We start from the raw sequence: 57,671 nt of genomic DNA, 5'->3' as shown, positions 1-57,671 counted from the left end.
AAACTTGTTAGTGTATGTGTCGCTACCATCATTCTCTTTAGCAACAAACTTTGGAGAGAATGTGTTTGTAGTAGATGCTGTGCTTGCTGCTGAATAAAGTGTAATTACCTGTGCCTCATATGTTGATCCACTAGCATCAGTATATGCAGTAAGTGTGTATGTACCATCACCGTTATTCACGATGTTAGATGACTCGTAATAATATGTAGTATCACCAATTTTAATGGCAGTATATGAATCCTGTAACCATACCCACTTGTTGTATCTATATACCTTATTCTGTGTAACAAGATTTACCGTATTTCCGTTTTCATCTACAAGAGTTGACACACTAGTAACACCTGATGAATCTACAGAAATAGCACCAACAGTTGAATCACTAGTATTTCTTGTTAATCCAACGAATGTATTGTTCCAATCATTGTCTAATGATGAGTACTGTCCTAAATCATAATAAGTAGTTCCATCTGCAGACTTATATGTACCCCAGCATGAATCTCTTACAATTGTAGTTTCAGAATTAATAGCAGAAGTTCCTGTGATTGAGAATGTTCCATCATCGTTAAGAACAACCTCAGCATCTGTTTCTACACCATTGATGTAGTAAACACACTCTGTAGTCTCAGTGCCATCCTCAGCTGTAAGAGTCTGATAATCCCATGTAAGCACATTGCCATTGCCGTCAGAATACTGAACTGTCTTCTGAACAACCATGATTCCGCCAACCACGTATGGATTGTCGTGCTGATCTGAATTCTCAGTTCCGATAAATGATGCACCGTCGCCTGCTGCAAGTGCATTGCCATTATCATCTACTGTTACGTAGTCGAAATAAGCATACTTTGTCTCTCCAGCTGCATCGATGTATGTAACCTTTACACTATTTGTTGTGTAGCTGCTAGAATCCCACTCGCTATATACGATTTCGCCTACATAACCTTCCTGATAGAACGCATACTGAATAAGAAGGTTTGCAAGCTTATCGCCATATCCATAATAGTTATTTGAAGACGATGAATGGTTGAGCCACTGGCCATTTTCCTTAGCAACCTCCTGAGCTGCCTTGAGCTCTTCCTGTGCCTGCTCGATTTCCTTTATAAGATTCTCAAGATAATCATCCTCTAATCCTGCCTCTGAGAAAGATGTAGATGCTGATTCATATGCAGCCTCTGCCTCAGACATAGCTGTAGAAAGGCTAGCTGACTCTGAAGCTAACTCCTGAGAATTAGATGTTGATGTACTTTCAATTTCATCGTTTTCTGATTTTAATGAATCTGCTGATGATGCCGATGTGGATTCGATCTCAGAAGTCTCTGTTGCAAGAGATTCTTTAGATGATTCAGATGTTGATTCTATCTGAGAATCCTCTGTTGATAATGAAGTGCTAGCTGATTCCGATACAACTGCAACTTCAGAAGCAACGTTAGATGCATTTTCATCTACTGGTGCAGTCTCATCAAGATTAGCTGCAACCTGCTGGTCTGTATTTGTAACGGCAGATGCTTCAAGATCAACTTCTTCGATCTGAGTTGTAGATTCAGCAACGGCCTCTACTTCTACTGTTTCCTGTTGTACTGACTGAACTGTAGTCTCAACAACCTGCTCTGCCTGAACCTGTGTTGTCTCAAGGACGATAACGCCTTCGGCATTAGCAGCAGCTTGTTCTTCGCCAAGCTCAGCAGCATAAGCTAAATTAGCATCACCAAGCACTGAAGCTCCGCCAACTGTAGCACCTGTGATTGCCACTCCCTTTAACAAATTCTCGACCTTCTTCTTTGACATCCTTGTACTCCTTCTATTTAATATACCATTACAAATTATTGTCCAATTATCATTTAATGTTATTCTATCACGCAATTTATATTTTTAAATAGAATTTAGTAACTATTCTTGCCAAAAAAGTTACATTTCTGCCAAATAATAATTTCTCGTCAATTTTATAACGATATATCTTCTCTTAAAACTCCGTGTACTGTAAATCTCATGCCCGATGTTGAGCATGTTGACAGGGTCACCACCCTATCTGCCGAGGTAACTTCCTCTGTATCCACTACTTCGTATGAATGACGAAGCAGCTCTGAAATGTAATCATCAAACTCTTCACAATCTGAATATGGCACCGCATAAACCCAAGATGCAGCCTCCGTATCAAAGTATGAAAAAATCTCATATCGCATTTTCGAATCAGGGGTGATTATCTGGAAATATCGATGCTCATCCAAATACCCTTCCTCTGATTTATAATATTTTAAAGTGCCAAACATTGAAAGATTTCTCATGTTATGGCCGTAGATAATGCTGTGACTATCTGTAAAATCCGGATAATTGTATCCCTCCAGGAAAATAGAACCAGCCTTTGCACTTTCACCTTCCATTGTGGTGCGAAGATATGTCTCATCATCACCTGAATACAAAATAGGATAACTGATATCTGTACCCTCTACGTAAATCCATGCAACCACATCTGGATTAATCTGCTGCAGTGAATCAAAATCAACATCTATCATGCTGTCCCATGAATCGTCGCTAACCTGCTCATTTATATTTATATAGGAAGAATTAAGTTCACTATATAAACTGTTTGAGTTCTGATAATCCATAAATATATATAAGAAACCGCCCATGGAACCAACGATGATTACTAAGCCAAGAGCCAGGAAAACCTTTGGGTTAACCTTTGTATTTTGCCTTTTGTTTTCAGCCTTTTCCTTATCCTGACTTTTATCACCTGCATTTGAAAGCAACAATCCAATGATTAACAGCATCACCGCTATAACTTTTCCTGTTATTTCAGAAAGCCATGAAGCAAGGTAGCCTAAAAATGGAACATGGGCCACAACCCTTCCGATAACATTTACATATGCTACTGGGACAAAATCTTCAGTGTCATTTGCATCACCCTTTGTAGTGATTAGCTTCGACTGTGAATCAATAGATGTGATTCGGTGAGTCACCACGCTGGCTCCAGATTCGAATGCAATTACATCGCCCTCTGCTAGCTCATTAAACTCAGCATTCTTCACATAGACAATGGAGCCTACTGATATAGAAGGCTCCATCGATCCTGATATTACGTTATATGTTTGTATACCTAGCAACTTTGGTACCGCTACTGGTAAGCATGCTAGAATTATCAATCCAATTAACAGATTTCCTATTACTTTAAAGACTCTAGAATTCATTGTGCTAGTTTAGATTTTCCCTCTCATTTTTTTCTTTAATTGTTGCGGCTATGGTAGTCACAACAACTAACGAGCCAAAGACTATCATAACTACCACATCACGTTTGTATCGCTCAAAGGTAGCCATGCTTTCTAAACCAAGCGGAACTTCCTCTTCTTCAATTTCCACTTGCTGCTTTGAATCGTCTACTACTTGCTCCTGCGCTTGTTCCGTTTTGTCTTTTTCTTCGCTAGCATATACTGGCAGGGCTATGAATAAACTTAAGCATAATATTAAAATGCTCTTTTTAATCTTTCCCCTCATATTCTCTTTTGCTCCCCTGAAGAAACTGATAATACCTCTAAAAACTTTACGCATGTTTCCTCATAAACAGTGTAACATATTTTCACCCCGTACTGAAATAATTGGCAAATAAATAATAAAAATGGCAAGTATTAAAAAAAAGAGGAAGCAAATCGCTTCCTCTTAAAAACTTATTTATTCATTATCGTCGTGCTTTTCAACTTTTACAAGTTCCTGCTTTCTCTTCTTGTTTGCAATGTAAAGTGTAACAAGAATTGAAGCAACTGCGATGATTGCGATGATGATTCCAATAATCATATTGCGAATCAATGTATCGCGAGTGCCACCGGCTCTCGCTACATCTTCATCATCAATATCTATAATATCCTGTGGCTCATCATCAGAAATGGCTGCATCACCTGTACCATTATTGTCTGCTCCAGCATCAGCCGCATCTTCATTTCCGCCAGCCGCTGCTCCATCATTACCACCTGCAGCACCATTATTTACTACAGGAGGATTGTTAACAGTTGTGCCTCTACCAACAGTCTGATATGTGTAAGAAGCATCTCCCTGAACTGACGATGTCTCAATTGTCTCTATAGTATTTTCAACTGTTGAAGATGTATCTGCTGATGTATAGTAGAAAGTAAACTCAAATGGTTTTTCATTTCCATTAGCATCAACTGTAGGCCCCTTAAGACTCTTTGTATGATAGTTGTATGTGTTAGGCTTTAAACCTGGAATAACCTTATAAGGAACATAGAGTTCTTCGCCTTCAAGTCCATAATTTGTAACAGACTGAATTGTCTTTGTGCTGTCTTTTGGATCGTTGATAGCACTGCCGTCCTTCATAACATAATTTACTTTATAAGGAACAATCTTGCCAACACCATAAGCTACTACAAATGTCTCATCATAAGTAACATTAAATGTATAAGCACCATAAACATTATTCTGACCTGAAAATCTAAGCCCCTTTACACAATATTTCTGAAGCTGAACATCTTCTCCAGCATCATTTTGTACCGTTTGAGGAGTGATAGTTACAAGTCTTGAAGGATCGATGGTAACTTGATCATTAAGCTTTAACCCAGTGATAATTACCATTGTTTTGTCGTCGTTAAGTTTTACTGTAGCTCCACTTGGAACAGTTATTCCCAAATCCTTATTAAATGAAGCCCCTTCATCACCAGAACCGCCTAGTGCAACCTTAATTGTATAGGTGTATGATTCTGCAGCCTTAACTATTGATGTGTTAACTACAAACAATGACAATACAAACATTACTGAGAAAAGGATTACAAGTAGCTTTTTAATTTGCTTCATTATGCTACCTCCTTTTTCTCATCTTTAGTAAGTTTGAAATACCATGCAATAAACATTATACCTATTAATAATGTAATTCCACAGATTAATAATGGAAGAATTGAATCTCCTGTTTGTGGACCGCCACCTGCAAGAGGTGTGAGCTCGTCATCAATATTGATAATCTTTGAACCGCCCGGTATTGTGTAAACTACATGCTTTGTTTCTGTTTTTGTATTTTCAATCACTTCATGCTTTCCATCAGCTTCACCAGCTTCCTGAACGGCAAATTGAATAGACATTTGAGCAATAGTTTCCATATAGCTATTGTCCTGTGAATTACCATCAAGCGCAATTGAAATCGTAACTATTCCTGATTGGCCCTTTGTGAGTCTTCCAACACTTACATAAGAATCATTGCTAACCTGATTAAGACCTTTTGAAACATCATTGTCACCACCGATTGTTTCGCTGTCTATAACAGTCGATGTTGTTCCATTTATTTCATAATCTACTTTGTAAGAATATCCACCACCTTGTGCAGCTGAACTTCCATCCTCAAGTGACTTAAGCACATTTGCATCTAGGTAAAAATCATATGTCTTACCATCCGCTGAATTATTAGTATATGTAACAATATACTGTATAGTATCGCCTGGCATTGCATTGCCAATTGATGAATTAGTAGCATCTTTCCCAAGTGTCTTGAAGCTTTTGCCACCATCATACTGTACAGTCCACTCAAGTGATTCTGTACCAGCTTCAACAGTCATGCAATGTCCTGTGATTCCTGCCACAACTAATGCAAGAGCAAGAACCATATTTATCTTTTTCACTTTCATTCCTACTCTCCTTATTTTGTAGCTACTCCCTCAATATTTGTGATTTTGCCATCATCCACTGCATCACATTCAACATTAACGCCCCATGCACCATAAATTGCCTGAGCACCGTTATGTGACTGAACTGCATCTAACTCAACTTCCACGTAGAATTGCTCATTGTCATAAAGATAAACATTGTGTATTGTAATAAATTCACCATCTTTTTTAGAAGGCTCTGTTTCAACAACTCTAGTTACTGTATCACTAATAGTTACGCCATCAATAAACTCAACACTACTTCCAGCTGCAACTGGCTTTGTATAATAGTAAACATCCATCTCTGGAGTGTGCTCTGCTTCGTTTTTGAACCATCCTTCCTTAACGCTAAGTTCTATAAGCTCAGGATCTAAAGCTGTATTCTTTTCGACAACTGCATTTTTTCCTTCACCAACTGTAGTAGCCCAGTACTTTCGAACCTTTACTCTAATATACTCATTAAATTTCTTAGAACTATTCTTTGCAACTATGCTTTCACTATACTTCTGACCAATATTAATACCATCCTCAGGAATACCTGGGAATTTTAGTGCGCCACCATTAGTAATTGTATTTACATTATTAGCATCTATTCCTTCTAGCAAATTAACTTCCAAGTTAGAAGTTCTAAAATCAACTTCTCTTGCGTTATCCTGGTAAATAACTGCTGCTCTTGTAGCTCCAACTGAACTACCTAAAAGAAGAAGCACACCAATCGCAAGTACTACTAGAGGCTTTTTAACCATTTTTTTCATTAGTTGTCACCTCCCTCAGTTGATTCTTCCGTAGTTGTACTCTCAGCTTCGCTTTCTGTAGAAGGCTCTTCTGTAGTAGTTTGCTGTGTAGAAGGTGTAACTGATTCCTGGGCAACAATTACATCTTTTTCCCAATCAGCATAAGATGTACCATCTGCATTGTAATGAACCTTTGATGCTTCCTGAACAATAATTATATTAAAGTCATCTGTATTATTCTCAGGAACATTAATCTTTAAGTTAAGATTACTTGTTGTCTTACCATCCTGTGCATTTTTATTCTTTACTATATCACTATAGTAATAGTAACCATCTTCATTTAATATCCAACCAGAATTCTCATCAGCTAGTTCAACTGAAAATCCTTCTGGGCAAATAGCTTTTACTCTAACATAAACATCAAAATCACCAGTATTTGAAATGGCAACTGTTTTAATCATTCCCTCCACATTATCCTCTGGTGGAGGAAGCTCAGAATCGTGAACCTTAACCGTTCTATACCCTGATGCCATTGTATAGTCTGTGAAATATGCCATCGCTGGCTTAATTGAAGCTGCACCAATTATCACAAGAGCAGATGCAACTAATAATACTTTTTTATATGTCATTAGTTGTCACCTCCTGTACTTTCTGCCTGTGGTACCTCTTCTGTTTTTGTACCATTGTACTTATTCCACTTAATATTACCATTCTCATCATATGTGAATTCGTTTGTTACGCTAATACCTCCAACTATAAGATGATTGTCAAAGTCATTTGTAAATGAAGCCTTAGCTTCTGGGTGTTCAGCGTTTACAGCATCTTTTGCAACAATTGTAGCTGTTACAGTGTTGTCTGTTTTTAATGTATAACTAGCACCTGAATAAACTTCTGTAACTGTTACCTCTGCTGTTGCTGGAATATCTTCAATCTTGATTGACTGGGTTCCTGCACCATTAAAGCTTATAGTATATACATTATTGTGTACTGTCTTACCATCAAGTTTTGCAACAACGCTATATACGAAATCTGCTGTTCCGAGTGATTCATCAAAAGTTGTAAGAGTCTTTTCAATTACCAAATCACCCTTACGCTCTTCAGCAAAAGTCTTTAAAGCGATTGTGACATCATAATTCCAATCATCAGAACTATCTGTTTTCACTACATTACCATTTTCATCAACTTTTGTTGACTGGCCAATGTAATTACTTGATGGAACGGCTACCAAATACTTATCTGAAGTAAATTTGTATCTATCATTCTTACATGGTTCCAAAACATATAAGTAAAGTCCACGTTCAATATCAATCGGCTCTGACTTTTTATCGATTGGGTTAAACTGTACAGTTGGATGATTGGCCTCTTTGTCAATTTTATCGTATGCAGAATTTGCAAGTTCCTTTACTTTCTCAACAGTAACATCATCCTTCTGCAAGTCACTGAAATCCAAACCAGTTATAGCTGATTCAATATTTCCACCTGCATCAATATCTGCAACCTTATAAAGATTTACTGTAATCATGCCATTATACTTTGTAATAAGGTTTGATATAGAGCTCTGATCTGAAGCTGTATAAGTCTCAGGCACAGTAATTGTAATAGTACACTTCTTATTCTCATCAATCTTACCAGCTGCCTGTGCTCTATACGCACCAAATCCTGCCACAGCTACCACTGCTGCCATCGCAACGGCTATTAAATTCTTTTTCTTAAAAATTAAACTTTTCACTGAGTTCTCCCTTCAGCTTATGCGGTTTTCTTTTTAAATATCCTTCTTATTATTAATATGATAATCACTGCCGCAATAAATCCGGCAATGCCCATAATCAAGTAGTAATTCTTTACTGTCTCAGCAACAGCTGCTGCACCGGTAGGAACTTCGTCCTCTCCCAGGTACTCAACTCTGGTACCTCGCACCAAAAGTCTGTGAGTGTTTACACCGTATGGTGTACAGGTGAAAAGTGTGACGTAATCTTTGCCCTCTTCCACCTTCATTGCATTTTGAAGTGAGGTAATATCCTCTGCTTCAATCATTGGATAAATCATATCCACCTGATAAGCAAGTGTTTCATCTAAAACGTGGATGTAAAACTTATCTCCAACCTCTAGCTGATCAAGGTTTGTAAAAAGCTCTGCGCTTGGCAAACCTCTATGACCAACTATTACTGAATGTGTGCCTTCACCTCCAATTGGAAGTGCTGTCCCATTCATGTGTCCTAAAGCTGTCTGGATGTACTCATCAAATGTGCCATGCATGATTGAAAGCTTTAGATTTATCTTTGGAATAGACAAATAGCCCATGACTCCATCGCCGTTAACATTGAGCACTGAATAGTACTCTGAGTTTAAAAACTCATCTGTAGGTGTTGTTGCATCGCCGTCTGCATTTGCCCCGAATACATCCGTGCCAATGGCATTTTCTGTAATCTGTTCGTTAAATGCTCTGGCTGCCTCCCACTCTTTTGTGTAATCTTCCTCGGTCATTTCTGACAGAGAATCTTCATAATCATTGATGAGTGTGCTTTGAACATAAACATTCCACTCATTTGAAACAGTAGGATATGCTAGCAAGCCAAAACCTACAAGGAATAATAGAATTAGTAAAATCTTAATAACTCTTTGTTTCAACTGCCTTGTCCTTCTTACTTCTCTTCTTGTCCATTATGTAAAGTACTAAGATGAACGCTCCTACGATAGCAAGTCCAACTATTACCCAAAGAAGGTAATTTGTATGTAAGCTGACTGCTCCGAAAAGTGGAGTGTCTGCATCTGCCAAAAGCTCTGGTGTGTATGGCACTCTGTGGCCTCTAACCATGAGACGCTGAGTGTTTACACCATATGGTGTACATGTGATTAATGTACATAGATCCTGACCATCCTCTACCTGAAGGAGTGATGTATCATCAGGCTCAACCACCTCTATCTGATCAACTTCATAAGCGTAATATTCGCCCATGATAATAATGAAGAAATCTTCTCCAATTTGAACTTTGTCCAAGTCTGTAAATAGTGTAGCACTTGGAAGACCACGATGTGCAGAAAGAACTGAATGTGTATTCTCTCCGCCTACTGGAAGTGATGAACCTTCCAAATGGCCAACACCAGTCTGCAAAACCTCTTCCGATGTTGTGTGGAAAATAGGAAGCTTTACATTGATTGAAGGAATCTGAATGTATCCCATGATTCCATCACCGTTGGTGTTAAGTAAGCTCATGTATGTTTCGTCTGTGCCGTTTGCCTCTGCCTCTGCAAAGGAATCTGGCAAAATAGAAGGCAACAACTCTTCGTTGTACTCATATGCTTTTTCAAGCTCAGCATCAACATCCAGTGAACCTTCTGAAATAGCTGTATCAACAGCCTCTGTATAGTTATTTACCAAAGTTGCCTGCACATGGTTGTTCCAAGTGTTTGCAACCAGTGGGTACACCAACAAGGACAAACCAACAATCATCAACGCTGCAGTCGCTATAGTTTTGTAATGTTTCAGTAAAAATGCTTTCATTGTGTCTAACTGTTGTCCTCTCCTTGATAGTGTACCCAGCGGCCTTTCAGCCGCCGGGCCACATCATAAATATCATTCCCCTACAAATTTTTCATAAATGATTTCTTGTGGCTTTCGCCATTCAAAACATATAACTCAACGACAAATTACTTTGTAGCTTTTCTCTTTGTTGCAAAGTAAAGAGCTGCTGCCATAGCCATGATAGCTACACCAAGTACTGTGAAGATTGTTGTACCCATACCACCAGTGAATGGAAGCTGAATGAGAGTTGTATCTGTCATCACACCAGCTACTGAAACGTTCTTCTCTGTATTTGCTACAATTACCACCTGTGTATCACTAGGATTTAATGAATAACCTGTTGGTGCAACTGTCTCATGGAAGTAGTATGTACCCTCATCAAGACCAATAATCTGAACTGTACCATTAGTAGCCTCAATCTCATCTACGGCATCGTTTGCTTCAGATAACTTATACACACCAGTTTCAACTCTCTCAAACTTAAGAGTTGATTCAACTGTTCCGTCTGCCTTCTTTGTTACAACATTAAACTTTGCTCCTGAAAGGATATTTGTCTGGTTTGCATCATACTTAGTAAGTGTTGCGTCACCTGTATAACCTGTAACTGTTGACTTTGAATCTGTTTTAGACTTATTAGAATAAGCTGTGTTTTCGAAAGCATATCCAGAAATAGTATTTCCATCATCATCCTTTGAATCAAGAACAACATTTTTTCCAACTACACCTGTTACTGTAATAACAACTGTCTTGCCAACATTGCTCTTATCTTCAAGAAGCTTACTCAAATCTAGTGAATATTTTGTCTTTTCAGTATTTGATGTAAATGTAGGAACTTCTCCATTTACCTTATACTCAGAATCTGCAACTGTTACTTTTGTAATTGTTAAGTTTTCAAGGTTTGTAGGCTCGTCAATTACTGTAAATGATTCGTTATCATTTGGTACGGCTGTAGTAATTTTAAATTCTACTGTATCACCAATCTTTACAAACTTGTTAGCATCTTCTGTAATCTCTTTCTTTACTGGAATGTTTGTGCACTTTGCAACAACTGTCGCATTCTTAAGTGTATACGCACCATTCACATACTCATAAGTAACCTCTGCCATTGGGTTGTACACGTAATCTGTACCAGAAGCAAGAACTAAATATAAAGCTCCTTCAAGACCATTGAAAGTATGACTTGTCTCATATACACCATTAGTTTCTGTTGTTGAATAAGTTTGAAGTGGTGTCTGTTCTTCTGCAGCTGCCTTAATTGAATCCCACTTAAAATCAGCCTTTGTTAATGGATTTCCTTCAGTATCTTTTTCTGCAATTGCATTCTCAGGAATCCATGTAGCATAATTCCATCCGCCATTCTTTGTTGTAGCTAACTCATAGAGTTTTAATGTAGTAGACTCATCATTAGCTAAATTTGTTACTGTAAATGTAACTCCTTTTGTTGCTTCTGTTGAAGCCTCTGTGGCAAAAGCTGTAATGCTCATAGCCATCATCATTACTGTTGCAAGTGCAAGAGCAACGATTTTTCTGATCTTTTTCATCTTTCTTTTCTCTCCTTTTTCTTTATTTGCTTTTATTGTTTTTGTTTTTATATAACAACAGCGCCCCCGCAATCATTAGTAGGATACCGCCGATTGTATAAACGTAAACTCCGCTTCCACCTGTTTCTGGAAGTGTGTAAGCAACTTCGTTTTCAAACAATACTGTTATCTCTGTATTATCTGAAGTTGTGCTGTACTTTATGGTATTACCACTAATATCTTTACCAGTAACTGTAATCCCTTTATATTTTTGTATTTTTACATTCCACTTTTCTGGATTAAGTGCAAATTGCTGAGGTGCTTTAATCTCTTCCAATAAATAATCTCCGTCAGTTATATCTTGAACCTCATTCACACCTTCCATATCGGTGTACCATTTTACTAATCCGTTTGAAGAACTTATTCCATAATAAGCGGAACTACTATCTTTTTTATTTGTTAACTTGAATACAGCATTTTCTAGACCTTTGCTGGTATTATTAGCATTAACTTTTTTCAAAACCCAAGAATATGTTTGTTTATGAGAATTGTAAATCACAATGTTTTCTTCGTCACCCTGTCCTATGTCAATGCTTACTGTTGTTTCCTGTATGCTATCTTCATTACCAACATATATTTCAGTATCGTATGTTTCTAACACTGAATTATTCCAGTCATATATGTCATTGCCATCAACTGTTTCAAGATATTTATAAGCACCCACTTCGGAAATCTTATAAGTCCCTGGTTCTAAATTACTCAGAGTTACTATTTGAAAAGCATATATATTAAATATTCCTTCACTATACCCACAAATAACTGAATCGCCATGCCAAGTACTAGTTATATCCTCTGAATCCACATCGATTATTTCAGTACTACCATCGTCTAATACTCTCTCCACTTTAATTGAATACAAGTCCTTTTTTGAATCACAGTAATCAACTGTTTTCATAAATGTCAACTTACATTGTGTTGTTTTATTCCTAATTGCCTTAACTTCAGTAGTAAGATCTTGTATTTGATTACCGTCAGCATCAATAGAAAGTTTTATTGCCTCATCATTGAGCGGAGTGAGAATCGTACTAACACTTCCATCTATATATGCAGTAATAACTAATTTCCATATCGCATTAGTCGGAGTAGCATAATTTTTCGGTGCCTCAGTTTCTTTCATATAATATGTTTTGCTAACAGATTGACCATCAACAATATGTCCAGCAGATAACCCTTCAAATTTTATTGTTCCGTCATCCTGCGAAACCGCTATAGCTTCTTGCTCTTCCTCACCTATATTAACTGTTGCTACTGTTGAGCATTCCTCATCTGTATATAACTTAAAGGTGGCACCAGCTAGGCCATCACCATTTTCGTCAACCTTGAAGTTCTTATATTCTACCGTTCTCGTTTCTTCTTTATTAAAATTGAAACTAATTTTACAATTTGATTCATTAGCTCCTCTTTCAAAATAGACAACAGTAAGTGTGTGTTCACTTTGACTTAATTCGGAAACATTATTTTCTTTTAATATTTTATAAATATTAGTATTTAAATTAGTATCTTGGTTTGCATAACAGGTTGCATCTGAAGACGAAGTAAGCTTCTTTCCACTCTCATATCCCTGAATTAAAACATCACCAGTATTAAAATTAATCTGACCCGCTACAGAGTTATGGATGCCCCCTAAATCAAGAACTAAATAACCATCTATATACACAAATACATCATCATCACCAAAGAACTTGAATATTGCATCTTTTCCGTTAATCTTTCCATCAGATGGGACTGTAAATGCAATTGGAAGTAACATTCCAAAATGGTTATCATTATTCGCAAATGGTCTAAACTGTGTACCATCAGTTGGCTTAACTATAACCTGACCTTCTGAATCAGTTTCATGGACATACTTATATTTGCTACTATCTAATGTCCAATATCCATCTTCATCCTTATTAAACTGAACTCCTGCATTATTGTAATATTCAGTTATATAAGAATAATTAGATGTATTGGACAGATAATCATTATAGTCAGGAAAAAATAATTTATTAGTTGAACCACTAGCTATTATCTTGAAGCTTGTATTAAAGTGGTTAGGATTAGCGTATTTTGTAGCTAATCCCTGATAAACTTTTCCATAGTGACAATGGTTACTATCGTTTCCATTTTTTCCGCCATTAAATAAGAAATTAGGACCAAATACTGAATTACCGTCTGTATCAGAACTTCCAGTTGACCCATTTTCATAATTAACAAATTTTGCGCCATATACAATAGTGGATTCCGATGTAAGATTAGTAGGTATTTCATTTAAATAAACTGTAAAACAATTATAGTGCTGTGTATTTCCACCTTGAGTAGCCATCCACGTTGATACTGTCAGTTGATTTACATAGGAAGTTCCCTCCCAATAACTATATTTTGAATTATTCGTTCCATACCACTCACTATTGCTTCCGTGGTAATTAACTCTTTGAAAAGCAACTCCTGAAATATAATAGTTCTCAGGTGCTTTAAACGTCATATTGATATACATTCCAGAACTACTTGGATAGGCGAAACATAGTGTATCATTTCCGTCACTAGGTGAAATTGTCTTACTAACAGAACCCGCCTGACATTTTACCTGAACTAGATAATCATACATACTCCCCGAATACCGTTTGTAATTAGCTGCTTTGCCTGAATACTTTAAATCCGAATAAGCTGATCCATAAGCCGTATCATTGTAAAGAATACTACTTTCATCAATTCCAACTAATACCGCTTTTGAAAAACTATCCAATTCAAAATCAACTTTTTCATCTGATGAATCAGAATCAACAACCTCCGCAACCTTTTCATCACTATTTTCATTCTCTTTAATATGAACAACTTGGTCCGCTTCTATCTTATCTGATTCTATAGATATTTTTATGTTATACCCCTCATTAGGTTCTATTTCCCTGCTTTGATTTACAAAATGCAAATCAAATGCTGTATATGTTTTAACATCAGCATTTGATAAAGCCTCACTAATTAGTTCCTCTTCATCTGATGTAAGATCCACCTGTTCTGCTCCAAAAGTCACATCTATATCAAAAGCTCCAGCCGGTACTAAAGCAGTAATCTTGTAATCTCCAACATTAATTTCATATTTTTGAGATTCTTCATACCCACAGTGAATACATTTACCATCTTCACCGTACTCGCAGTCCTCTGTTTCTTCTTGAGCCACACCATCTTTGTCAACCCACTTCTTTACATGAGTACCATCATTGTTAGATTCGTAATCGTATGTGATTTCCTCATCCTCATCTTCTGCATCCTTATCAGCGTCTGCATCTGCATCAGCTTTCTTATCAGCATCTGTCTCTGCTTCATCAACAGTTGTCTCATCAGATGACTCTGGTGTCTCACCTTTATTAACTTGCTCGTCTGAATTGGAATCATTCTCAGATGTAGAAGCATCTGAGCTTACCTGGTCAGAATCTTTAGATTCTGAACCAGTCTCAGAATTTGTTCCCTCAGAGGCTGTTGTAGAATCGCTACCTGATGACTCCCCTTCATCAGAAGCACCTCCTTGGTCAATATTTTCAACGATGGTCTCCACAGACGCATCATTCATTTCTCCAGCGTACACTGATGCAGGTGAAGAAATAAATAGCGCAAGCGCAAGACCAAAAGATAATGTTCTGTTAAGTAATCTGTTCTTTTTCATTTAACAAATACTCCCTTAAACGTTAACTGAAACGGTATATGTGACGATAATGTATATAAAATGTGTCGTTCTTGTGTTCCGAATGATATATTATTACACCGTGTAACGTTTTAAAAGTGGCTTGGCAAGAAGTGCAAAATTTTGGCAAGAAAATACCCCAAGCTAGAAAACTTGGAGTAAAAGTATCGTAAATATAAACAAAGCCGCTATTCTTCTATTTTGCGGTTTTCCTAAATCAATTGCTTAAATACTTTTGCCAAAGTATTCTGCTAGCATTCCTTTTATCCTTTTCACATTAAACTGTTTGTTCTTTGTTTCATAGGTAATAAGCAGCCTAGTTCCGCGATAAATCCCTGCATCTTCATATTCACCAATCTTTCTTATGTTCTTCTCCATATAATCAATGTTGTCTAACATCCCCAGGTGCTCCAAATAAACCTCCTGCCTATTTCGCATATCTAACAGTGTAAAGTCAGGCCCAACCTTCCTATTATCTGGCAGCTTCAGTGGCTTCTCATACAAATAAGGAATCCCCAACTCATCCAATATATTCGAAATCAGCACCTCCGACTTCGACCTCATTTTTATTCCTTTGCTATTTTCATATGTAAGAGCTTCACTATAATAGTCAAATGGCTCATACTCCTGTGCCAACCATTCCGCCACATATTCCTCATCCGACTTCTCCACTGGCGTAACCAAAGCCATTTTTGCTTTAACCATTTTTAATCCAATATGCTCAATAGCTCTCCCATCATACAATCTTTTCATACTATCTAACATTTTCACTTCCTTCTCGGCTGCTTGTATAGCGTAATTATCATATTCCTTCTGTGCTAATCGTCTTGCCAAATCTATATCAGAATACTTTATGTATTCTCCATTTGAATCGCCGCCTTTCTCTCTTTTAAAATACTGAATCTTATTTCTACACTTTGCAGTACGTAATTCTCCTTCTGGAGCATTTTTCAATTCAATCTTCTTTGTTTCAATAATCGTATCAAGCTCCACCTTTCGAACATTCAATAGTTTTAAAATCTGTTTGTAACTTGTCATATGTTTCCTTTCCATTTCTCATCTATCTTTTAACTATAGAACTCCCCATACCCTTTCCATTTATAGTCAGCAATATATGCCACTGACTATAAATACAATAGAAGCTAGTCCTTTTATAGTCATTTTCGCCGTCTGGGACTATATATTTTCCTATCTGCCTATCCATATAGTCATTTTGACCAATAATCGACTATATATTCCCTATCACCTCGTAATTTATAGTCCGATAGCCCAATTTTGACTATATATGGCCCGCTACAAGGCTCCTATATAGTCACAGCCCATCTCCACCGACTATATATCCTCTATCTTTTCTCCTGATATAGTCCAACTAATAAATCTCGACTATATTTCCCAGCCTTAGTCAGCATATATAGTCCAGCCAGTAAATCTCGACTATATTTTCCAGCCTTAGTCAGAATATATAGTCCAGCCTTCCTCTTTTACCAGACCAGCCAATCCCCAGCCCCAAGCCAGCCACTTAAAACTAATCGCCAGCCCAATCAAATATCTATTTTTCTACAAATTTCACCTCCATAGCTATTGCAAGCACCGCCTTTACAAAAAGCTGCACCACAAAAAGCCACTTATTTTTCGTTTCCCCTAAAAATAAAATGGAAATAATGCCCCGTTTGCACTCCAGGACATGAACCTGTGAACCAGGTTCAAAAGAATCGCGTTTCGATACGAAAGATATTATCATGCTCCCCCATTAAAGTCTATGTGAAAAAGCAACAAAAAAGCTCACCGCACGGGTGAGCCTGATGTCTAGTTGAATCCTGATGGTTAGTTGAATCCTGGGGTTAGTTGAATCCTGGGGTTAAACTGTTGCCAGTGTAAGCAACAGTTTCAACTAATCTGATGATTAATTGAATCCTACTACCTTCTGGGCAATCTTGTATGCTGTGATAGAGATTGCGCGGCCGCCATAGCCAGGAAGGTTTGTAGTTGCACACATGAAGCCATAGCGAAGCTTTCTATATAAGTAGTAATCCTGCTCTTTGATGTATCTCCAAAGATCATGACGCTTCTGCTGATGCTCCTTTGTGCCGCTCTTCATAAGAAGAACTGTAGAGATAACTGTAATCATCTCTAAGTAATTGAACATGTATTTCTTAACATGATTATCCTTAATATTCTTGTAGTCGTATGCTTCCATCATAAGCTTGTTGACTTTGATTTGCTGGTCGATACGAGAAATCATAACCTTCTCGTTGACTGACTGATCATCACGACCAATAAAGTAACGATAGAAGTCTACGTCCAGATAGTACATAGTCTTTACATATGGAAGTGGGTAGAATACATAAAGGTTATCAACATAGAATGTGTGCTTTGGAAGCTCCATTCCACAGTCACGTAAAAGCTTTGTGCGATAGATAACTGAATGCATCAAAATGTACTGGCCCTTTTTGAAGTGACCTGTCTCATCCCAAGAGAAGTACTTGTTCTTTGGAAGGTTTGAGTATGACATAACCTTCTTGTGATGAGCACCTTCCTTTTCGTACACGTAGTTTGAAATAAGCATATCAAGCTGCTTGCCATTTTCAACTGAGCTACGTAATACCTTTAAGATTTTGTCGTATGCATCTGGGTCTACCCAGTCATCTGAGTCTACAACCTTGAAGAATAAGCCTGTGGCATTTTTAAGACCTGTGTTGACAGCCTGACCATGACCACCGTTTTCCTGATGAACAGCCTTTATGATGGTAGGGTGTTCTGCTGCAAGTCTGTCAGCGATTTCTGCTGTGTTATCTTTTGTAGAACCGTCGTCTACTATTATTATTTCTACATCTTCACCACCATGTAAAAGTGTCTCTACGCAATGCTCCATATAAGCTGCTGAGTTGTAACATGGTACTGCAAAACTTAGTAATTTCATAAATACTCTCCTAACTAATTTAACCTTTACAATTTTAACAAATCATACTGAATTCTTCAACGGCACATCATCCTATTTGAACCATCAATTATTGCCCAGTTTCCCAAAACTACAAATTCTAAAAGACATAAAAGTTTTTCATACAACATTATAGTTTTCATTGTCAACACATTATTAAGGGTGTATAATAACATTGTTATCAACACAAAGAAATTTTTGCGTTTTAAAGGGACAGTAATGTATGATTAAAGATGTATATGGATATGTCAGTGATCTACCGGCGGGATGTATTACAGAAACTGACGTCTATACAGATTCGGGGGCACTTCTATGCCCAAAAATGACAGTCATCGACCAAAAGATTTTAAAGTCGTTGTCTGACTATCACGGTAAAATCCACGCTACAATTTATTATTCAGATGCGGATGAATTTGAATTAGAGGATGATTTTCCACTTCCAGATGATTCCATATGTTTTGATGAAAGCTTCAGAGAGTACGCCATGGAGTCTTTAGCTAGGCTATATGCTAATCTCGATGATATAGATAGCTTGACTAAAGGAATCATTCAAATTGGAGAAAAGGTTTGCAGCATAATAAATGACTCTAAATCCTTAAGCCTTAACCTTTCAAAGCTAAAGGTATGCGATGAGTACACTTACAGACACTCAGTGGATGTAGGTACAATGGCAGCCATTCTAGCGAAGGCTTTAGGAGAATCTGATTCATTTGTAAAAGATATTACCGTTGTAGGTCTTCTTCACGATATCGGAAAAGAAGAAATTCCAAATGAAATTTTAAATAAGCCAGGAAAGCTTACAGCCACAGAGTTTGAATTAATCAAAACTCATCCTGTAAGAGGATATCGCCTACTTGCCAACTCTCCCGACCTTACAGAGGAGATGCGCCAGGCAATCCTAAATCATCATGAAAATATTGATGGTTCAGGATATCCTAGAAATCTTTCTGGGGACCAGATTGGAAAGATGGCTCAAATCATTTCTATTGTAGATGTGTATGATGCGCTTGTTACTGCAAGGCCATACAAGAGAGCCTACACTCCTGCAGAAGCAATTGAAATAATGTTTACAATGAGTAATAAGTTTAATCTGAAATACTTCAGAGCATTCCTTACAATCGTAAACATCTATCCAAATGGTTCTACCATCAAGCTTAGCAACGGTGAGGAAGGTGTGGTTGTTCGTCAGAATAGGGCATATCCACTTCGACCAGTCATTAAGATTACAAGCATTCAAACGGTTGTTGATTTATCAAATGACCGCAATTATCTTAGCACTGTAATTGTTAAATAAAATCTTATAAAAAAACTAAGGGCAACTCTTTCGAGCTGCCCTATCTTTATGTCTTTATTACTCTTCTGTTGTCTCTTCTACAACTGCTTCTACTTCTACCTCTTTCTTCTTTGCAAGATATTTCTTTACTGCAAAGTACTCAAGGCAAGCGATAAGAAGAACAAGTACTGCATCGATAGCGAAGAGAATCTTCTCCCATGTAGGAAGGCCTGCGTTGATTTCTGAATCATATGCACGGCTGTTTACTACAGTGTAAAGAATGTTGTGAGAAGCTGTTCTCATAGCAATTACTGATGTAGCAGATTCCTGATCTGTAACTGTAGACTGTGGTGTAGAGTATGTTGCAAGCATAAGGTCGCAACCATTTCTAATCATACGGTCAGAATCCTGATATCCGTATCCACCGAAGTAATCTGTCTCTGCAAGACCTCTGAATCCCCACTCGCCACGAAGTACTGTGTTAAGAAGCTCTGAGCAAGCCTCAGCTGGTACTGTACCGATGTTGTTGAATGCAACCATTGTTGCACCTGGGTTTGAGTTCTTGAATACAATTTCAAATGACTTTAAGTAAATCTCACGCAATGACTGCTCATTGAGCCATGTGCAAAGGAAGTTTGTTCTGTTTGTTTCCTGGTCATTTGTTGCAAAGTGCTTAACGTATGAGTATACGCCCCACTCTCTTGCACCATTTACAGCGTTTGCACACATCCAACCTGCAAGTACGCCATCCTCTGAGTAGTACTCGAAGTTACGTCCTGCAAATGCAGATCTGTGTGTGTTTGTAGCTGGAGCATACCAACCAGAAACATCCATGTCGTTTGCCATACGGCCAATTGACTCACCAAATGCAAGTGCAATGTCCTTATTCCATGTGCAAGCAATCATAACTGCTGCTGGGAATCCGATAGAACCCTGGCCTGTAAAATTGTTGTTGATTGAAGCAGGACCATCACAATCGTATGTCATAACCTTGCCGATTGAATCAACTGCTGATGTCTCGTATCCACCGAGCTCGATAAGTGTGTTCATATCTGAAACTGTAAGCTCATCGAGAAGTGTATCCCACATTGGATCATCGTAATCAAGACCACGAAGATCTGCAAGCTTAACACCATTGTCAGCGCCTGTTGTAGGCATTACATCTGAATCATTATTGTAATCAGTAGGATCATAGTTTGTCTCGTTGAAGTAAGTAGCCTTTGCTTCATCAGACATTTCATAGCTTGTTGGAGCAGCTGTTGCTTCGTCATAGTTAGCGAAGCCATCTGCACGTGAAAGGTAAGTTACATCACCTTCTGCGAAGCCAAACTGGTTTGTAGCTGCAACCTGATCTGACTCACGCTTGTTTGACTCATCATAAACGATTGTAGAGCCAACTGTTACTGTATCTGTAGCAATCTTGTTGTGTGAATCTGAGTTGATAGAAATCTCATAATCACCAGCCTCAAGTACATAGCAGCCCTCGCCGTATGTGTCGTATGAAGCCATATCTTCAAGTGCAAATGAGATGTTGATTGTCTCTGATGCACCTGGCTCAAGTGTAGAAGTCTTTGCAAACTGGATTAAGTTTGCTGCTGCCTTCTCAATGCCGCCGTTTGTGTATGGTGGGTTGTAGTAAACTTCTACAACATCCTTACCAGCAACATCGCCTGTGTTTGTAACTGTTACGTCAAATGATACTGTTGTACCATCATTTGTAATAGGTCCCATCTCCTGAGAGAAGGTTGTGTAAGATAATCCATAACCGAATGGATAAACTACTGCAGAGTCGTAATCGAACTCCATGTTGCCAGCCTGAGCCTCAGCATAGGCTGTCTCATAATATTTGTAACCAACGTAAATACCTTCTACATAGTTTACGAAAGTAGGATAAGCCATGCCGCCCTCAGCGAACATATTCTCATATCCGTACTCTTCCATGTTTGTGTAATCGAAATCACCAAAGTTGTTTGCTGTTGGTGTAGCGAATAAGTCTGATACAAATGTGTCAGCTGTCTTACCTGATGGGTTGATCTGACCTGCAAGAATCTCGCCAAGTCCGTCGAAACCTGTCTGACCTGTACCTGGGCAGTAAAGAACTGACTTAATCTGTGAGTAATCGTTAACGAAGCCAAGCTCCATAGCGTTTGCTGAGTTAACAACTACGATAACCTTGTCAAAGTTTGCTGTTACTTCATCAAGAAGTGCCTGCTCTCTGTTTGAAAGCTCAAGGTATGACTTAGATGCATCAAGATCATCCTTCTGATCTGAGTAACGCACACCTGTTGCTCCAAAGAAGCTAGAGCCATCATCGCTGTATGTCTCTTCTCCATCATATGACTGTGGAAGATCTGCTCCCTCACCACCTGAACGTGCGATGAAGAAAATAGCTGTATCTGAGAAATCCTTAGCATCTGTGATAAGGCTGCCATACTCAGAAACTGTTGGCTCAGGAATTGTCCAATCCTGTCCCATCATACCTACTGTAGGTCTTTCTGTTCTCCATCCTGTATAGAAATCTACAAGGTCCTGATTGTACTCGATACCTGCATCAGTCAGACCTGTAAGGAAATCAACTGTTGGATATGCATCTGAAAGTGCACCTGATCCTGTACCACCATAAATTGGGTTTGTTGAAGACCAACCAAATACGTTGACCTTTGTTCCCTCTGCAAGAGGAAGTGCTGCATCATCATTCTTTAAAAGAACAATACCCTCTTCAGCAATTTCTGTTGCAAGAGCTTTTGCCTCTTCGATGGCTTCATCTGAGATTGTGCCACCACCCATTGCCATGTTTACCATTGAGTAAACTGGTCCAAGTAGAATAGTATTTACTACTATAACTACTACTAATGCGAAAGCAAGCCAAGCTTCCTTTCTGATGAAGCCCTTAAGAGGCTTCTTAGCCTTCATCGCACAAATTGTAACGATGATTGCTGCAACGAGTGCCACGCCTATAACGATAAGCTGTGGAATCATTGTTTGTAGTACGGCGATAACGTCCGCAATGTTGATTGATAACATTCTTTCTTCTCCTTCCTTTCAACTAGCGTTAAAAGTTATATCTCATTCGGCCTTTGGTGTTTCTGGGAAGATGATCTTATTTACAAAGAAGAAGACCACCATAGAAACGCCGCCGTTGAGTACTGTAGTTCCAATGTTGTACAGCCAAGCTGGTACAAACATTCCTGCAACTGCTACCCAGATGCAGTTAATTGAGTTAACGATGCATGTGATTACAATGAATGCTGCAATATACCATGCTATCTGCTTGCCAGGCTTATCATGATTACGGAAAACGAAAAGCTTCTGAATTGGGAAATTAATGCACTCACCAATTACCATTGCAATCATATAAGCTGTGAAGTAAGCAAGTCCTCCGTGTGCCTGATCATAACCAAGGATATTCCAATCGAAAGTCTCACCTGCGATTGTAAGTGGAATTCCTGGCCATCCAAATGCTCTGTCGCCTAAGAATGCGAAGGCTGCCGGCAAAAATGTAAGTAATAAATATTTGAATACTGTAATCAAGTTACTTACTATTACAAACAAGCCACCTTCGCGCACCCACTTTGCTGCCGCTGGATGCTTCTCAGCAAAACTATTCCATAAATTCATTTAATCCTCCAGTCCGTCTGTTACAGACTCACATATTATTCTTTATGATTTAATCTACTCTCATATTTTTTGTTCATACGGCGATTGCGGAAGAAACCTCCAATCACACCACCAAGGCCTCTGAAGAAATGTCCATTGGCGATTGTTACGATTGACTCTACCATTTCACGGCTAACCATTCCGCCAGACATCTTGCTGATTGCTCTGAAAGGCATGTTGTAGATGAACATTGTGTTCAAGTCTGGAACACCCTTTTCATAAGACTTATCAAGATTACTCTTGAGAATCTTGTAAACTAATCTGCAAAGTCCGCTCTTAGCATCCTTCATCTGACAAAGAGCATCGTTGATATCAAGTGGTCCAACCTTTTCCTCAGGAAGTGGCTTAGCATAAAGCTTTTCGAACTCCTCGTAATGAACGTTTCTAACCTTTCCTGTCTTGTAGCTTGGAAGTGTTTCGATATCGTAAGGAAGCTCTTCAATTGTTCCTTCCTTTGTGATTGTTCCTGTAAGTACGATGTCAGCAACGTTCTTTCCAACGTAAATCTGATACTCACCGCCTTCGATTTCCCACTTGTTTGAAACAGTTGAGAAATAGCGGAATGTCTTATCATCAAATGGAATCTCTACTTCCACTGATTCTCCAGCCTTAATCCATACCTTCTTGAAGCCCTTAAGCTCCTTCTTAGGACGGATAAGTCCTGACTGGCTCTTGCCAACATAGAGCTGAGCAATTTCAGCACCGTCGCGCTTTCCTGTATTTGTGATAGTGAACTTAACACCATCCTCTGTAACAGAAAGTGCTGAATACTCAAATGTTGTATAGCTAAGTCCATATCCGAATGGGAACTGAACTGCCACATCTGCTGTATCGTAATAACGATATCCAATGAAAGGTCCTTCGCGATACTGAAGATTTCTCTTTTCCTGACCTGCATAATTAACAATTGAGCAGTCCGCATATGCGAATGGATAAGACTCAGAAAGCTTACCAGTAGGAATTTCCTTTCCAGTGATGATATCAAGAAGAGCTGAAGCTCCTGCCTGACCTGTTAAGTATCCGTGAAGCAATCCCTGGAGATTTGAAAGCCATGGCATCTTTACTGATGAACCAGCACTCATAACACCAACGATGTGCTTGTTGTAAACTGTAAGCTCCTCAAGCTCTTTGATTTGATACTCAGGAACGTCGATAGACATTCTATCTGCTCCCTCGCTCTCTGCGATTTCATCAAGACCAAAGAAGAATAAAACAACATCCGCTGCTTCAGGATCATCAATAACCTGTAAATCGTAATTTGCAATCTGCTCTCTGATTGTCTCAACCTTTGTTGAGTTAACCTGTGAGCTTCCTGAACCCTGATAACGTGGCTTATCCACGAATGGTCCTCTAAGGCATACCTTTGTGCCTGCTGCAAGTGGAAGGATGTCCTCGTCGTTCTTAAGAAGAACTGCTGAGTTAACAGCCGCCTTTTTAGCGATAGCGTGATGAGCTTCTTTATCAAAGCCCTTTGTGTGGTCGTTTTCTTTGAAGTAGATTGCTGCTTCGATAATAGGAAGAATTGCTCTATCGATTTCCTCCTCTGTGATACGACCTTCGCCCTCTGTAGCTGCCTTAATAAGCTCTCTAGCTGAATCAAGTCCTGGGTTTGGCATTTCCACATTTGACTGACACTTAACACCAGCAACATGGTCATTACTTGCACCCCAGTCAGTAACTACGATTCCATCGAATCCCCATTCATTTCTGAGGATATCTACAAGCAAATGCTCGTTTTCATTTGCATACTTGCCATTAACTTCGTTGTAAGCAGACATGATTGTCTTTGCTCCACCTTCTTTAATAGCAATTTCAAATGCTGTAAGGTAAATCTCTCGAAGTGTACGCTCATCAACAACTGCATTCATTGCCATTCTGCGATACTCGCGAGAGTTAACTGCGAAATGCTTTGGACAAGAATAAACATGCTTGCTCTGTATACCCCTTACATAAGAAGCTGCCATCTTGCCGGCGAGGATTGGATCCTCACTAAAGTATTCAAAATTTCGTCCGCAAAGTGGAGAACGTTTCATATTTAAGCCTGGACCAAGAAGTACATCAACGTTCTGTGCAACTGCTTCCTCACCAAGAGCCGCTCCAATTTCTTCACCAAGACTTTCATCCCAGCTGTTTGCTACTGTAGCTGCTGTTGGAAAACATGTAGCTGGAAGAGATGCATTAAGCCCCAAATGATCTCCTGCCCCCTCCTGACGACGTAAGCCGTGAGGACCATCTGAAAATGAAATCGACTGAATTCCAAGTCTTGGAATGTCACGTGATTCCCACTCATTTTTTCCGCTCAAAAGAGCTGCCTTCTCCATAAGTGTAAGCTGTGAAATAATTTCCTTAGCGTCCATCTACATCCTCCATTTAATACTAATTAGCCGAAGTCCGTCTGTTACGCCTACAAGCCTGATGAACTCTCCGTTCGATACATATCTCACTTGAGAGTTATCAGAGCTTGATGGCTACAGACTCACTGGAATAACCTCAACTAATTCTTTCTTGATATTAATTTACACCCTGCCACAAAAAAAAGTTGCCCCGAAGGACAACTTGTCATTTATCACGGATAACTTGCATTATTTGCTTGCAGCTAACAGCACTTTCAGCTTAAACCAGCCATCTTCATAGCTGCAATTCATTGCGCCGCCGTACTTTTCAGCAACCTGAGTAATGGACTTAAGCCCATAGCCATGCTTTACGTTATCTCCTTTTGTAGTTTTAGGTAGGTTGTTCTTTCCAAAGAAACTACGCTTTTGATTGTTGCGAAGCTTTACATTTTCACTGTCAGAGTAATTATCACACTCTACGATGATAAATTGGTTTCTTTTGCGAACTGAAAGCGTGATAAGACGCTTTTCCTTGTCAGCAACCTGCTGTGATGCCTCGATGGCATTGTCCAATATATTACCAAATAAAGAACATATATCCTTTACATGGATATCTGACAGCAAATCGCCATCCACCATTGCATTTAAAGTAATATTCTTTTTCTGGCATTGAAGACTCTTTGTAGTAAGCACAACATCAAGAACCTTGTTTCCTGTATTCATAAAGGATTCCTGTATTGCAATAGCCTGTTCCATATCTGCAAGAACTTCTGCACGACGCTCCGGATCATCCTCGTTTTTGAGAGCCATAACGTAATGCTTCATGTCATGCATTTCCTTACGCAAGGCCTCGGAATTATCAATTGCAAGCTTGTACTGCTCGTACTGCTTTTGGAAAAGCTGATTAATCTCGGTACTTTCCTTTCGAAGGGCCAGCTCGTTTCTACGGCCCATCTCTGTCATCAGCATCAGCATTCCTCCGAAATCTACCAGAGTACGAACATAAAGCATGTTCTCTGTGGCAGAGAATGGTGTTCTGCTGTTTACAAAACTGATATTGGACATGATAAAGGCTCCAATACCTGTGGCGAGAACACTAATCATCTCTTTATTGCTGATGTTAAGGTTTCTATTAGATGGCACATTGCCACGTTCAAATCTGTAATAAACAATATAAGTTGCAATGTACACCAGGAGCATATTGCAAACAGATTCGACCATACCTTCCTGCTCAGTAATTTTTACGCTCCACACATAAAGCTGCTTATAAAGGCTGGCAGCAAACTCTGCCAGTACAAATGCATGAGTTGTAAGAACCGCACAATCCCTAGGCTTTATATCCAAAACAATATAAAGTGAAAAGTACATAAGTCCTACTGCACCGATCATAGTAGGAATCCAAAAACCCAGTGGCAACAAACCCGCTATAAATTGAAATGCGACCAAGATAATAAAAATAGCAATACAGTAAATAGCAAATTCCTTATCATGCCTCTTTTTCTTGTATATATTAAAGTAAACAAAAACCGCTAGCCATTCAGCAATAGCGGTAAAAAGTCTTGGGGTGTCCTGTATATTTACAGGGTTTAAAAATGCATTAAAAACCATTACAAAATATCCTCCGTCAACGCAGCCATGAACTCTTTCTTTCTGGCACGACTTATTGGAAGCATCACCTCATTTGTTAATAAAACTTCCTCTTTTTGTACAGCTTCAACCTCTGAAAGATTGATTAAATATGCATTATGGCACTTGCTGAAGCCATGGTCCATAAGCATCTCATCAAAACGCTTGAGAGGTCCCGCTGTAACGTAATCAGCATCCTTGCAATGTATTACCACATTGTTACGCTGACTTTCAATATAGATAATATTGTTGCAATCCAGCTTCAGCTGCTTGTCATCAACAGCAACCTTTATATAAACATGCTGTTGCTTGGCCTGCACTCTGACTATTGCCTTGTCGAAAATCTGCTCAAACTGATGATATGGCACTGGCTTTAATACATATCCTAGCGCATCCACTGCATAGCCCTGCACTGCATACTGAACTGTGGATGTGATAAAAATAATGATAACATCAGGATCCACCTGGCGGATTTTCTCTGCGGCTGCCATGCCATCCAAATGCTTCATCTGAATATCCAAAAGGATAATATCAAACTGTCCCTTATAATCATCCACCAAATCAATTCCATCTGGCAAATATGTAATATTAAACTGCTGATTCTTTGCCGAACTGTATTTACTTATATAATTCTTTAAAACTGAAGCCTGCTCCAGCTCGTCTTCAACTATACAAACATTAATCATGCTATTAAAATAATACAAATTTGAATTGTGCGCAAGATTAAAAAAGGTCCTTGCCATAGGCAAGAACCTTAAAAATCTATTAGTCTTGAGACATTTTAGCAAGCTTTGCAGCCTGATCTGCTGCGATTAGTGCATCAAGAATTTCCTGGATGTCACCGTTCATAATCTTATCAAGCTTGTAAAGTGTAAGGTTGATACGGTGATCTGTTACACGTCCCTGTGGGAAGTTGTATGTACGAATCTTTTCTGCACGGTCACCAGTACCAATCTGTGAGCGACGCTCTGCAGCTTCTGCATCCTGCTGCTTCTGAAGCTCTAAATCATAAAGCTTTGCACGAAGGAGTGCGAAAGCCTTTTCCTTATTCTGAAGCTGTGACTTCTCTGTCTGGCTGTAGATAACAATACCTGTTGGGTAGTGAGTAAGACGAACAGCTGAATCTGTTGTGTTGACACACTGACCACCGTTACCTGAAGCACGCATTACGTCGATACGGATATCCTTTTCATCAATCTGGATATCAACTTCTTCTGCCTCTGGCATAACTGCTACTGAACATGTAGATGTCTGGATACGGCCCTGTGACTCTGTCTCTGGAACACGCTGTACACGATGTACACCAGACTCGTACTTAAGGATTGAGTATGCACCAGTTCCCTTAACCATGAACTCGATATTCTTCATACCACCGATGCCTGTCTCGTCTGCTTCAAGAAGCTCAACCTTCCATCCACGTGACTCTACGTAATGTACGTACATACGGTAGATTTCTGCTGCGAAAAGGGCTGCTTCCTCTCCACCTGCACCTGCACGAATTTCCACGATAACGTTCTTATCATCGTTAGGGTCCTTAGGAAGAAGTAAGATTTTAAGCTCCTGCTCAAGGCGCTCAACCTCTGCCTGAGATTCCTTCATCTCTTCCTTTGCAAGCTCCTTCATTTCCTCATCTGATTCAAGCTCGAGAAGCTCTAAAGAATCCTGAATATTCTGCTTGTGAGCTGAATACTGCTTGTAAGCCTCTACGATAGGTGCAAGCTCAGCCTGCTCCTTCATGAGTGCTCTAAATCTGGCATTGTCATTAGCCACATCTGGCTCAGAAAGCAAGTTCATTACTTCCTCGTATCTTAATACTAAATCTTCTAATCTATCAAACATGCTAAAACCTCCATGTTATTAACCACTTTATTAACAGACACAATACACCTGCGTCGCTATAGATGTCCTTTAACGACTCTATCGTTGCCTGCTAAATCCTTTATTACTTCAACGTCCTTGAATCCTGCCTCTTTGAATAGTGCAGAAACATCAGGCCCCTGATCATAGCCGATTTCAACTAAAAGCCAGCCACCATCATTAAGATAATCCCCTGCCTCAGCAGTGATTTTCTTATAGAAGAAAAGGCCATCCTCTGTGCCATCTAATGCAAGACGAGGCTCATGATCCTTTACCTCTGGCTCCAACTCCTCCACTACTGCAGATGGAATATATGGTGGATTTGATACTATGGCGTTGAACTTGCCACTAACTGGCTGGAACATATCGCCTTTAACAAAATCCGCCTTACGGCCTACAAGCCTAGCGCCATTCTCGCGAGCAACAGCAAGTGCTTCTTCTGAGATATCTACACCTATTCCTGAAAGCCCCTGGCCCAGGACAACAAGAGATAGAATAACACATCCGCTGCCAGTACACAAATCCAAAATATGGCTGCCACTAGGAATAACCTTGAGAGCCTCCTCTACGAGAGTCTCGGTGTCCTGACGAGGGATGAGAACATTTTCATTTACCCAAAATGTGATGCCCATGAAATCCTGCTCTCCAGTAATGTGCTGGAGTGGCTCGTGGCCTGCTCTCCTTAAAAGGACATCCTTATATTTATAAAGAATATTATTATCGATTTCTTCTGATTGCTTCAGAAAATACTGAGCCTTTGAGAGACCGCTAACATATGAAAGAAGATACCAAGCGTCTATCTTTGCATCAGCGATATTTTCTGATTCCAGTAATACTATTCCTTTATCTAAAGCCTGTTTAAAAGTCATACCTAAAAACACTCCCTGTTTTCTTCGATGAATCCTTTCCAATCAAACACTGCTTCTACTGAGGCAATTCCAACCTCAATCATATCGTCGTCTGGCTCCATTACTGTAAGTCGCTGCAGCCAAAGCCCTGGCTTTGAGAAAATGTTTACAAAGCCATTTTCATGACGTCCTGCAAGCCTAATAAACTCATAAGAAATACCAGCGATAACTGGAATAAGTAAAAGTCTTGCAATGAGCTTTACCCATGTATTATCGAAAGAGATAAACATGAAAACAAAAACTGAAATAATGAATACAATGAAAATAAAGCTAGTTCCACATCTCTTGTGAAAACGTGTGGCTGTACGAACATTTTCAACTGTAAGAGGCTTTCCTGCCTCGATACAATTAATGCATTTGTGCTCTGCACCGTGATACATAAAGGTACGCTTGATATCATCCATATGAGAAATCATCACGATGTAACCAATAAAAATACCAATACGAATAAGTCCTTCGATGAGAGCAATCAACGCCTGCGACTCAATATATTTGTTTAAACCAAGGGATATAAAGTATGGCAACGCAAAGAAAATACCAAGAGCAAGTACAAATGACAATACCAATGTGCCACCCATCTCAGCCTTTTCCTTTTTCTCGAGCTTTTTGAGCTCTTCCTCTGAAAGCTTTGATTTATCGACGGCGTCCTCTTCGTCCTCGAAGAAGCTAGCTGAATACATAAGTGTGCTAAGGCCAATCACAAGTGAATCAATAAATGATACCATTCCTCTGATAATTGGAATCTTGTGCCATATGTCATTTATGTCTTTTGTATTTTTAACATCTACTGCAATAGATTTGTCTGGTGTACGAACTGCCACAGCATATTTATTGCCGTTTCGCATCATAACACCTTCCATCACAGCCTGTCCGCCTATGCCTGAATACTTCATTTTAAGCCCCCTACACGAAATAAAGGGCTGAGACGAATCTCAACCCTTAAAAGTCCAAATAAATGACTACTTTGCGTCAATACCATACTTCTTGTTGAACTTGTCAATACGTCCACGAGCCTGTGTAGCTTTCTGCTGGCCTGTGTAGAATGGATGACACTTTGAACAAATTTCTACGTGGATGCTCTCCTTTGTAGAACCTGTTACGAATGTGTTACCGCAGTTGCAAGTAACTGTAGCCTGGTAATAATCTGGATGGATACCCTGTCTCATTTAATTTCACCTCTCATAATAATTTTTTACAATTTCCAACTGTAATTTGTGAGATAAAAATCTCGAATACTGCTTAAATGCGAGGGTCTCGCATTTCATCCCGATTAACAGCTTCTCAAGTATAACATGGAATATACTAAAATACAACCCCTGTTTTGCCATCGGATACTTCTTCCTGGTCTGAATCCTCCATGGTCTTCAGGCGACCAAAGAAATCTTCCAGCTTATCCATAAGTTCTTTTTTATCTATTGATTTAAGAATATAGTCCTCTGGCCCTAAGCCAACGGCTCTTATAACCATATCTCTATCGCTCTTGCCAGTCAAGAACATTACCGGAATATTTCTAGAGCCTGGGTCTTCTTTTAACATTCGAAAAACTGTAGGCCCATCCATTGATGGCATCTCACAATCCAATAAAATCAAATCTACATTCTGTGAATTGTCCATCAGCCAATGAATAGCTTTTGTACCAGCATCAAGCATAGTAATCTGGTATCTGCCCTTCATCCACTCATGAAGCATTCGCATATAAGTAGCATCATCATCTACTATTAGAATATGGCGCTGTCTTGCTGGTTTGATTTCGCCCCCTAATGCCTTTTCCAATGTATTCAGCAAGGCATCCATATCAACAGGCCTATTAAACCATCCTACGATTGCTGATTTAGGGATGATTTCTGTAGCCTTCTCGTACTCTGCTTCTTCGCCTACAAGTATAAGCAAACGCTCCTGCTCCAAGCACAGCTTTCTCATTTCATTCAAGAAATCTTCTCCACTTGGAGTATAAATCTCATCATCCAGATAGTAGATTATGGGCTCACTCTCATCAATAGCCTCCTCTATCTGAAATATACTTGGACGAACTGGCACTCCCTCAATTCCTGATTCTTGCAGCTTTTTTTGAATTCCCATTACTGAAAAGCTGGACTTTGAACTGATAAGCGCAACTTTACTTTGCTTTTCATTAGAAAACCCGTAATCCATTAGTTACCCCCATTGTTAAGCATCTTTTTTGCTGATTCAACAACACCTTCATAATCAAGCTTCTGTAAAAGCTCTCGTACATGTTTCATTTCCGATTCTACATTTTCCGGCATAGCATATTCATCTAACGAATCTAAAACCATCTCTGTAGATGTGTAATCACAAACGCTGGCCATTTCTATAATTGAATAAATAGCATCCTTCAATTCCCCTGGATTCAACGTTTTCTTTGTTTCTTTTACTTCTTTATATGAATTTTCCAGGCTTAGATATTCTCTTATTAATTCCTTGTGATGAGATTTTATATAATCCCAGTCGTTTTCATTTCCTGCCTTTTCCAAAGCTTCCGCTTTACTTGAAATGGACATTTCACCTATCAATCTAGCTGTGCTCTTCAGTCCATGAACCTTGATAGTGTAGTTTTTAATATCTTCTGCTTCTAACAATTGATCCAGATTCTTTGCTGTTTCTTGAATCGTGGATACAAATATTTTTATTAAAGCTTTTCTTTCCTCATCATTCGTTGTTAAGGATTTATTATTTTTTATATCACTGATTGATTTCTTTACTATCTTTTCTGCCGGTACGTATTTTGTCAGCACCTGCTCTAGAGCTTCTGCGTCTATTGGCTTAGTCAAATAGTCGTTAAATCCCTTTGATATATAAAAGTCTTTAGCTCCTGCGATAGCATTTGCCGTCAAAGCAATTACTGCCGTGGACTCATCTATCATTTGTCGCTTTTTCAGGATCTCCAGCGTTTCTACGCCATCCATATCAGGCATCATATGATCCATGAAAATGATATCGTAGTGTTTTTCCTCTATTCTTGAAAGAGATTCTGGCCCTGATTCTGCCAAATCAGGAATGAAATCATAGACCTTCATAAGGTTCTTGGCTACCACCAGATTCATTTCATAATCATCTACAACTATAATGTTGGCTTTCGGCATAGATGGATAAGTATACTTATTCCTTCGCATATAGCTGCGCTTAACACGTTTTCTATAATCTCCCAGCGGCTCATCATTAATGATTCCCTGTCTGATAACAAACGAGAAAGTGGAACCCTGTCCATACACACTTTCCACTTTCAAGTCGCTTCCCATCAGCTTAAGAATTTCTATTACAATTGGAATTCCCAGTCCAGTACCCTCTATGTTTCTATTGCGCTCCTCCTCTATTCTAGTAAATGAAGCAGATAGTTTTTCCATATCCTCAGGCTTAATACCTATTCCTGTGTCTTGCACACTTACACCAATGTCAATAGCTCCGTCTGCCCTTGATTCTTCCCATATATTAAGGCTTATTACACCTACTTCAGTGTATTTTACAGCATTTGTAAGTAAGTTATTAATAACCTGCCCCAATCTGACATCATCGCCAAACAAAGTAGTAGGTAGATTGGTATCTACATTTACATCCATCCTCAGGCCCTTTGATTTAGCTCTAGTAGTTACAGCCGTAACAAACCCATTTATCATTGTGGCCAAATCGTACTCAACCTGGATTATCTCCATCTTGCCCTCTTCCAGCTTTGAGTAATCCAATACACTGTTTACCTGGGCCAATAGTGCCTTTCCTGCCTGTTTGACATTAGTTGCATACTCAACTATCTGTTCATCAGAACTCTCCCTGATAATCATTTCATTCATACCAAGGATAGCATTAATAGGAGTTCTTATTTCATGAGACATGTTTGCTAAGAACTGACTTTTTGCCTTACTTGCAGAATCTATAGCATCTAGCTGACGTTGCATAAACTCATTCATGCTATTTATTTCTTTTATAACATTCTGTGCAATTCTAAGTGCCACAATAATGGCAAAGATTAAAAAAATGGAAAAAACAACGATTAGTTTAATGAATTGATTTCTACTAAGCGTGCCGTCAGAAATGACGGCAACTGAAGCTAGTAGTGCCCCCACTACAATAAATAATACTACTGTTACAATTAAAATCATTTTAATGTAAACAGATTTCATACCTCACCCCATAAGTATATCCATCACCGCTTCATATACCTGATCACTACGAACCTTCCAATTGTTACATAGTGTTTCAGCTTGCTCCTTTGAGCCTACATGAAAGCTTAAATCCATGGTCGGAACGTCGTTTTCCGTAATACGAAGCTGTACAACATAGCCACCCCTATCGGCTTTGAAGTACGTTGCCTTGTAGGAATTCTCTTCCTTCATGGAAATAGAATTGACCTTTAAATATTTGTTAATATCCTTTGAAAGAGCTGGAGAAATCTTTTCTTTGAATAGCTCCAAGGTCTTTACACCATCATCTGTAATTGAATAGGTCGTATTGTTATGATTAGTTTTCGAAAAAATCAGCCCTGCTTCCTCATCGTCGCTGATGGCTTGCTGGGCTGTGAAATAATCAGTCAAATCACCCTCTAAAAAGAAGTCTGTGATTTGACTGTTGCTAAGCGGGAAACCACTACGATGTAATAATTCTAGTATTGTAATCTTGTATATTAAATTTGGTTCTGCCATGATTTTCCTCACTAACTACTTATAACTTATTTGATTTAAACCAATGCTTTAATTGCATTTGCTACTGCTACTGCAACACGTGGATCAAAAGCCTCTGGCAAAATGAAATCATCGCAAAGATTCTCTTCGTCAACAAGACCGGCAATAGTTTCTGCTGCTGCCAATTTCATTTCTTCTGTGATTGCTGTAGCTCTCGCTTCAAGGGCGCCCCTAAAAATACCAGGGAATGCAACTACATTGTTAACCTGATTAGGAAAATCAGAACGTCCTGTACCAATTACCCTAGCTCCTGCTTCCTTTGCTTCGTCAGGCATAATCTCTGGTGTAGGGTTGGCCATAGCAAAAAGAATTGAATCCTTTGCCATAGATGCAACCATTTCCTTTGATACGATACCTGGAGCTGAAACACCAACAAAAATGTCCGCACCAACTAAGGCATCCTTAAGTGTACCAGTCTTATGTGAAAGGTTCGTGACGTTGGTCATTTCTTTTTGCATCCAATTAAGATTTGGATAGTCCGGACCAATGATTCCTTCCCTATCACACATTGTGACATCCTTAAATCCATATCTAAGAAGAAGCTTTGTAATGGCTATTCCTGCAGAACCTGCACCATTAACTACTACCTTGCAATCTTCTTTTTTCTTGTTAACTACCTTTAACGCATTGATAATGCCAGCAAGTACAACAATTGCTGTACCATGCTGATCATCATGAAATACTGGAATATCAAGCTCCTTTTTAAGACGCTCTTCGATTTCGAAGCAACGTGGAGCAGAAATATCCTCAAGATTGATTCCACCAAATGTTGGAGCAATAGCCTTTACTGCAGCAACTATTTCGTCTGGATCCTGAGTATTTAAAACGATAGGAAATGCATTAACACCACCGAACTCCTTGAACAATACGCACTTGCCTTCCATAACTGGCATTGCTGCAAGTGGTCCAATATTTCCAAGGCCAAGGACAGCAGAACCGTCAGATACAACAGCCACTGTGTTTGCTTTAAGTGTGTAGCTATACGCTGCTTCTGGGTCTTCAGCAATGATTCGGCATGGAGCTGCAACGCCTGGAGTGTAAGCAATCGATAAATCCTCTCTGCTTTTAACTGGCGCCTTTGCACATGTCTCGATTTTACCGTTCCACTGCTTGTGTAAAAATACCGCTGTTTCGTCTACTGATGCCATGATTTCCCTCCTTGAATATCAATTGAATTAGATAACTCTCTTACGAATAATCATATCGATATATTCGTCATTGTTCTTTGTGTGAGCAAACATATTAAGAATAGTTTCAACGGCGTCTTCTTTTCTGGCACCATTGATTGCTTTTCTCATAATTTCCATTGCATCAAGCTCTTTTCTTGAAAGAAGAAGATCTTCTCTACGAGTACCAGAACCTGTGATATCAATAGCTGGGAATATTCTCTTTTCTGAAAGCTTTCTATCAAGAATAAGCTCCATGTTACCTGTACCCTTGAATTCCTCGAATACAACGTCATCCATCTTGGAACCTGTATCTACAAGTGCTGTAGCAAGGATTGTAAGGGAACCGCCTTCACGCATGTTTCTGGCTGCACCAAAGAACTTCTTTGGCATGTGAAGAGCTGCTGGATCAAGACCACCTGAAAGTGTACGGCCTGATGGCTGTACTGTAAGGTTGTATGCGCGGGCAAGACGTGTGATAGAATCCAAAAGAATCATAACGTCCTGGCCATGCTCTACTAATCTCTTTGCTCTTTCGATAACCATTTCTGAAACACGCTTGTGGTGTTCTGGACTCTCATCGAATGTTGAATAGATAACTTCAACGTTTTTGCTGTTTCTCATAGTGTCCTTCATATCTGTAACTTCCTCAGGACGCTCGTCGATAAGCAAAATGATAAGATGCATATCTGGATGTGAGTAATTAACTGATGTAGCAACTTCTTTAAGAAGTGTTGTCTTACCTGCCTTTGGCTGGGAAACGATCATACCACGCTGTCCCTTACCAATTGGGCTAACTAAATCAACGATACGCATTGCAACTGAGCTGCGCTGTCTTTCAAGACGAATACGTTCATTTGGGAAAATAGGTGTTAAATCCTCGAAATTAGGACGCTTACTAGCTCTTGAAGGATCGTAACCGTTAATTGAATCTATAATCATAAGAGCAGCGAACTTATCTGTAGGATTGTTGAAACGCTTCTTACCTATGATAATATCGCCTGTCTTAAGGTTAAACTTTTTGATTTGTGACTGACTAACATATACATCGTCTGTACCTGGCATGTAGTTGTCACATCTGATGAAACCAAAGCCGTCGCCCATTACCTCGAGAATTCCGCTTGCTGGAATAAGATTGTCCATAGGGATGTCCGCTGGAACCTCTGTCTTGTCAGCCTTCTCAGATTTTTCAGCCTTCTCTGGTCTCTCCTGTCTTTCTGTTCTTTCTACCTTTTTTGGTCTTTCAGCCTTTTCTACTGGCTCTGACTTTTCTGCAGATGCAGCTTCGTTCTGCTTGTCAATTTCGTCCTGTGCAAGCATAGCTTCTACCAAATCTGCTTTTTTCATTGCTGATGCGCCTTTTATTCCCCTAGCTTTTGCTAAGTCGCGCAAAATTGTTACTGATAAACTTTCATATTTTTCTCTCATCTAACTCTCCTTAATAAAATAAAAAACGTCATGGAAATAAAAGTCGAATCGACTAACGAATAACTTTGATGATAGTTGCATTATATAACCAAAATCTTCATCTGTCCATAACTTTATTTTAGGCCAAGCGCTCTAGCTTAGGCTCAAAGAATTCCTCTAATTTGTTGATTGGAACTGGTGCTGCGTATTTATATCCCTGGATATATTCGAATCCTAGACCAATAGAAAGTTCAGCCTGTTTGTTGTTTTCAACACCTTCTACAAGTACTACTAATCCATGGCTCTTAAACACATCAACCATATTTTGAATCAATCTAAGCAAAATAGGGTCATCCATTGATTTATATAGTAAGCTCTTATCGAACTTAATTGTTCTAAATGGTAAGCTGACGATTCTTTCAAGGTTAGAGTAACCTGTTCCAAAATCATCAAGATAAAAATGTACGCCTGCGGCATTAAACTCTTCCATGTTGTGACTGATTGCTTCGATTTCGTCACTGGTCATAGATTCTGTCATTTCAAGACGAATTCTATCACATGTAATGCCATTATTTTTGATGATATCAATCAATTCATCATGCAAGCAGTAATCCATAAACTCAGAAAGGGATACATTTACAGATACAGCTTCAAAATTGTAGTAATCCTGAATCTCGTATATCTTTGCACACACCTTGTTAAGAATAATTCTTGTAAGAGTATGAATGCATCCAACCTTTTCAGCCAAAGGAATGAAAATATCTGGTGATATCAATCTACCATGAACCTCAAGACGCATTAATGCTTCAGCATTTCTATAGTTGTTATTTGTAACATCAAAAATAGGTTGCACATAAACTACAACTCTTGGGTCCAATAAATCGTCCTTGTTTCTGATATCAACAATGACTCTCTCAATCTCCTTTTGTTCCATGCAGATGTTGTAATCAGAAAGTGTCGCCTCATAGACTCTCACTTTCTTTTTAGCTGCCTTGTCGAACAAGAAGTTTGAATATGCGTCAAGTGTCTGTAAATCACACTTTTCTAAATCATTTTTAATAACAACCATTCTGTATTCTGGGCTGTTTGAATATTCCCAACTCGACATAGCATCGTCAAGATCTTTCTTAACAAGCTCAATCGTCTCTCTTGTGATATGCTCGCTATTATTTGGGAAAATGATGCCATATGTAAACTCATTAATAGAGTAAACTCTAGCGTCTGGATTGTGATGTTCCAGATTTCTAATCTGTGCAGATATTCTACGCTTAGCAACATACATAAGCTCATAGTTATCTACAACCTCAAGACGAGGGAACTTAATATAGATGAAACCAATATGCTTTCCATTTTTACTCTTCTTTTGAAGCGACAAAAGATGAGCTTCGAAAGCCTGCTTATTTTGGCAGCCTGTCACCTCATCGTACAAAATGCTATGGAAAGTAATATAGCAAAGCATAAATGGAACTACATATGTAACACTAAGGATTACATACTGTGGCTGTATCATTTGAATAACCAGTGTAAGTATTTCAAATGGTACAAATATGAATATAAGGTTCATAAGAACTCTTGGGATTTCATTTCTATTCTGAAAGGCTGAAAGCATAATAAGTACAACATCAAGCAATGCAAACCAAACATTAATACTAGACCATTCAGTGAATTTGTAAGCTCCATCAATAACAGTTACATAACTATCAGAGATAAATACTCCTCCTACAACAACCATGTAAATTGCGATGAAGACAATAACAACAACATTTAACGTATCTAAATTTTCTCTTTGCTTTAAACTAAGCAAATGTATATAGGAAAACAATAAAACGAGAATTCCAAGATAGGTGACATAATAAAACAGCACAGACATCCTAAATAAGAATCCTTCTAAGGCTGTATCAAAGCTCAAAAGGAAAATGGATGCCATGTGCAAAATAATATTAGCCACTGATAAGATTTGACCATAAAAAACAACGGAAAGGACAGCGGTCCTCCTTGGTTTGGTGGCCACTGTCAAATAAAGCATTACAAGTGCTATTAATAAGTCTACTCTCTCTGCTGCAATATTAAATCCGTTGATTAACATAACAAAATTCTGCCCTTTAATTTATATTTTGCTTATTCCTGTAGAGATTCCATGATAGGTGGTATAAGCTGTTTCTTTCTAGAAACTACACCATCTAAAATGTAGCTATCTGCAGCAACAGGCATTCTAAATGCATCGGCAATTATTTTGTCAGCCTCCCCGCCAACGAATAGAAGCTCTGTTGATTCATTAAGGATGTCTGTAAGCATTACAAATACTGCATTTAAATCTGATGAATTAAGCACAGAATCCATGTACTTTCTGATTTCACCCTTAATTGAATTAAGCTGCCCCTTTGATACTGAACTTACCTGGGCAACTCCAAACTTTGTGTCTCCGCTAGTGAAGATCTTGTAATCCTGATGGAAGATCTGCTCAGCTGTACGGTCTTTGAAATCGCTGCCTGCTTCAAACATAGAAGTTGCAAGCTCTGTAACATCAACACCGGCGATCTTAGCAAGCTCTCTTGCTCTCTCTTCGTCTATTGGTGTACATGTTGGTGACCTAAACATCAAAGTATCTGAAAGGATTGCTGAGCAAAGTACACCAGCAATTTCCTTTGGAATTTGTACTCCTCTTTCCTGGAACATCAGCGATACAATTGTGGCTGTAGAGCCAAGTGGCTGATTTCTGAAAAGAATTGGTGAAACAGTTTCAAGTGAACCAAGTCTGTGGTGGTCGATGATTTCAAGTACTTCTGCCTGATCGATACCATCTACTGCCTGAGACTTTTCATTGTGGTCTACTAAAATAACCTTCTTCTTTTGCATATTTAAAAGAAGACGACGTGAAACCATTCCAATGTAATGTCTGTTTTCATCGAGGATTGGGAAATCTCGATGACGAACTGTTTTCATAACTTCTCTAACATCATCTACATAATCGTCTAACTCAAAGCTGATAATGTCTTCCTTCTGCATGAACTGACGGATAGGCATTGACTGATGAATAAGACGAGCAACTGTAAATGTGTCGTACTCCGTAGTGATAAGCACTACCTGGTGATCTATAGCTGCCTTTTCAACCTCAGGATCTACTGATGAAGCGCCACAAACTACTAAGCAGCTACATCCAGCTTCTATACAGATAAGCTGACGAGCTGTGATATTACCAACAATAACAAGGTCGTCTCTGTTGATATCTTCTTTAAGATCCTCTCTGTTGTTTGATGCAATAACTACAGAACCTTTTACAAAATATGCATGTGGATTTCCTGTAACAAGACGTCCACTAAGTGTACTAATAATGTTTGAGAACTGTGTACGTGCTCTTGAAAGGATGCTGTTATCGTATACATCCATGTATGAGTACGCAATATCTCCGTTTACGATTACACCTTCAAGCTTGCCTGTCTTTGCAATAACTGGAAGTGTAACAACGTCTCTCTCAAGCATGATTTCCCATGCCTTCTTAAGAGAAATATGACCATCAACGCCCTCGAGCTGTCTGTACTCAATATCCATGAGCTGAGCTCCAACGTCTGATATTGTTTCTGGCTCCTGAACGCCAAAACGGTCCAATACGTAACGAGTCTCTTTATTGAGCTCGCCCGCTTTCTTTGGTATATATTTTACTCCTGTGCCAAGTGCATTTTTAAGGTATGCATATCCTATAGCGGCACAAATACTGTCGGTATCAGGGTTCTTGTGTCCGATAATAAAAACTGAATTCGGCATAATCCCTCCATTTATTCTATCTTAAAATAATCCTATCGAGAGAATAAGTGATGCAATAGATACCCCCATTGTTAATACAAGTAGAACAATAACTACAACTGAAAGCTTCTTTAATGAGCTGTAATGCTCAATTGCCTTAACAGCCTGCTCTTCGCTGTTGTCGTGTTCTTTTAATAAATCCTGAATCAAACGATATAAATGAACTGACTCTGAGTGCGTTTTCTCGGAAAGCTCGTTTTGAATATTATCTAAACCATCTGATACATTTTTAAGTGTATCTTGAAGATTTCTATTGTGGGTCTCGTAGGACTCTTGATTATCACTCACTTGGCCCTTAATGTCAATCTCTAATTGATCCATGTTGTTTTTAACAACCTGCATCATACGGTCTACCTGAGTTTCTACATCAGCAACAAGGCTATCTGCCTCTGCCTGCTTTCTAGAAAGCTCTTCTTGTAGCTTAACATTAATTGCTTCTTTCTCTCTAACTAAAGCTTCTAACTCTGCAGCCTTGCGCTCTTTCTGAGCAATGAGTTGCTGTAGCTGTGTTGCCTTCTCGCGGAATGCATCAATCTGTTCTAAAAGTAAATCTTCTCCGTTGTCAACAACTGGCTGTGCAACAGGCTTTTCAGCTGCTCCCTCTACATTAATGTTTTCCATAGCACTCTCCTCCTATGTTAAAATGTAAATTTGTCTGCAAAATATGCATCCAAATCTGCAATCGCAATTCTTTCCTGCTCCATAGAATCACGATGACGAATTGTAACCATATGGTCTTCTTCTGAATCAAAGTCATATGTGATACAGAATGGTGTTCCGATTTCGTCCATACGACGATATCTCTTACCGATTGTTCCTCTGTCGTCAAATTCGCAGTTGTATTTCTTTGAAAGCTCTGTAAATACCTTTTCAGCGCCTTCGTTGAGCTTCTTTGAAAGTGGAAGCACACCAATCTTTACTGGTGCAAGAGCTGGGTGGAAGTGAAGAACTGTACGAACATCACTCTTTCCATCCTTACCAACCTCTTCCTCATCGTATGCTGCACAAAGGAATGCAAGAACAACACGATCAGCACCAAGAGATGGCTCGATTACGTATGGTAAGTACTTTTCGTTTGTCTCATCATCGAAGTATGTAAGATCCTGACCAGATACGTTCTGATGCTGTGTAAGGTCGTAGTCAGTACGGCTAGCGATACCCCAAAGCTCACCCCAACCGAATGGGAATAAGTACTCGATATCTGTAGTACCTGTTGAGTAGAATGAAAGCTCCTCTGGATCGTGGTCACGAAGTCTCATCTCATCTTCCTTCATGCCGAGGCTTGTAAGCCAATCACGGCAGAAGCTTCTCCAATACTGGAACCACTCATCCTGTGTACCAGGCTTGCAGAAGAACTCAAGCTCCATCTGCTCGAACTCACGAGTACGGAATGTGAAGTTACCAGGTGTAATCTCGTTACGGAATGACTTACCAATCTGGCCAATACCAAATGGAACCTTCTTACGAGATGTACGCTGAACATTCTTGAAGTTTACGAAAATACCCTGTGCTGTCTCAGGACGAAGGTAAACTGTGTTCTTAGCATCCTCAGTAACACCCTGGAATGTCTTGAACATAAGGTTGAACTCGCGAATATCTGTGAAGTTGTGCTTTCCACATGTAGGACATGGAACGTTGTTGCTGTCGATGAATTCCTTCATCTCCTCTTTGCTCCAGCCATCAACTGATGACTTAAGCTCGATACCCTTTTCAGCTGCAAAATCCTCAATGATTTTGTCTGCTCTAAATCTTTCGTGGCATTCCTTACAATCCATAAGTGGATCTGAGAATGAGCCAAGGTGTCCAGAAGCAATCCATGTCTGTGGATTCATAAGAATCGCACAATCAACACCTACGTTGTATGGATTTTCCTGAACGAATTTCTGCCACCAAGCTTTTTTTACGTTATTCTTGAGCTCAACGCCAAGATTACCGTAATCCCATGTATTAGCAAGACCACCGTAGATTTCGGAACCTGCATATACAAAGCCTCTTGCCTTGGCAAGAGCAATAATTTTGTCCATTGTTTTTTCCATGATTATGTTCCCTTCTAATATTATTCCAAAGTATATATAACATATACTAAATCTGAAGCATCCTCATTCCCATCAGCTTGGGAAATTGTAACTGTGTCAGCTTCTACCAAATCAACATTGGCATTTGATATATATGTAATTGTGCCAGGCACAACAACAGTAACGTTTTCTTTGATGATTGCCACCTGCATTCCAGCAAATAAGCTTTCAGTGTCAACCACCTGCGCTTCTCCTACTACATTATCAGCTACAGTTGAAAAAAGCTCACCAAAATCGTATCCGGCGGAAACTGCATCTTCGTAAGAAGCATCAAAAGTTTCATAAGATGTGAAAGCTGTGTAGCAATCAGCATCCTTATATGTAGTTTTGATGTAGGCTTCGTCCCCTTTAACAGAAAGCTTGTTTAGCTTGATTGCTTCCTCGCCATAGGTTTCGTTGAAGCTACTTATTAAATCATTTGTGTAGCTTTTAAGTTCCGATTTTGAATATGTATCTGAATCAAAATCAATCACTTCTTCAAAAACGACCTGTCCATTTTTCTGGAAAGTAATGGTAGAAGTGTCGGCTGTATTGCCTGAACCAATCAGCCCACCTAATAATTTTACAATAAGTGTAATGAGAAGTGCAAAAATACAAAGGCAAATCACACCGAGAATAATGCGATTGCGCATTACCTCGCGCTGTCTTCTTTTCCTACGGGCTTCCTGAAGCTCCCTAGCAGCAACTCCCTGTCTGGTAGGACTGTTTGCACTATTACGACTCCGCATGCCAGAACCCTGGCGGGGTCTGTTATTAGTCATAGAAATTCCTCGCTCTTATATTTATGCGACCTATAGTTTAATCTATAGCCGTCTAAAATTCTAGTTAATTCTTCTTCAGTTTCCTCATTCAACACAAAAGTATACAACTTTTCAATGGTTGAGGAAACAATAAATTGCATTGTATACAGTGTTGAGTTGGAAATAATTGCACCTGATTCCAATTTTGCACATTCTTTGCAAAGCATTCCATGTCTTTTCAACGAAAAGACTGTTAAATTTTCCTTTTTTCCACAACATGTGCAATTAAATACATTAGGATATTCACCATCTATTACCCAGGTCTTTAAATCGTATATGTTTTTCAGAAGTCGATGGCTGAATTTGCCAGATTCCAAAGCTTTCAAGCTCTGATATACAAGAGCCAGTCTGTTTTTTTCATCCATTCCCTCTACCGAGAGGAAATCTGCCACTTCCAAAAAATACGAGCCCAGGCAAACCTTGTCATAATCCAAAACCAAATCTCTGAAATAATTGGAGATGTTTGCTTTGCTTATATGATAGGAATTGCGGCCTTCAAAGGCATCAAACACGCCAAAGCAAAACGGTGAACACGCTGCAACAAGCGGATTATTCGGCCTTCTTGCTCCTTTTGCAAATGCAGTGATTCGCCCTGCTTCCTTTGTAAGAATAACCAGACGCTTATCAAATTCACCAACATCAGAGCTGGAAAGCACTAATCCTGTCAGGGTAACCAGTCCCATTTATCCTAAATCCTCTTTCTTGTAACCGAAAGTCTTTAAATCGTACTCGCTTTCTCTCCAATCCTTTTTAACCTTAACAAAGAGCTTAAGATTAACCTTTGCTTCAAGAAGCTTTTCGATTTCGTAGCGTGCATTTGTGCCGATTTTTTTAATCATTGCGCCGCCCTTGCCAATAATGATTCCTTTGTGTGAGTTTTTCTCGCAAACAATTGTCGCTTCAATATCCCACATTGGACGCTTACCAGGGCGCTCCTTCATGGAATCAATAAGAATTCCTATTCCGTGTGGAACCTCATCATTTAAAGCATGAAGAGATTTTTCACGGATAATCTCTGCTGTAATTTCTCTGAGAGTCTGATTTGTAACAGTCTCAGGGTCATAGAAGGCAGGTCCTTCTGGTAAATATTTAAATATAGTAGAAAGAAGATCCTCGCAGCCTTCTCCATGTAAAGCAGAAACTGGAACAACCTCAACAAAATCACATAAATCCTTAAATGCTGAAATTGTCTCTCCTACTTTTACACCATCAGCCATGTCAATCTTGTTGATAACTAACATTATCGGAGCATCTGCTGTGGATAAAAGCTCAGCAATTTTCTTATCTGCGGCGCCAACCTTTGTATCAGGCTCTACAAGCCAGAGAATCAAATCAACATCGTTGATTGTGCTTTTAGCTGCAGACATCATGTATTCACCAAGCTTATTCTTAGCCTCGTGCATACCTGGTGTATCCAAAAATACGATTTGACCCACTTCCTCATCTGTATAAACAGTTTGGATTCTGTTTCTTGTTGTCTGTGGCTTGTTACTTGTAATAGCAATCTTCTGCCCTATAATATGGTTCATCAAAGTGCTCTTACCAACATTTGGGCGCCCCACTATAGTAACAAAACCCGATCTAAAATTATCACTCATTCTAAATTCCTCTTAACTAATATAAATTCTCTACTACCGTAAATAATTCTGAATTCGCTTCCACCACGGATTCGTTTCCTACAACACAGATGTAACGTTGTGACATAGCAGCATCTACTGGCTCAGCTAAGGCTCTGATGTCCTCTACCGTAGCATCTAAGACTTCATCCCTAGTGCGCTGCAAATCCTCGTAGCTGATGCCGGAAATGTAGCAGTTCAATCCACGAAGGCCTCGCTGCGAAGGTGTAAGTGGTGTATCCATACCACTTATAGTACCTATAATGTACTTTGTCATATCTCTATCGTCGGCATCAAAGTTTCTAAGATAATCACCTGTCTCTTCAAATACCTTGAGTGTCTCAGCAAGATTTGGATCACGATATGATACAAATACCATATCTCCCTGACGGCTTGAATTCATGTTGCAGCCATATGCACCACCCTGGACACGGACCTTTATCCAGAAGTAGTCATAACCAAGAATTGTATTGAGAAGCTTGTAGCTTCCATTGTATTTATATCCTGATTTAACAAAATCGCCAGCCATTGCTACATACTGAATCTGTGAAGCATCCTTAAGGGCCTCCTTTACTGGATGAACCTCAAACTCATCATCTCCCTCGAAGGAAAGCTTTTCCTGAGAAAGCAATGGTCTTATATCGTTTACAAGCCTTCTTGCCTGATTCAGTACCTCTGTCTTACCAGTAGATGATATTATCAATCTATCCTTTGCAAATATTGTTTTGCACATTTCGTTAAGTTTAGATATAATTTCGCCTTTTCTATCATCAAAGTTCTCTTCAAGGTCTACAAGGAATCTATAGAATCGAACTCCATTTGCCAAATCTGAAATGTTGGCCTTCTTTGAGAAACCGCATCTTGCTCTAGTAGCAGCCACCTGGTTACCTCTTGAATTGAGAAGTGATTCCATGTGGGATTTCTCTGCTACGATAAGCTCCTTTAATCTCTTTTCATCCGAGAATAAGGTATTGCATATCATTTCCATTGCAAGGTCCTTTGCCACATCTGCTTCTTCGTAGATGAATTTCGAACGAACCTCAAAGGTGATGCGATATTTATCATGCTCGCCAAATACTTCATGAACAGCTGTTGTAGTAGTTATACCGCCAGTATGAAGATACATTTCATTAGTGTAATCAGCGTATGTATAATGCTTTGTATCCATCAATCCGATGAATCGTTCCAATAATGATACATATGGAATATCTGATAATGTAATATCGCTGATATCGAAAACCATATTGAAATAATGGATTCCATTTGTACTAACCTTGTGATGAAGGATTGTTGTTCCATCCTCATCATAGACCGCCAAATCTATAGGACGAGCTTCTCTTGTAAGGTCGAATCTGGTAAGCATAGGTATCTTTGCCAAATCCTCCTTTGAACTAGGAGTCTCCTGATATTCCTTCAGATATGCTGTATGTTCAACAATCTGTTTGATTTCTTCCTTTGAAAGAGTTGCCTTTTTAGCAGCAAGCTTTTCTTTTAATTCATTGTCATCTGCTGCTGTAAGTCCCTGCTTTGGTCTAAGAGTAACGATAGACTTATGATTATTTGAAAGAAGGTAAACATCTGCAATATAATCGAAAAGTCCGTTATTAACTCTCGTTTTAATTTTATCTAATACTTCAACAGCATGTAAATGAAGGAATGGTTTGTTTTTATCATATAACCAGCTATCAAGAAGCTGAAGTCCAATGATAAGTCCCTTTGGAGCACTGCCGAAGTCTAGCTCTCTAGCTCTAAACTGTTCACCATTTATAGCAGCAAAAAGAGTCTTTTTATCAATACCCTTTTTAATCTCGTTTTGAAGTGTAGTTTCGATAATGTTAACAAAGCGATCTCTGTCCTCTTCGTTTGCGCCACGTGCTACTACTGAAAAATACATCTGGCGCTGAGATGATTCAAATGAACACTCAACATCCTCTGCAATATTTGCATCAATCAAAGCCTGATATAAAGGTGCACCTGGTGCTGATACAAGCGCGTAATTTAATATATCGAAAGCTCTATACATGTTTGGATCAAGAACATCGCCTATACAAACATTGTAAGAAAGATAAGCATTGTTCTTTGTATCCTGATCTGCCGCGATTGGATAATCTACAGTGACCTCAACTGGCTTATCAAAGGCAGGCTGCATGTTAATCTCTGAATCTACCTCTAGGTAATCGTAGTGGCGAAGATATTTTGTATCCAAATACTCAAGCAAATCATCGATATCCACATCACCATAAACATAGATGTATGAATTGCTTGGATGATAATACTTACTGTGGAATGCAAGGAAATCCTCATATGTAAGAGTTGGGATAACCTTTGGGTCACCGCCTGATTCAATAGCGTAAGTTGTATCAGGGAAAAGAGAATTGAGAATCTGACGTGAAAGCACATCATCAGGTGATGAATATGCTCCCTTCATCTCGTTGTATACAACGCCGTTGATTGTCAGGTCGCTGTCCTCATTTTCCATTTCATAATGCCAGCCCTCCTGTTCAAATATCTCACGGTATTTGTAGATATTTGGATGGAAAACTGCATCCATATATACATCGATAAGATTCATGTAGTCAGCGTTGTTTGTGCTGGCTATAGGATAAACTGTCTTATCTGGGTATGTCATTGCATTAAGGAAAGTGTTTAAGCTTCCCTTTACGAGCTCTACAAATGGGTCCTTTACAGGATATTTGTCTGAGCCACAAAGTACTGTGTGCTCAACGATATGAGCCACACCGGTAGAATCCTTTGGTGGAGTTCTAAAGCCTATGTAAAATACTTTGTTTGTATCGTCGTTTGAAATGAAGCAAATTCTAGCTTTTGTTTTCTTATGTTCAAATATGAAGCCAAGGGAATCCAAGCCCTCAAGCTTTTCCTCTTTTAGTAATTCGTATGCCTTGTTCAAATTAATGCCTTTCTATTGTGTGATATGTACATCTAGCTGATTGTAGCAAATCTCGATTCCTGTTTTATCAAATCTATTTTTAATTTCTTCTAGTGTTTCCCATTTTGTGGTCCAGTAATGGTCTATATCCACTGGGAATCTCAAGCCAATTTGTACAGCACTTTCTCCAAGCTCTGCTACAAAAACCTGAATAGGAGAAATCTCCAATCTATGCTCAGCCTTTTCAGCAATATCCTGAAGTATTTCTTTTGCCTTTGCGATATCTGAGCCGTAGCTGATTCCCACTGTTTCGTTAAACAAACGATAGCTTTGAGCTGTGCAGTTTGTAATTGATGTAGCTGAAAGTGTTCCATTTGGAATTTGAACCAAACAGCCATCTAGCATCTTTAAGGTAGTATAGATGATGTTGATTTTATCAACTGTACCCTCCTGCCCTGAAGCATGCTCAATAATGTAATCCCCAACTCTAAATGGATGCATAACAAGGATAAGTATGCCACCTGCAAAGTTTGACAAAGCGCCCTGTAAAGCAAGACCTATTGTAACCCCAAGGCCTGCAACAGCTGCAGATATTGATGTAGTTGTAACACCAAATAAGCCGAGAATAATTGTCAGTAGAATTATATAAAGAATCCATCTAAGAACAGACTCAAGAAATGTCTCCACGCCTGGATCCACCTCTTTGAGATTCATAGCCTTATGAAAAAGCTTGATGATGCCTTTTATAATGCGAGTTCCAATGATAAAAACTATAAGCGCAAGTACTGCACTCCAAAAGAAGCTCCAAAACTTTGGTATCATGGCTTCAAGCTGTTGCTGAAGCACACCAGTCTGTATGTCTTCCACTAGTTCATCCGCTGTAACTGTCTCTACTGTGTCCATAACACCCTCCATTTATTTACAATCTGTTATATTGTATCATATTTACTGACATGAAAAAAGCGGCAGGAACTCCTGCCGCCTCAAAGTAATATAACTATTAACTAGTCATATTTAGAAATATCATGCTTTTCTTTTATTGTTGCTCCAATTGTTAGAAGTATTAACAACACTCCAAGTATTGCAATAACCATTGCTGTTCTCTCTAGAACATCAAACATTTTTTCTGTTTCACCAGCTTTAGCAACATCTTCATCATCAATGTCTACGACATCTGCAGTTGTAGGTGTTTGAGTATCTTCGATAGCAACCTCATTATTTCCATTGGCTGCTTCATTATTCTGGTTCCCGCCTGCTGCACCGCCAGCTTGATTTGTGCCATTTCCATTTGCTGCGCCACCAGCCTGGCCTTGGCCTGCCACTTCTCTAACTGCTGCTGGAACAAATTGATAAGTCATTTGGCCTTCACCTTCAACCACACCATATGATGTGGAAGTGGTTGTATTATAGATTGTCTGGCCACCAGATGCAGATGCCTTAGTATATGTAAATACGAATTCGTCATTTTCCTTTAAGCTTGCAGTATGAAGATTTAAAGCATTTGGAATATATCCATCGATATATTTATATGGAACATATACTTCATCACCAATGGCTCCGTAAAAGGTATTCTGCTGAGCAAGTGCATTTCCTGCGCCGTCCAAATACTTAACTGTATATGGAACAACTGCTCCTACTCCATAAGCTACAACATAGGAATTGTCTTTTTTAACTGTGAAAGTAGATTCAGAAACAACATCGTTTGATCCACTGATTCTCATTCCCTTTACATAGTACTTATCGTTTGAATCATCAGGTATTTCCACTGCTGATTTAGGGTTGAAGGAAATCTGGTCATTGTATTTAAGACCCTTGATTATAACCGAATCCTTATTTGACGAAACAGAAACCTCATCACTTGCACTTACAATTGTCAACGAATCTGACATATCTGAAACAAAACCTGCTCCTATTTCCTCTGTACCACCACGAATTATACTTATTTGATATGTGTACTCTTCAGCTCTCACCCAAATAGGCGAAATAAGAGAACATAACATGGTCATTATTAAACTAAATCCGAATAATCTTTTTAATTTCTTCATATCACGCTACCTTCTCTCTATTATTTTTTGAGATCCAAAAGTAACTAATTACAAGTAATAATCCTATAAGTAACATCATGCTACATACAATAATAGGAATAATGGAATCTCCTGTTTGAGGGCTTCCAAGTGTATTAGTATTAGCAAGTGGAACTGCTGGCTCCTCTAATACTACTACTTGAGTTCCTCCTGGGATGGTGTACACTACTCGTTTTGTTTCAGATGTATTTACTACTACATTCTCAGGTGATGTTTGCTTCTCAGCTCCAAATCTTACATCCAGCTGTGCAAGCTTTTGCATGTAATCATTGTCCTGCGAATTTCCATCAAGCTTGATTTCTATAACAACTGTTCCACTGGCCTGACTTGCTAATGAACCTACGCTCATAAATGCGTTTTCTCCATTTTTCAATCCCCCCTGAACCTGCTGTAAACCGACTACAGTAGTGTTATCGCCACCTACAGTTTCACTATCGTATAAGACGTTAGTGTTGCCATTTAAGATATAACTAATCTTGTAGGAATAGGCACCGCCGCTGATATTTGCTGAGCTTCCATCTGCATTTTTTTCTTCCAGCGATGCAATTACATCTGTACTTAAGTAGAAATCTGTAGTTGCGCTAGAATTGTTTTTGTAATTAACCTGAAATACTACTGTGTCCCCAGGCATTACACTGGTAATGGTGGATTTATCCACATTGTAGTCTGAGCTAAATCCCTGGCCATTATATTCAACATTCCATCCTGTTGTTTGGGTAGCTGCATTTGAATCAAAACTTGTTGTCATCAGCCCTGCCACTGTAACCACTAGAGCAAGGACTGTACTAAAAATTTTCTTTTTCATCGCTTGCTCCTTTCTTAATTAACAGGCTTATCACCAATTGTTAATATGTTTCCGTCGTCTTGTCCATCACATGTTGCCTTGATTCCCCAGGCTGCATATATTGCATCTTCACTGTTGTGAGTCTGAACTGCGTCTGCCTGAATTTCGATTTGGAAGGCTTGTCCATCGTAAAGATATTCGTTTACTATGGTTCCTTTAATTTCTACGCCATCCTCTACATATGGCTTTGTTTCTACGAAGGATGTAAGTTTATTGTCTACCTGAACCGATACTAAAAACTCTGCTGCATTTCCACAACCAAGAGGTGCTGTCATGTAATAAACAGCCTGCTCTTTTGTGGTTTCATCAGGATTTAAATACCATCCATCAGCGATTCCTAACTCAATCAAATCAGGATCAAGATTTGTGCTTTTACCATCCTTGTACCAATTCTTTCTAACTACAACTCTTACATATTCACTGTAGCCAGTTTCTTGATTGGAGTTATTAACAATTCTTACACTCTCGTTGTATATTTTTCCTACTTTGAATTTCTCATCTTTTGCCACTTCACTGAAATTCAATTCATTTTCTACTGCAACGTATCCTTCGTCTGTTTTCTCCTGAACCTCAACTGAAATTGTTGCTGTTGAGAAGTTTACTCTCTCAGCTGCTGACTGATAAACAATTGCTGCTCTTGCTGCCCCAGCAGATGCTGAAATAATGATTATCAAGCCAAGTGCTAATATTATCAGAGGGTTCTTATATAATTTTTTCATACTCATCCCTCCTATCGCATCTGCTCAATCACTTCAACAGGTTGCACTTGATGTTCGTTGGAAATTGCATTTGTCCAATCAGCGTATGCATTTCCTTCCTCGTCGTAAAGAACTTTTGTTGCTTCCTGAATGATGATTACATTGAAATCGCTTGTACTACCGTCAAAATCAATTTTCAGGTTTAGGTCCTCTGTCTTTTCGCCAGGTTTTATGATTTCACTGTAGTAATAATACCCACCATCTAAATCCGACCAATTAGTAGATGTTTGTTTTTCAATAATACAGGTATCAGGATATAAAGCCTTTGCTCTAACAAATATGTCGTAATCACCTGTATTCGAAATCGCTATTGTTTTAATCATGTGATTCACATCATCATCCATCTCTGGAAGCTCCACATCTCCAATGGAAATTGGAATTGTCCCTCTAACAGTAGCGGTGTCTGTAAAATATGCTATGGCCGGTTTAACTGCAAGACCACCAATTAAGGCAATGGCTGCAGCAACTAATATTAATCGATTTACTTTCATAATTAGCTACCTCCATCTCACATCTACCTAAAAGTTTCGGCTGGTTCCATATGTAACTGTTCCTTTGGATTGCCATCCTTGTCAGTCCATATAATGTTGCCATTCTCATCTACGGTGAACTGATTTTCTGCGCTAATTCCACCGGAGATTAGATTTCCGTTGTAGTCATTTTCAAAATTAGCTGTTACTGTATCTCCCGGTTTTATCACTAATCCTGTAACTATTTCATTACCTACTGCTTCATAACTTGCTCCAGTATATATCTCTTCTACTGTGACAACTGCTGATGCTGGTAAATCCTTTATCGTTCTTGTCTTGCTTCCAGCCTTATCAAAATCGATTGAATACACATTGTTTAAAACTACCTCGTTATCCAGCGTTGCTGTAACTTTATAAACAAATGATGCTTTTCCCAGTGACTTATTGAATGTATCCAGAGTCTTTGTTATAGCAAGATCACCATATGCTTGCTCAGCCTCTGATTTGATTGTAAATTCTACATCGTACTGCCACTGGTCACTTCCCTGTCCTGTCATAATGTATGTACTGGTTGGTGCATAGAGGATATAGCTTGTAAATGTGTAAGCATATCTACCAGCTGTTACCTGCTGTGGTACATATAAATAGATTCCGGCTCCACCTGGCATGGTAACTGTTTTTTCAGATTCACCAGCACCTCTATTTATTTCAATAGTGGTGTAGTCTTCCATCTCGCTTGCAATAGGTTCGGCAACAGCCACTATATTTTCCAAGATACTATCCGGTGATGGGTTCTCATCTAATATGCTAAGGTCGATGCTTTCAAACCCAGCCTCTATAGTGGCCTTGCCTGTCTCTCCAACATCAGCTATCTTATATAGTCTGATTTGAAGCTTACCGTCAAATTCCTGTGCAAATATCGATTGATCATTTTCAGCTATTTTAGCTGTAATAGTAATCGGAGTATTAGGATTAATCCTTCCAGCAGCTTTTAACCCAGTTATCTGTAGACAGCCTATGATTAATAACGCCCCGAGAATTATTCCTATTAATCCTTTTGATTTAAATACTGCCTTCTTCATTGGCGACTCCCTTCCAAGTCACTATGACTTTACCATGTTAAAAACCTGCCTTTTTTCTTCTGTTCAAGTAGAACATGAATGCTGATAAAATCATCATTGCAATTCCGGTTACTGTAGTTTTGTATACGCCGCTTCCACCTGTGTAAGGTAAAGCTGATGCTTTTTTGTTTAGGAACTCAAATCTGTAGGTAATAACTTTTCCGTCTCTCACTGGTTCAACCAAGTACTCTGTTCCTTCTGGATTACCACTTTCTGTAACAATTCTTACTGTAGGTACATTCTCATCAGAGATTGTGATTATCCAATTATCATTGCTAGTCACATATCCTGTAGGAGCCTGCATCTCTTTCAACTTGTAAATCTTTCCAGTTGCTACAGTGTCATTCCAAACAACCAAACCTGATAATTGTTCAACCTGTTGGCTAGTTCCTGTATAAGATGTAGCCACTGTTCCTTCTTCTGCCTGTTCTTCGAGTGTGAATTGTGCTCCATCTAAGTACTCACCGCTCTGATTTACCTTGTAGATTTCCCAAACATTTGTGAAATGCACCTGAACTACAGGCTTAGGGAAATCCAGCTTACCTGACTCGTTGTTTATTACATAAGTTGTATTAGCTACACCATTTGAATAGAAGCCAGGTAACAATGATGATGTAATAGGCCTGTTGTTACCATGGTCTGTTTCATCATCGCCTGTGTGAGGATAAGGATTCTCATCATCTTTGTGTTCGTAGTAGTAATCGTATGCCGAATTGCTTGGCTGTACGTAGAACTTAACCTGATACTCATATCCATCATCTAACAGATAACCCTGTGGGAATACCATGCTAATTTTTCTTGTAACTGTTCCATCATCATTCGTTTTAACGATGTAATTTGCTGTTAGAACTGTTCCATCAGGTAATGTGTATGTGGCAGGTGATTCCTGAATTCCATCTTTGATAACACCTGGCACACTTGCTACACTCTCATCTTGAACATCCTGTAAGTCTAAGGTTACGTTAATCTTGAATGTACTATCTGGAACTATATCTACATATTCGCTAAGCGTATCTGTCATTACTACATTTGATGAGTAAAGCATCTCTGTACTAGTTTCAAGTCCACCTGTTGCAATGCCGCTGATTGTTCCTGCTAAGCTATCAAAGATAGAACCAACCTTTTCTGGAGAAATATTATATGCCTCCGCTGCTTCTTTAGCTTTTACTTTGGCACTCATATTCTGTAAAAGTGTAAATGCATCGATGCCACCTGGTGCATCACTATATGAGTTGTAGCCAAGTCCCATTCCTATTGCATAGAAATAGTCACATTCAAGCTGACTCGCATAATTATATGTGGCACCTTCTATTTCTGTTGTTAAACTTGTACCTTTACCTATTTGCCTTCCATCTTTTATACCGTAGGTAGGACATCCATCTGTCAGGAAAATTACAATTGTTTTTGCATCTGATCTTGCTCCTGACATTTGATCATTAGCCATCTTTAATCCAGCACAATAATTAGTTCCGCCACCTATGCTTTCTGCTGGTCCAAGGTTTTCTGTTACAACAACATCTCCAGTATCAATCCAATTACTTGTCATCAGCTTTGCAGATTGACCAAAATCTATAACCTTCCATTTGGCATCCACATCGTCTTTGTCCTTCATTGTCTCTACCATAGAGTCAACCGCTGCTACCACGCACTTTATACGAGTAGGATAATTAGGATCTGTTGTTGCATATCCCATAGAATTTGATTTATCAACAACTAGTACAATATCTACCTTGGTTTTTTGTTCCTGCTCAAGTTCTTCCGAAGTATCAATAGTGGTAACGATTTTTTGTTCTGGACCTTTAAACTTGATTGTAAGATCATAATTGTCATCTTCTGCATGATATCTAATATACTTTGACACTGTTGCAGATACGACTTCTGTTGGTTCAGAAACTGTTGTGTAACAGTTTTTAAACTTAATATTCTTTGTAGACTCATCATCAACAGTTGTTTCAACTACTCTTGAATCCTGTGATGCAGCTTCGTATTGAACTAATAATGTATCTGCCTGATTCTTCTTTACCTCTAGAATCTTTGTAGTGAAATCCTTTAGTTTATAAGTACTTTCATAAGATGTACCTGTTTCTGTAATATTGTAGCTTCCTACTGGAAGATCTATGAATTCTGCCTTTTGTCCAGAAAGTAATGTAAACATTCCAGATGCAGCGTCTGTAGTTCTTAATTCTTCGCCTACATAATATTTTGTTGCGCCAACTGGAACACCTTCTGAATTCTTGATTACAAATTCATAAGTTGTAGTAGTATCTTCTTTAGCAGCACCTGTTGCAATTTTCTGCACTGTAAGGTTTATGTTCTTTTCGTAGTAAATATTTACAGTTGCTTTTGCTGAACTACTTAGAGCAACTTTTGCAACCTCTGCACCTCCATTTAGAAGCTGTAAGAAATATGAATTACCACTTCTGATAAGTTTTAAGCCATCAACATCTTTACCAATACCTTCTACTTTGTAATCTGCTCTCTTAAACTTGTATCCTGGAATATCATCCACCTTATCCTGAATCATTATTTCAGGGGTGCTACTTTCCATGTTAATTGTTTCTTTTATTTCTTCGTATTCTGGAACTTCTTCCTCATCTATCATTTCTACAAATACGTTGTTAAAAGTAACTTCGATTTGTCGATTGGTATTTCCATTCCAAAGTAATGTATATACAGAGAAGCTATCATTAGTGAAGCTTGCGCTCTTTACTGATGTATCTGATGAAGTAGATACTGTTGCGCTACCTGCTTCCGTAAGATTTTCAACCTCATCAGTTTTATCATTAATATGTACTACATCAACCTTGAGCTCTTTAGCGTTATCAACATCTTCCTTAGATACTGGAAGTATCTCGCTCTTATACTCCATTGAAATAGTTACATTATCTGATGGCTCTACCTCTTCGCCTGTTTCAACATTTGTAAAACAAATATCGTATGCTAAGAAACCATATACTTCGTTTTCTGAATCAGCTAACAGCTCTTCCATCTTGCCAGCTGTGTGATTATAAAGGTCTCTTGTCTCATCATTAGATTCTGTAATAGGCTTAACCTTTAAATCTGCATTCTCTGGGACTGCACCAGAAACAGTTACTATTACATATTCATCTTCATAAACAAGTACTGGATCTGGAAGGCGCTTGTAACCACACTTGACACAAATGCCGTCATCGTCATACTCACATGTTTCTAAGTACTCTTCCATATCACAAAGAGCACATGTAACTGTGTGGCTTCCGTCTTTGTTGGATGTGTAAACTAGCTCATGCTCACATTCCTCTTCCTCGTCCTCTTCTTCAAGCTCCTCATCTTCTAGTTCGTCGCCGTCAAGCTCATCTTCTAATTCGTCGTCTAGTTCCCCATCTAGACCATCACCCTCTAAACCATCACCATCCTGGTTTAAATCATCTCCTAGTAAGGCATCCTCAGGAGTTTGGTCTCCGGCTGTATCAGATTCTCCCTGATTACCATCAGTAGGAATTGTGCCATCTGTTGGGGTTGTACCTTCCGATGGGGTTGTTCCATCTGTTGGGGTTGTACCCTCCGATGGGGTTGTGCCTTCTGATGGAGTCTCACCAGCTACAGGTGTTGTAACATCTGAAGCTGGATCCTCATTTGTAGGTGTACTTGGCTCTACCGGTGCACTTGCCTCAGGAGCAGGGCTGCTCTCTGGAACAGAAGCAACTTCCTCTGTAGGAGTATCCTCTGAAGGCGCATCTGTTATGTCAGCAAATGCACTTATTGACATTGCCAAATACAGTGGTACTATAAGACCTAATGAAATGATCTTATTAAGTAATAATGATAGATTTCTTTTCATATGCTTCTTCCTCACTTAATATTTGCCAATCAACAATGTCTCCTACAAAACGTTACACGAAATAACTTTTTGTAATTTCAAATTAGCATATATTGTGTGATAAATCTGTGTCTTGGCAAGAATTATCAGAATATTGGCAAGAACGTAATTAATTTACTATACAACTTGTGAGAATTTTGTGAACACAGTCACGAAATAACTTTATAGACTTTCGTAAATGAAATGGTAGAAAACGAACACTGAAACGTTTACTGAGAAAAAATGGGCGGTAGCACTTGCTACCGCCCATTTCAAACTGTTGAAAAAGGAATTCTATTTTATGCTATAATACTTTTGGAGGGATTTGTAATGATTCAACACAAAACTATGCCAATATCAGAAATAATTGATAGAGTCACAGCTATCGCTCGA

Annotated in this window: 44 protein-coding genes (1 of these 44 running past the window's edge); 1 reads left to right on the top strand and 43 read right to left on the bottom strand. The window is 38.9% G+C overall.

The genetic code is table 11. The features are described 5' to 3' along the window. From E7274_RS08485 to E7274_RS08420, 14 genes are all read right to left on the bottom strand, one after another. Nucleotides 1-1,782, bottom strand: partial view of an accessory Sec-dependent LPXTG-anchored adhesin gene (locus E7274_RS08485; RefSeq protein ID WP_304175242.1) — the start only. 3,960 nt of this gene lie to the left of the window's left edge; only the first 1,782 of its 5,742 coding nucleotides appear in the window; the start codon lies at nucleotides 1,780-1,782; its stop codon lies off the left edge, out of view. 155 nt (nucleotides 1,783-1,937) lie between these two features. Then, a complete protein-coding gene (gene srtB / locus E7274_RS08480) occupies nucleotides 1,938-3,182 on the bottom strand; it encodes a class B sortase (protein WP_304175240.1) in 1,245 nt (414 codons plus the stop codon). A 4-nt stretch (nucleotides 3,183-3,186) separates the two neighbouring features. Then, complete coding sequence (locus E7274_RS08475) at nucleotides 3,187-3,540, bottom strand: hypothetical protein (protein ID WP_304175238.1); 354 nt, start codon at nucleotides 3,538-3,540, stop codon at nucleotides 3,187-3,189. A gap of 120 nt (nucleotides 3,541-3,660) precedes the next feature. Beyond that, nucleotides 3,661-4,794: a hypothetical protein gene (locus E7274_RS08470; RefSeq protein WP_304175236.1), complete on the bottom strand. Its 1,134-nt coding sequence runs from the start codon at nucleotides 4,792-4,794 to the stop codon at nucleotides 3,661-3,663. Continuing rightward, a complete protein-coding gene (locus E7274_RS08465) occupies nucleotides 4,794-5,615 on the bottom strand; it encodes a hypothetical protein (RefSeq protein WP_304175234.1) in 822 nt (273 codons plus the stop codon). Before E7274_RS08465 ends, E7274_RS08470 begins: the two co-directional genes overlap by 1 nt. Before the next feature lie 11 nt (nucleotides 5,616-5,626). Further along, entirely contained in the window at nucleotides 5,627-6,388 is a 762-nt protein-coding gene (locus E7274_RS08460; protein ID WP_304175232.1) for a hypothetical protein, read from the bottom strand. Beyond that, nucleotides 6,388-6,996, bottom strand: a complete 609-nt coding sequence (locus tag E7274_RS08455; RefSeq protein WP_304175231.1) for a hypothetical protein — start codon at nucleotides 6,994-6,996, stop codon at nucleotides 6,388-6,390. The genes E7274_RS08460 and E7274_RS08455 overlap by 1 nt, the downstream gene beginning before the upstream one ends. Next, nucleotides 6,996-8,096 carry a DUF5979 domain-containing protein gene (locus E7274_RS08450; protein ID WP_304175229.1) on the bottom strand — a complete coding sequence of 367 codons (1,101 nt, stop codon included), beginning with the start codon at nucleotides 8,094-8,096 and terminating at the stop codon, nucleotides 6,996-6,998. The genes E7274_RS08455 and E7274_RS08450 overlap by 1 nt, the downstream gene beginning before the upstream one ends. A 17-nt stretch (nucleotides 8,097-8,113) precedes the next feature. Beyond that, nucleotides 8,114-8,995, bottom strand: coding sequence for a class C sortase (locus E7274_RS08445; RefSeq protein WP_304175227.1), 882 nt, complete (start codon nucleotides 8,993-8,995; stop codon nucleotides 8,114-8,116). After that, nucleotides 8,976-9,869: a class C sortase gene (locus E7274_RS08440; protein ID WP_304175225.1), complete on the bottom strand. Its 894-nt coding sequence runs from the start codon at nucleotides 9,867-9,869 to the stop codon at nucleotides 8,976-8,978. Before E7274_RS08440 ends, E7274_RS08445 begins: the two co-directional genes overlap by 20 nt. Nucleotides 9,870-10,015: 146 nt before the next feature. Continuing rightward, entirely contained in the window at nucleotides 10,016-11,431 is a 1,416-nt protein-coding gene (locus tag E7274_RS08435) for a SpaH/EbpB family LPXTG-anchored major pilin (protein WP_304175223.1), read from the bottom strand. 22 nt (nucleotides 11,432-11,453) lie between these two features. Then, the gene (locus E7274_RS08430; protein WP_304175221.1) at nucleotides 11,454-15,110 is read right to left on the bottom strand and encodes a SpaA isopeptide-forming pilin-related protein; all 3,657 of its coding nucleotides are present in this window, start codon (nucleotides 15,108-15,110) and stop codon (nucleotides 11,454-11,456) included. Nucleotides 15,111-15,353: 243 nt separating this feature from the next. Then, the gene (locus tag E7274_RS08425) at nucleotides 15,354-16,166 is read right to left on the bottom strand and encodes a hypothetical protein (protein ID WP_304175219.1); all 813 of its coding nucleotides are present in this window, start codon (nucleotides 16,164-16,166) and stop codon (nucleotides 15,354-15,356) included. 865 nt (nucleotides 16,167-17,031) lie between these two features. Further along, nucleotides 17,032-18,048 (bottom strand): glycosyltransferase family 2 protein, encoded by a 1,017-nt coding sequence (locus E7274_RS08420; RefSeq protein ID WP_304175217.1) that lies wholly within the window; start codon nucleotides 18,046-18,048, stop codon nucleotides 17,032-17,034. Between the two features lie 241 nt (nucleotides 18,049-18,289). On the opposite strand from E7274_RS08420, the gene E7274_RS08415 reads away from it, so the two are divergent. Further along, nucleotides 18,290-19,360 carry an HD-GYP domain-containing protein gene (locus E7274_RS08415; RefSeq protein WP_304175215.1) on the top strand — a complete coding sequence of 357 codons (1,071 nt, stop codon included), beginning with the start codon at nucleotides 18,290-18,292 and terminating at the stop codon, nucleotides 19,358-19,360. Nucleotides 19,361-19,417: 57 nt separating this feature from the next. On the opposite strand, the gene E7274_RS08410 is transcribed toward E7274_RS08415, so the two are convergent. The 29 genes from E7274_RS08410 to E7274_RS08270 all read right to left on the bottom strand — a co-directional run bounded on the left by E7274_RS08410 (nucleotide 19,418) and on the right by E7274_RS08270 (nucleotide 57,260). Next, on the bottom strand, nucleotides 19,418-22,363 hold the full coding sequence (locus tag E7274_RS08410; protein ID WP_304175213.1) for a glycoside hydrolase family 3 protein: 2,946 nt from the start codon (nucleotides 22,361-22,363) through the stop codon (nucleotides 19,418-19,420). Nucleotides 22,364-22,405: 42 nt separating this feature from the next. Next, nucleotides 22,406-22,957, bottom strand: a complete 552-nt coding sequence (locus E7274_RS08405; RefSeq protein WP_033153794.1) for a GtrA family protein — start codon at nucleotides 22,955-22,957, stop codon at nucleotides 22,406-22,408. A 35-nt stretch (nucleotides 22,958-22,992) separates the two neighbouring features. Continuing rightward, the gene (locus tag E7274_RS08400; protein WP_304175211.1) at nucleotides 22,993-25,353 is read right to left on the bottom strand and encodes a glycoside hydrolase family 3 C-terminal domain-containing protein; all 2,361 of its coding nucleotides are present in this window, start codon (nucleotides 25,351-25,353) and stop codon (nucleotides 22,993-22,995) included. Between the two features lie 225 nt (nucleotides 25,354-25,578). Beyond that, nucleotides 25,579-26,718 carry an ATP-binding protein gene (locus E7274_RS08395; protein ID WP_304175209.1) on the bottom strand — a complete coding sequence of 380 codons (1,140 nt, stop codon included), beginning with the start codon at nucleotides 26,716-26,718 and terminating at the stop codon, nucleotides 25,579-25,581. Nucleotides 26,719-26,936: 218 nt separating this feature from the next. Then, nucleotides 26,937-27,698, bottom strand: coding sequence for a LytR/AlgR family response regulator transcription factor (locus E7274_RS08390; RefSeq protein WP_304175207.1), 762 nt, complete (start codon nucleotides 27,696-27,698; stop codon nucleotides 26,937-26,939). 22 nt (nucleotides 27,699-27,720) lie between these two features. Next, nucleotides 27,721-28,794 carry a peptide chain release factor 1 gene (gene prfA / locus E7274_RS08385; protein WP_044933709.1) on the bottom strand — a complete coding sequence of 358 codons (1,074 nt, stop codon included), beginning with the start codon at nucleotides 28,792-28,794 and terminating at the stop codon, nucleotides 27,721-27,723. Nucleotides 28,795-28,850: 56 nt separating this feature from the next. Next, nucleotides 28,851-29,681 carry a peptide chain release factor N(5)-glutamine methyltransferase gene (gene prmC / locus E7274_RS08380; RefSeq protein WP_304175205.1) on the bottom strand — a complete coding sequence of 277 codons (831 nt, stop codon included), beginning with the start codon at nucleotides 29,679-29,681 and terminating at the stop codon, nucleotides 28,851-28,853. Nucleotides 29,682-29,683: 2 nt separating this feature from the next. Continuing rightward, nucleotides 29,684-30,613, bottom strand: coding sequence for a DUF1385 domain-containing protein (locus tag E7274_RS08375; RefSeq protein ID WP_304175203.1), 930 nt, complete (start codon nucleotides 30,611-30,613; stop codon nucleotides 29,684-29,686). A 66-nt stretch (nucleotides 30,614-30,679) separates the two neighbouring features. After that, nucleotides 30,680-30,886 (bottom strand): 50S ribosomal protein L31, encoded by a 207-nt coding sequence (gene rpmE / locus E7274_RS08370; RefSeq protein ID WP_015550865.1) that lies wholly within the window; start codon nucleotides 30,884-30,886, stop codon nucleotides 30,680-30,682. Nucleotides 30,887-31,022: 136 nt separating this feature from the next. After that, the gene (locus tag E7274_RS08365) at nucleotides 31,023-31,871 is read right to left on the bottom strand and encodes a response regulator (protein ID WP_304175201.1); all 849 of its coding nucleotides are present in this window, start codon (nucleotides 31,869-31,871) and stop codon (nucleotides 31,023-31,025) included. Then, nucleotides 31,871-33,853, bottom strand: a complete 1,983-nt coding sequence (locus tag E7274_RS08360) for an ATP-binding protein (protein ID WP_304175199.1) — start codon at nucleotides 33,851-33,853, stop codon at nucleotides 31,871-31,873. Before E7274_RS08360 ends, E7274_RS08365 begins: the two co-directional genes overlap by 1 nt. Before the next feature lie 3 nt (nucleotides 33,854-33,856). After that, nucleotides 33,857-34,372 (bottom strand): DUF4364 family protein, encoded by a 516-nt coding sequence (locus E7274_RS08355; RefSeq protein WP_033153787.1) that lies wholly within the window; start codon nucleotides 34,370-34,372, stop codon nucleotides 33,857-33,859. A 35-nt stretch (nucleotides 34,373-34,407) separates the two neighbouring features. After that, a complete protein-coding gene (locus tag E7274_RS08350; RefSeq protein WP_033153786.1) occupies nucleotides 34,408-35,559 on the bottom strand; it encodes an NAD(P)-dependent malic enzyme in 1,152 nt (383 codons plus the stop codon). A gap of 27 nt (nucleotides 35,560-35,586) precedes the next feature. Continuing rightward, a complete protein-coding gene (gene rho, locus E7274_RS08345; RefSeq protein ID WP_304175197.1) occupies nucleotides 35,587-37,005 on the bottom strand; it encodes a transcription termination factor Rho in 1,419 nt (472 codons plus the stop codon). A gap of 118 nt (nucleotides 37,006-37,123) precedes the next feature. After that, nucleotides 37,124-39,070: an EAL domain-containing protein gene (locus tag E7274_RS08340; protein ID WP_090481572.1), complete on the bottom strand. Its 1,947-nt coding sequence runs from the start codon at nucleotides 39,068-39,070 to the stop codon at nucleotides 37,124-37,126. Between the two features lie 32 nt (nucleotides 39,071-39,102). Beyond that, a complete protein-coding gene (locus tag E7274_RS08335) occupies nucleotides 39,103-40,746 on the bottom strand; it encodes a putative manganese-dependent inorganic diphosphatase (protein ID WP_044933699.1) in 1,644 nt (547 codons plus the stop codon). A 21-nt stretch (nucleotides 40,747-40,767) separates the two neighbouring features. Further along, the gene (locus tag E7274_RS08330; RefSeq protein ID WP_304175195.1) at nucleotides 40,768-41,406 is read right to left on the bottom strand and encodes a hypothetical protein; all 639 of its coding nucleotides are present in this window, start codon (nucleotides 41,404-41,406) and stop codon (nucleotides 40,768-40,770) included. Nucleotides 41,407-41,423: 17 nt separating this feature from the next. After that, on the bottom strand, nucleotides 41,424-42,821 hold the full coding sequence (locus tag E7274_RS08325) for a glycine--tRNA ligase (RefSeq protein WP_304175194.1): 1,398 nt from the start codon (nucleotides 42,819-42,821) through the stop codon (nucleotides 41,424-41,426). A 20-nt stretch (nucleotides 42,822-42,841) separates the two neighbouring features. Further along, nucleotides 42,842-43,621: a hypothetical protein gene (locus E7274_RS08320; RefSeq protein ID WP_304175192.1), complete on the bottom strand. Its 780-nt coding sequence runs from the start codon at nucleotides 43,619-43,621 to the stop codon at nucleotides 42,842-42,844. Next, a complete protein-coding gene (recO, locus tag E7274_RS08315; protein ID WP_304175190.1) occupies nucleotides 43,618-44,343 on the bottom strand; it encodes a DNA repair protein RecO in 726 nt (241 codons plus the stop codon). The genes E7274_RS08320 and recO overlap by 4 nt, the downstream gene beginning before the upstream one ends. Next, the gene (gene era / locus E7274_RS08310; protein ID WP_304175189.1) at nucleotides 44,344-45,258 is read right to left on the bottom strand and encodes a GTPase Era; all 915 of its coding nucleotides are present in this window, start codon (nucleotides 45,256-45,258) and stop codon (nucleotides 44,344-44,346) included. It lies immediately after the preceding gene. 16 nt (nucleotides 45,259-45,274) lie between these two features. Continuing rightward, on the bottom strand, nucleotides 45,275-48,184 hold the full coding sequence (locus E7274_RS08305) for an insulinase family protein (RefSeq protein ID WP_330598823.1): 2,910 nt from the start codon (nucleotides 48,182-48,184) through the stop codon (nucleotides 45,275-45,277). A 12-nt stretch (nucleotides 48,185-48,196) separates the two neighbouring features. Beyond that, the gene (locus E7274_RS08300) at nucleotides 48,197-49,066 is read right to left on the bottom strand and encodes a mechanosensitive ion channel family protein (protein WP_304175188.1); all 870 of its coding nucleotides are present in this window, start codon (nucleotides 49,064-49,066) and stop codon (nucleotides 48,197-48,199) included. Nucleotides 49,067-49,167: 101 nt separating this feature from the next. After that, on the bottom strand, nucleotides 49,168-50,208 hold the full coding sequence (locus tag E7274_RS08295) for a MucBP domain-containing protein (RefSeq protein WP_304175187.1): 1,041 nt from the start codon (nucleotides 50,206-50,208) through the stop codon (nucleotides 49,168-49,170). 1 nt (nucleotide 50,209) lies between these two features. Beyond that, complete coding sequence (locus E7274_RS08290; RefSeq protein WP_304175186.1) at nucleotides 50,210-51,052, bottom strand: hypothetical protein; 843 nt, start codon at nucleotides 51,050-51,052, stop codon at nucleotides 50,210-50,212. Nucleotides 51,053-51,066: 14 nt separating this feature from the next. Continuing rightward, complete coding sequence (locus E7274_RS08285) at nucleotides 51,067-51,810, bottom strand: hypothetical protein (protein ID WP_304175185.1); 744 nt, start codon at nucleotides 51,808-51,810, stop codon at nucleotides 51,067-51,069. 11 nt (nucleotides 51,811-51,821) lie between these two features. Continuing rightward, a complete protein-coding gene (locus E7274_RS08280) occupies nucleotides 51,822-52,340 on the bottom strand; it encodes a hypothetical protein (RefSeq protein WP_304175184.1) in 519 nt (172 codons plus the stop codon). 23 nt (nucleotides 52,341-52,363) lie between these two features. After that, nucleotides 52,364-53,401 carry a DUF5979 domain-containing protein gene (locus E7274_RS08275; RefSeq protein ID WP_304175182.1) on the bottom strand — a complete coding sequence of 346 codons (1,038 nt, stop codon included), beginning with the start codon at nucleotides 53,399-53,401 and terminating at the stop codon, nucleotides 52,364-52,366. Between the two features lie 37 nt (nucleotides 53,402-53,438). Continuing rightward, on the bottom strand, nucleotides 53,439-57,260 hold the full coding sequence (locus E7274_RS08270) for a DUF7604 domain-containing protein (RefSeq protein WP_304175180.1): 3,822 nt from the start codon (nucleotides 57,258-57,260) through the stop codon (nucleotides 53,439-53,441). Nucleotides 57,261-57,671 lie beyond the last annotated feature (411 nt).

The sequence above is a fragment of the Pseudobutyrivibrio ruminis genome, from assembly GCF_015057245.1.
GTDB lineage: Bacteria > Bacillota > Clostridia > Lachnospirales > Lachnospiraceae > Pseudobutyrivibrio > Pseudobutyrivibrio ruminis_E.
The sequence above is the reverse complement of the archived record's forward strand: the minus strand, read 5'-3'. Positions and strand labels throughout refer to the sequence as shown.

Bases quoted from the DNA above. Each gene is read 5' to 3' on its own strand.
- srtB (WP_304175240.1), bottom strand. From the start codon at position 3,182: ATGAATTCTAGAGTCTTTAAAGTAATAGGAAATCTGTTAATTGGATTG.
- E7274_RS08475 (WP_304175238.1), bottom strand. From the start codon at position 3,540: ATGCGTAAAGTTTTTAGAGGTATTATCAGTTTCTTCAGGGGAGCAAAA.
- E7274_RS08470 (WP_304175236.1), bottom strand. From the start codon at position 4,794: ATGAAGCAAATTAAAAAGCTACTTGTAATCCTTTTCTCAGTAATGTTT.
- E7274_RS08465 (WP_304175234.1), bottom strand. From the start codon at position 5,615: ATGAAAGTGAAAAAGATAAATATGGTTCTTGCTCTTGCATTAGTTGTG.
- E7274_RS08460 (WP_304175232.1), bottom strand. From the start codon at position 6,388: ATGAAAAAAATGGTTAAAAAGCCTCTAGTAGTACTTGCGATTGGTGTG.
- E7274_RS08455 (WP_304175231.1), bottom strand. From the start codon at position 6,996: ATGACATATAAAAAAGTATTATTAGTTGCATCTGCTCTTGTGATAATT.
- E7274_RS08440 (WP_304175225.1), bottom strand. From the start codon at position 9,869: ATGAAAGCATTTTTACTGAAACATTACAAAACTATAGCGACTGCAGCG.
- E7274_RS08435 (WP_304175223.1), bottom strand. From the start codon at position 11,431: ATGAAAAAGATCAGAAAAATCGTTGCTCTTGCACTTGCAACAGTAATG.
- E7274_RS08430 (WP_304175221.1), bottom strand. From the start codon at position 15,110: ATGAAAAAGAACAGATTACTTAACAGAACATTATCTTTTGGTCTTGCG.
- E7274_RS08425 (WP_304175219.1), bottom strand. From the start codon at position 16,166: ATGACAAGTTACAAACAGATTTTAAAACTATTGAATGTTCGAAAGGTG.
- E7274_RS08420 (WP_304175217.1), bottom strand. From the start codon at position 18,048: ATGAAATTACTAAGTTTTGCAGTACCATGTTACAACTCAGCAGCTTAT.
- E7274_RS08415 (WP_304175215.1), top strand. From the start codon at position 18,290: ATGATTAAAGATGTATATGGATATGTCAGTGATCTACCGGCGGGATGT.
- E7274_RS08410 (WP_304175213.1), bottom strand. From the start codon at position 22,363: ATGTTATCAATCAACATTGCGGACGTTATCGCCGTACTACAAACAATG.
- E7274_RS08405 (WP_033153794.1), bottom strand. From the start codon at position 22,957: ATGAATTTATGGAATAGTTTTGCTGAGAAGCATCCAGCGGCAGCAAAG.
- E7274_RS08400 (WP_304175211.1), bottom strand. From the start codon at position 25,353: ATGGACGCTAAGGAAATTATTTCACAGCTTACACTTATGGAGAAGGCA.
- E7274_RS08395 (WP_304175209.1), bottom strand. From the start codon at position 26,718: ATGATCGGTGCAGTAGGACTTATGTACTTTTCACTTTATATTGTTTTG.
- E7274_RS08390 (WP_304175207.1), bottom strand. From the start codon at position 27,698: ATGGCAAGGACCTTTTTTAATCTTGCGCACAATTCAAATTTGTATTAT.
- prfA (WP_044933709.1), bottom strand. From the start codon at position 28,794: ATGTTTGATAGATTAGAAGATTTAGTATTAAGATACGAGGAAGTAATG.
- prmC (WP_304175205.1), bottom strand. From the start codon at position 29,681: ATGACTTTTAAACAGGCTTTAGATAAAGGAATAGTATTACTGGAATCA.
- E7274_RS08375 (WP_304175203.1), bottom strand. From the start codon at position 30,613: ATGAAGTATTCAGGCATAGGCGGACAGGCTGTGATGGAAGGTGTTATG.
- rpmE (WP_015550865.1), bottom strand. From the start codon at position 30,886: ATGAGACAGGGTATCCATCCAGATTATTACCAGGCTACAGTTACTTGC.
- E7274_RS08365 (WP_304175201.1), bottom strand. From the start codon at position 31,871: ATGGATTACGGGTTTTCTAATGAAAAGCAAAGTAAAGTTGCGCTTATC.
- E7274_RS08360 (WP_304175199.1), bottom strand. From the start codon at position 33,853: ATGAAATCTGTTTACATTAAAATGATTTTAATTGTAACAGTAGTATTA.
- E7274_RS08355 (WP_033153787.1), bottom strand. From the start codon at position 34,372: ATGGCAGAACCAAATTTAATATACAAGATTACAATACTAGAATTATTA.
- E7274_RS08350 (WP_033153786.1), bottom strand. From the start codon at position 35,559: ATGGCATCAGTAGACGAAACAGCGGTATTTTTACACAAGCAGTGGAAC.
- rho (WP_304175197.1), bottom strand. From the start codon at position 37,005: ATGAGAGAAAAATATGAAAGTTTATCAGTAACAATTTTGCGCGACTTA.
- E7274_RS08340 (WP_090481572.1), bottom strand. From the start codon at position 39,070: ATGTTAATCAACGGATTTAATATTGCAGCAGAGAGAGTAGACTTATTA.
- E7274_RS08335 (WP_044933699.1), bottom strand. From the start codon at position 40,746: ATGCCGAATTCAGTTTTTATTATCGGACACAAGAACCCTGATACCGAC.
- E7274_RS08330 (WP_304175195.1), bottom strand. From the start codon at position 41,406: ATGGAAAACATTAATGTAGAGGGAGCAGCTGAAAAGCCTGTTGCACAG.
- E7274_RS08325 (WP_304175194.1), bottom strand. From the start codon at position 42,821: ATGGAAAAAACAATGGACAAAATTATTGCTCTTGCCAAGGCAAGAGGC.
- E7274_RS08320 (WP_304175192.1), bottom strand. From the start codon at position 43,621: ATGACTAATAACAGACCCCGCCAGGGTTCTGGCATGCGGAGTCGTAAT.
- recO (WP_304175190.1), bottom strand. From the start codon at position 44,343: ATGGGACTGGTTACCCTGACAGGATTAGTGCTTTCCAGCTCTGATGTT.
- era (WP_304175189.1), bottom strand. From the start codon at position 45,258: ATGAGTGATAATTTTAGATCGGGTTTTGTTACTATAGTGGGGCGCCCA.
- E7274_RS08300 (WP_304175188.1), bottom strand. From the start codon at position 49,066: ATGGACACAGTAGAGACAGTTACAGCGGATGAACTAGTGGAAGACATA.
- E7274_RS08295 (WP_304175187.1), bottom strand. From the start codon at position 50,208: ATGAAGAAATTAAAAAGATTATTCGGATTTAGTTTAATAATGACCATG.
- E7274_RS08290 (WP_304175186.1), bottom strand. From the start codon at position 51,052: ATGAAAAAGAAAATTTTTAGTACAGTCCTTGCTCTAGTGGTTACAGTG.
- E7274_RS08285 (WP_304175185.1), bottom strand. From the start codon at position 51,810: ATGAAAAAATTATATAAGAACCCTCTGATAATATTAGCACTTGGCTTG.
- E7274_RS08280 (WP_304175184.1), bottom strand. From the start codon at position 52,340: ATGAAAGTAAATCGATTAATATTAGTTGCTGCAGCCATTGCCTTAATT.
- E7274_RS08275 (WP_304175182.1), bottom strand. From the start codon at position 53,401: ATGAAGAAGGCAGTATTTAAATCAAAAGGATTAATAGGAATAATTCTC.
- E7274_RS08270 (WP_304175180.1), bottom strand. From the start codon at position 57,260: ATGAAAAGAAATCTATCATTATTACTTAATAAGATCATTTCATTAGGT.